At 30.5% G+C, this 57,671-nt stretch carries 60 protein-coding genes (1 of these 60 running past the window's edge); 4 read left to right on the top strand and 56 right to left on the bottom strand.

The genetic code is table 11. The features are described from left to right. Positions 1-123: 123 nt before the first annotated feature. The 10 genes from H8R92_RS05410 to H8R92_RS05455 all read right to left on the bottom strand — a co-directional run bounded on the left by H8R92_RS05410 (position 124) and on the right by H8R92_RS05455 (position 10,682). Positions 124-918 carry a phosphatidate cytidylyltransferase gene (locus H8R92_RS05410; RefSeq protein ID WP_022212337.1) on the bottom strand — a complete coding sequence of 265 codons (795 nt, stop codon included), beginning with the start codon at positions 916-918 and terminating at the stop codon, positions 124-126. Between the two features lie 15 nt (positions 919-933). Beyond that, complete coding sequence (uppS, locus tag H8R92_RS05415) at positions 934-1,692, bottom strand: undecaprenyl pyrophosphate synthase (protein ID WP_022212336.1); 759 nt, start codon at positions 1,690-1,692, stop codon at positions 934-936. A gap of 53 nt (positions 1,693-1,745) precedes the next feature. Then, complete coding sequence (gene frr, locus H8R92_RS05420; RefSeq protein WP_022212335.1) at positions 1,746-2,303, bottom strand: ribosome recycling factor; 558 nt, start codon at positions 2,301-2,303, stop codon at positions 1,746-1,748. A gap of 9 nt (positions 2,304-2,312) precedes the next feature. Further along, entirely contained in the window at positions 2,313-3,026 is a 714-nt protein-coding gene (pyrH, locus tag H8R92_RS05425) for a UMP kinase (RefSeq protein WP_022212334.1), read from the bottom strand. Between the two features lie 71 nt (positions 3,027-3,097). Beyond that, the gene (gene tsf, locus H8R92_RS05430; RefSeq protein ID WP_186834920.1) at positions 3,098-4,012 is read right to left on the bottom strand and encodes a translation elongation factor Ts; all 915 of its coding nucleotides are present in this window, start codon (positions 4,010-4,012) and stop codon (positions 3,098-3,100) included. Positions 4,013-4,103: 91 nt separating this feature from the next. Then, on the bottom strand, positions 4,104-4,805 hold the full coding sequence (gene rpsB / locus H8R92_RS05435) for a 30S ribosomal protein S2 (protein WP_022212332.1): 702 nt from the start codon (positions 4,803-4,805) through the stop codon (positions 4,104-4,106). Positions 4,806-5,064: 259 nt separating this feature from the next. After that, positions 5,065-5,841, bottom strand: a complete 777-nt coding sequence (gene codY, locus H8R92_RS05440) for a GTP-sensing pleiotropic transcriptional regulator CodY (protein ID WP_186834921.1) — start codon at positions 5,839-5,841, stop codon at positions 5,065-5,067. A 123-nt stretch (positions 5,842-5,964) separates the two neighbouring features. Beyond that, complete coding sequence (gene topA / locus H8R92_RS05445) at positions 5,965-8,049, bottom strand: type I DNA topoisomerase (RefSeq protein WP_186834922.1); 2,085 nt, start codon at positions 8,047-8,049, stop codon at positions 5,965-5,967. Between the two features lie 48 nt (positions 8,050-8,097). Then, the gene (gene dprA, locus H8R92_RS05450; RefSeq protein ID WP_186834923.1) at positions 8,098-9,153 is read right to left on the bottom strand and encodes a DNA-processing protein DprA; all 1,056 of its coding nucleotides are present in this window, start codon (positions 9,151-9,153) and stop codon (positions 8,098-8,100) included. An 8-nt stretch (positions 9,154-9,161) separates the two neighbouring features. Then, on the bottom strand, positions 9,162-10,682 hold the full coding sequence (locus tag H8R92_RS05455) for a YifB family Mg chelatase-like AAA ATPase (protein ID WP_186834924.1): 1,521 nt from the start codon (positions 10,680-10,682) through the stop codon (positions 9,162-9,164). Between the two features lie 109 nt (positions 10,683-10,791). Between H8R92_RS05455 and H8R92_RS05460 the strand changes: the two genes are divergently transcribed. Further along, positions 10,792-11,160 (top strand): YraN family protein, encoded by a 369-nt coding sequence (locus tag H8R92_RS05460; protein WP_022212327.1) that lies wholly within the window; start codon positions 10,792-10,794, stop codon positions 11,158-11,160. On the opposite strand, the gene rnhB is transcribed toward H8R92_RS05460, so the two are convergent. The 19 genes from rnhB to pta all read right to left on the bottom strand — a co-directional run bounded on the left by rnhB (position 11,157) and on the right by pta (position 28,301). Then, positions 11,157-11,975 carry a ribonuclease HII gene (rnhB, locus tag H8R92_RS05465; protein WP_022212326.1) on the bottom strand — a complete coding sequence of 273 codons (819 nt, stop codon included), beginning with the start codon at positions 11,973-11,975 and terminating at the stop codon, positions 11,157-11,159. The genes H8R92_RS05460 and rnhB overlap by 4 nt on opposite strands. Before the next feature lies 1 nt (position 11,976). Further along, complete coding sequence (ylqF, locus tag H8R92_RS05470) at positions 11,977-12,864, bottom strand: ribosome biogenesis GTPase YlqF (RefSeq protein WP_022212325.1); 888 nt, start codon at positions 12,862-12,864, stop codon at positions 11,977-11,979. Positions 12,865-12,982: 118 nt separating this feature from the next. Further along, positions 12,983-13,333: a 50S ribosomal protein L19 gene (gene rplS / locus H8R92_RS05475; RefSeq protein WP_022212324.1), complete on the bottom strand. Its 351-nt coding sequence runs from the start codon at positions 13,331-13,333 to the stop codon at positions 12,983-12,985. 116 nt (positions 13,334-13,449) lie between these two features. After that, complete coding sequence (trmD, locus tag H8R92_RS05480; RefSeq protein ID WP_022212323.1) at positions 13,450-14,163, bottom strand: tRNA (guanosine(37)-N1)-methyltransferase TrmD; 714 nt, start codon at positions 14,161-14,163, stop codon at positions 13,450-13,452. After that, the gene (gene rimM, locus H8R92_RS05485; protein ID WP_022212322.1) at positions 14,153-14,650 is read right to left on the bottom strand and encodes a ribosome maturation factor RimM; all 498 of its coding nucleotides are present in this window, start codon (positions 14,648-14,650) and stop codon (positions 14,153-14,155) included. Before rimM ends, trmD begins: the two co-directional genes overlap by 11 nt. Positions 14,651-14,755: 105 nt before the next feature. After that, positions 14,756-14,995: a KH domain-containing protein gene (locus tag H8R92_RS05490; protein WP_186834925.1), complete on the bottom strand. Its 240-nt coding sequence runs from the start codon at positions 14,993-14,995 to the stop codon at positions 14,756-14,758. Between the two features lie 46 nt (positions 14,996-15,041). Beyond that, positions 15,042-15,287: a 30S ribosomal protein S16 gene (rpsP, locus tag H8R92_RS05495; RefSeq protein ID WP_022168056.1), complete on the bottom strand. Its 246-nt coding sequence runs from the start codon at positions 15,285-15,287 to the stop codon at positions 15,042-15,044. Between the two features lie 37 nt (positions 15,288-15,324). Then, positions 15,325-16,677: a signal recognition particle protein gene (gene ffh, locus H8R92_RS05500; protein WP_022212320.1), complete on the bottom strand. Its 1,353-nt coding sequence runs from the start codon at positions 16,675-16,677 to the stop codon at positions 15,325-15,327. Between the two features lie 17 nt (positions 16,678-16,694). Next, positions 16,695-17,024, bottom strand: a complete 330-nt coding sequence (locus tag H8R92_RS05505; RefSeq protein ID WP_022212319.1) for a putative DNA-binding protein — start codon at positions 17,022-17,024, stop codon at positions 16,695-16,697. Positions 17,025-17,304: 280 nt separating this feature from the next. Continuing rightward, positions 17,305-18,222, bottom strand: coding sequence for a signal recognition particle-docking protein FtsY (gene ftsY / locus H8R92_RS05510; protein WP_022212318.1), 918 nt, complete (start codon positions 18,220-18,222; stop codon positions 17,305-17,307). Between the two features lie 10 nt (positions 18,223-18,232). Continuing rightward, on the bottom strand, positions 18,233-21,790 hold the full coding sequence (gene smc, locus H8R92_RS05515) for a chromosome segregation protein SMC (RefSeq protein ID WP_186834926.1): 3,558 nt from the start codon (positions 21,788-21,790) through the stop codon (positions 18,233-18,235). Positions 21,791-21,919: 129 nt separating this feature from the next. Beyond that, entirely contained in the window at positions 21,920-22,951 is a 1,032-nt protein-coding gene (locus H8R92_RS05520; RefSeq protein ID WP_186834927.1) for an elongator complex protein 3, read from the bottom strand. Then, complete coding sequence (gene rnc, locus H8R92_RS05525; RefSeq protein WP_186834928.1) at positions 22,944-23,639, bottom strand: ribonuclease III; 696 nt, start codon at positions 23,637-23,639, stop codon at positions 22,944-22,946. Before rnc ends, H8R92_RS05520 begins: the two co-directional genes overlap by 8 nt. Before the next feature lie 136 nt (positions 23,640-23,775). Next, positions 23,776-24,006: an acyl carrier protein gene (gene acpP, locus H8R92_RS05530; RefSeq protein WP_022212314.1), complete on the bottom strand. Its 231-nt coding sequence runs from the start codon at positions 24,004-24,006 to the stop codon at positions 23,776-23,778. A 101-nt stretch (positions 24,007-24,107) separates the two neighbouring features. Further along, a complete protein-coding gene (plsX, locus tag H8R92_RS05535) occupies positions 24,108-25,094 on the bottom strand; it encodes a phosphate acyltransferase PlsX (protein WP_186834963.1) in 987 nt (328 codons plus the stop codon). Positions 25,095-25,155: 61 nt separating this feature from the next. Continuing rightward, complete coding sequence (gene rpmF, locus H8R92_RS05540) at positions 25,156-25,341, bottom strand: 50S ribosomal protein L32 (protein ID WP_022168046.1); 186 nt, start codon at positions 25,339-25,341, stop codon at positions 25,156-25,158. A gap of 12 nt (positions 25,342-25,353) precedes the next feature. Beyond that, positions 25,354-25,854: a YceD family protein gene (locus tag H8R92_RS05545; protein WP_022212312.1), complete on the bottom strand. Its 501-nt coding sequence runs from the start codon at positions 25,852-25,854 to the stop codon at positions 25,354-25,356. Between the two features lie 171 nt (positions 25,855-26,025). Beyond that, the gene (locus H8R92_RS05550) at positions 26,026-27,225 is read right to left on the bottom strand and encodes an acetate/propionate family kinase (RefSeq protein WP_022212311.1); all 1,200 of its coding nucleotides are present in this window, start codon (positions 27,223-27,225) and stop codon (positions 26,026-26,028) included. A 77-nt stretch (positions 27,226-27,302) separates the two neighbouring features. After that, positions 27,303-28,301: a phosphate acetyltransferase gene (gene pta / locus H8R92_RS05555; protein ID WP_186834929.1), complete on the bottom strand. Its 999-nt coding sequence runs from the start codon at positions 28,299-28,301 to the stop codon at positions 27,303-27,305. 221 nt (positions 28,302-28,522) lie between these two features. Between pta and H8R92_RS05560 the strand changes: the two genes are divergently transcribed. Both H8R92_RS05560 and ylbJ read left to right on the top strand, forming a co-directional pair. Further along, a complete protein-coding gene (locus H8R92_RS05560) occupies positions 28,523-29,725 on the top strand; it encodes a nucleotidyltransferase (RefSeq protein WP_022212309.1) in 1,203 nt (400 codons plus the stop codon). A 72-nt stretch (positions 29,726-29,797) separates the two neighbouring features. Continuing rightward, complete coding sequence (gene ylbJ / locus H8R92_RS05565) at positions 29,798-30,979, top strand: sporulation integral membrane protein YlbJ (RefSeq protein WP_186834930.1); 1,182 nt, start codon at positions 29,798-29,800, stop codon at positions 30,977-30,979. On the opposite strand, the gene H8R92_RS05570 is transcribed toward ylbJ, so the two are convergent. From H8R92_RS05570 to H8R92_RS05595, 6 genes are all read right to left on the bottom strand, one after another. Continuing rightward, entirely contained in the window at positions 30,965-31,501 is a 537-nt protein-coding gene (locus tag H8R92_RS05570; protein WP_022212307.1) for a hypothetical protein, read from the bottom strand. The genes ylbJ and H8R92_RS05570 overlap by 15 nt on opposite strands. A 23-nt stretch (positions 31,502-31,524) precedes the next feature. Continuing rightward, positions 31,525-32,001 (bottom strand): pantetheine-phosphate adenylyltransferase, encoded by a 477-nt coding sequence (gene coaD, locus H8R92_RS05575; protein ID WP_022212306.1) that lies wholly within the window; start codon positions 31,999-32,001, stop codon positions 31,525-31,527. Positions 32,002-32,010: 9 nt separating this feature from the next. Beyond that, complete coding sequence (gene rsmD / locus H8R92_RS05580) at positions 32,011-32,574, bottom strand: 16S rRNA (guanine(966)-N(2))-methyltransferase RsmD (protein WP_022212305.1); 564 nt, start codon at positions 32,572-32,574, stop codon at positions 32,011-32,013. A gap of 66 nt (positions 32,575-32,640) precedes the next feature. Then, positions 32,641-34,671, bottom strand: a complete 2,031-nt coding sequence (gene recG, locus H8R92_RS05585; protein WP_186834931.1) for an ATP-dependent DNA helicase RecG — start codon at positions 34,669-34,671, stop codon at positions 32,641-32,643. An 81-nt stretch (positions 34,672-34,752) separates the two neighbouring features. After that, a complete protein-coding gene (locus H8R92_RS05590) occupies positions 34,753-36,393 on the bottom strand; it encodes a DAK2 domain-containing protein (protein ID WP_022212303.1) in 1,641 nt (546 codons plus the stop codon). Between the two features lie 11 nt (positions 36,394-36,404). Beyond that, complete coding sequence (locus H8R92_RS05595) at positions 36,405-36,755, bottom strand: Asp23/Gls24 family envelope stress response protein (protein WP_022212302.1); 351 nt, start codon at positions 36,753-36,755, stop codon at positions 36,405-36,407. Between the two features lie 216 nt (positions 36,756-36,971). Between H8R92_RS05595 and rpmB the strand changes: the two genes are divergently transcribed. Continuing rightward, on the top strand, positions 36,972-37,163 hold the full coding sequence (rpmB, locus tag H8R92_RS05600; protein WP_022168034.1) for a 50S ribosomal protein L28: 192 nt from the start codon (positions 36,972-36,974) through the stop codon (positions 37,161-37,163). A 246-nt stretch (positions 37,164-37,409) separates the two neighbouring features. On the opposite strand, the gene H8R92_RS05605 is transcribed toward rpmB, so the two are convergent. From H8R92_RS05605 to H8R92_RS05705, 21 genes are all read right to left on the bottom strand, one after another. Continuing rightward, entirely contained in the window at positions 37,410-38,048 is a 639-nt protein-coding gene (locus tag H8R92_RS05605; protein WP_022212301.1) for a thiamine diphosphokinase, read from the bottom strand. Continuing rightward, positions 38,048-38,695, bottom strand: a complete 648-nt coding sequence (gene rpe / locus H8R92_RS05610; RefSeq protein ID WP_022212300.1) for a ribulose-phosphate 3-epimerase — start codon at positions 38,693-38,695, stop codon at positions 38,048-38,050. Before rpe ends, H8R92_RS05605 begins: the two co-directional genes overlap by 1 nt. Before the next feature lies 1 nt (position 38,696). After that, on the bottom strand, positions 38,697-39,560 hold the full coding sequence (gene rsgA, locus H8R92_RS05615) for a ribosome small subunit-dependent GTPase A (RefSeq protein ID WP_186834932.1): 864 nt from the start codon (positions 39,558-39,560) through the stop codon (positions 38,697-38,699). Positions 39,561-39,673: 113 nt separating this feature from the next. Then, entirely contained in the window at positions 39,674-41,821 is a 2,148-nt protein-coding gene (gene pknB, locus H8R92_RS05620) for a Stk1 family PASTA domain-containing Ser/Thr kinase (protein ID WP_022212298.1), read from the bottom strand. Positions 41,822-41,823: 2 nt separating this feature from the next. Beyond that, a complete protein-coding gene (locus tag H8R92_RS05625; protein ID WP_022212297.1) occupies positions 41,824-42,537 on the bottom strand; it encodes a Stp1/IreP family PP2C-type Ser/Thr phosphatase in 714 nt (237 codons plus the stop codon). An 18-nt stretch (positions 42,538-42,555) separates the two neighbouring features. Then, positions 42,556-43,587, bottom strand: a complete 1,032-nt coding sequence (gene rlmN / locus H8R92_RS05630) for a dual-specificity RNA methyltransferase RlmN (protein WP_022212296.1) — start codon at positions 43,585-43,587, stop codon at positions 42,556-42,558. An 11-nt stretch (positions 43,588-43,598) separates the two neighbouring features. Beyond that, a complete protein-coding gene (gene rsmB, locus H8R92_RS05635; protein WP_186834933.1) occupies positions 43,599-44,915 on the bottom strand; it encodes a 16S rRNA (cytosine(967)-C(5))-methyltransferase RsmB in 1,317 nt (438 codons plus the stop codon). A gap of 10 nt (positions 44,916-44,925) precedes the next feature. Next, positions 44,926-45,618, bottom strand: coding sequence for a zinc metallopeptidase (locus tag H8R92_RS05640; RefSeq protein WP_022212294.1), 693 nt, complete (start codon positions 45,616-45,618; stop codon positions 44,926-44,928). Between the two features lie 25 nt (positions 45,619-45,643). Beyond that, positions 45,644-46,570, bottom strand: a complete 927-nt coding sequence (gene fmt, locus H8R92_RS05645; protein ID WP_022212293.1) for a methionyl-tRNA formyltransferase — start codon at positions 46,568-46,570, stop codon at positions 45,644-45,646. A gap of 19 nt (positions 46,571-46,589) precedes the next feature. Next, positions 46,590-47,033 carry a peptide deformylase gene (gene def, locus H8R92_RS05650; RefSeq protein WP_022212292.1) on the bottom strand — a complete coding sequence of 148 codons (444 nt, stop codon included), beginning with the start codon at positions 47,031-47,033 and terminating at the stop codon, positions 46,590-46,592. Between the two features lie 13 nt (positions 47,034-47,046). Then, the gene (priA, locus tag H8R92_RS05655) at positions 47,047-49,245 is read right to left on the bottom strand and encodes a primosomal protein N' (RefSeq protein WP_186834934.1); all 2,199 of its coding nucleotides are present in this window, start codon (positions 49,243-49,245) and stop codon (positions 47,047-47,049) included. Between the two features lie 60 nt (positions 49,246-49,305). Then, positions 49,306-50,493 (bottom strand): bifunctional phosphopantothenoylcysteine decarboxylase/phosphopantothenate--cysteine ligase CoaBC, encoded by a 1,188-nt coding sequence (gene coaBC, locus H8R92_RS05660; protein ID WP_022212290.1) that lies wholly within the window; start codon positions 50,491-50,493, stop codon positions 49,306-49,308. 4 nt (positions 50,494-50,497) lie between these two features. After that, positions 50,498-50,716: a DNA-directed RNA polymerase subunit omega gene (gene rpoZ / locus H8R92_RS05665; RefSeq protein WP_022212289.1), complete on the bottom strand. Its 219-nt coding sequence runs from the start codon at positions 50,714-50,716 to the stop codon at positions 50,498-50,500. Then, positions 50,697-51,329 (bottom strand): guanylate kinase, encoded by a 633-nt coding sequence (gmk, locus tag H8R92_RS05670; RefSeq protein ID WP_022212288.1) that lies wholly within the window; start codon positions 51,327-51,329, stop codon positions 50,697-50,699. Before gmk ends, rpoZ begins: the two co-directional genes overlap by 20 nt. After that, a complete protein-coding gene (gene remA / locus H8R92_RS05675) occupies positions 51,329-51,598 on the bottom strand; it encodes an extracellular matrix/biofilm regulator RemA (RefSeq protein ID WP_022168019.1) in 270 nt (89 codons plus the stop codon). Before remA ends, gmk begins: the two co-directional genes overlap by 1 nt. 13 nt (positions 51,599-51,611) lie before the next feature. Then, positions 51,612-52,493 carry a YicC/YloC family endoribonuclease gene (locus H8R92_RS05680; RefSeq protein WP_186834964.1) on the bottom strand — a complete coding sequence of 294 codons (882 nt, stop codon included), beginning with the start codon at positions 52,491-52,493 and terminating at the stop codon, positions 51,612-51,614. Between the two features lie 90 nt (positions 52,494-52,583). After that, entirely contained in the window at positions 52,584-53,717 is a 1,134-nt protein-coding gene (locus H8R92_RS05685) for a DUF116 domain-containing protein (RefSeq protein WP_186834935.1), read from the bottom strand. A 195-nt stretch (positions 53,718-53,912) separates the two neighbouring features. Next, the gene (locus H8R92_RS05690) at positions 53,913-54,881 is read right to left on the bottom strand and encodes an asparaginase (RefSeq protein ID WP_186834936.1); all 969 of its coding nucleotides are present in this window, start codon (positions 54,879-54,881) and stop codon (positions 53,913-53,915) included. A gap of 204 nt (positions 54,882-55,085) precedes the next feature. Next, positions 55,086-55,514, bottom strand: coding sequence for a PBECR3 domain-containing polyvalent protein (locus tag H8R92_RS05695; RefSeq protein ID WP_022212284.1), 429 nt, complete (start codon positions 55,512-55,514; stop codon positions 55,086-55,088). Positions 55,515-55,672: 158 nt separating this feature from the next. Beyond that, positions 55,673-57,151 (bottom strand): stage IV sporulation protein A, encoded by a 1,479-nt coding sequence (spoIVA, locus tag H8R92_RS05700; RefSeq protein ID WP_186834937.1) that lies wholly within the window; start codon positions 57,149-57,151, stop codon positions 55,673-55,675. Positions 57,152-57,273: 122 nt separating this feature from the next. Then, positions 57,274-57,671, bottom strand: the 3' portion of a protein-coding gene (locus H8R92_RS05705) for an NAD(P)H-dependent glycerol-3-phosphate dehydrogenase (protein ID WP_186834938.1). The gene runs 592 nt beyond the window's last position; only the last 398 of its 990 coding nucleotides appear in the window; its start codon lies off the right edge, out of view; the stop codon is at positions 57,274-57,276.

Genomic DNA, 57,671 nt, shown 5'->3' on the forward strand with positions numbered 1-57,671 from the left:
TGTGTTTAAAATTAAATTTATTACCACTAATTACATAATATAAACTGAATAATTTTTCTAAAAAACAAAAAAGAGGTCGTCTACATAAATGATTTAAAAATCATTTATGAGACGTCCCCTTTCTTATATTCCCACAATAAATGTTAAATAGTAAAATACTACTACAGCGTTAAATAAAATAGAATCAAATCTATCTAAAATACCACCATGTCCAGGTATTAAATTACTATAATCCTTTATTCCTACATATCTTTTAATTGATGATGCAACTAAGTCACCAAATAATCCCATCATTCCACAAATAGCGCCAATCAAGAAGAAATGCATAACATTTATTCCTACTCCATATTTACTTATGACTATTCCATATATTCCACAACCTAATGTTGCACCTAATACTCCACCTATTAATCCTTCAACAGTCTTTTTAGGACTAACTTTTGGAGCAATCTTTCTCTTACCAAATGTTCTTCCTGAATAATAAGCCATTGTATCTCCTAGCCATGATCCTAAGAATATAAGCCAAACTAAAAAATTACCATTCGTCTTTTCACTAACTAATGGTATAAAACTAAATAGTATTGCCACATAAATAAATCCTAAAATTGATATTGCTACATCAATAAAAGAGTATTTTAAAGTAACTATTGGAATAATTAAAGCCAATACTGTTGCCAGTACTAGTACATGCATCATTATTTCAAAGTTATTATCAATAAGATAATACACTACCAATAATCCATATCCTATTACTGATATTACATTAATCTTTTTAGCTCTTAAAGCATTATAAAACTCATATAGCCCACAAATAGATAATGCAATTGTGAATATTTTTAGTGGTAATCCTCCTAATAATATAAATATTAATAATGGAGCTATGACTAAGGCTCCTATATACCTACTGTTTATATTCATCTTTTCACCTCTTATTTATACTCCTCCAAATCTTCTATCTCTATTTTGGTAGTCGTATATAGCTTTTTGTAAATCTAACTCTGTAAAATCTGGCCAGCAGACATTAGAATACCAAAATTCTGAATAAGCACATTGCCATAATAAGAAATTGCTCAATCTCTGCTCTCCTGAAGGTCTTATAATTAAATCAGGATCTGGTGAATCTTTTGTATATAGATAATTATTTACTAACTCATTATTAATATCTTCAATATTAATGTTATTATCCTTATATTCTTCAGCAATTAATCTTATTGCTCTTACTATCTCATCTCTACCACCATAATTAAAAGCAATATTTAGAATCAAGCCTTTATTATTTTTTGTAAGCTCAATAGCCTCTTTTATTTCTCTTTCACATTCCTTTGGTAACTTATCTATTTCACCTAAAACTCTTAAAACTACATCATTTTTATGAAGTTCTTTAACTTCTGATTTTAAGTATTGTACCAATAGCTTCATTAGAGCTGTTACTTCTTCCTCTGGACGTCTCCAATTCTCAGTAGAAAAAGCATATAAAGTTATATATTTAATTCCAATTCTATCGGCTTCTTTAATAACTTTTCTAATTGTTTCTACTCCAGCCTTGTGTCCCATTGTTCTTGGAAGATTTCTTTTCTTTGCCCATCTCCCATTGCCATCCATTATTATTGCAATATGTTCTGGAAGATTATCTTTATCTATCTTTAACTCTAAATCATTTCCATTTTTCTTAGGCTTAAATAAATTAATCATAATTTCCTCCAATTTTATGTTATATAGGAAAAAAACCTGCAAAGCAGGTTTTTTTATACTGACATAACTTCCTTTTCTTTAGCTGCTATTACTGTATCTATTTCTTTTACAAATTTATCTGTAACTTTTTGAACATTTTCTTCAGCTTTCTTTACTTCATCTTCAGAAATATGCCCATCTTTCTTTAAAGCCTTTATTTTTTCGTTAGCATCTCTTCTAATAGATCTTAATGCAACTTTAGCATCTTCTCCAGCTTTTTTTACATTTTTCACAATATTTTTTCTTGTTTCTTCTGTTAGTTCTGGAACTAATAATCTGATAATAGCACCATCATTTGAAGGGTTTATTCCTAAATCTGATTTTAATATTGCTTTTTCTATTTCTTTTAATAAAGATTTTTCCCATGGTGTTATTACTAACATTCTTGGTTCTGGTGCTGATACATTAGCAACTTGATTTAATGGACATTGGCTTCCATAATAATCTACTTGAATTCTATCAAGCATTGTTGGGTTTGCTCTACCAGCTTTCATAGTTGATAAATCTGAATGTAAAACTGAAATAGTTTTTTGCATCTTTTCTTCTGCTACTTTAATAACATCTTTAATCATATTAACCTCCTATTTTTTAGATACTATTGTACCAATATTTTCACCTAACATGGCTCTTTTAATATTTCCATCAGCTTCAATACCGAATACTAATATTGGAATATTATTATCCATGCATAAAGTTGTAGCTGTTGTATCCATAACTTGTAATCCTTGTTCAATCACTTCCATATATGTTAGTGTATCATATTTTTTTGCATCTGAAAACTTATTTGGATCTTTGTCATATACACCATCAACATTTTTAGCTAATAAAATTACATCAGCTTCAATTTCTGCTGCTCTTAATGCCGCTGCAGTATCAGTTGAGAAATATGGATTTCCTGAACCAGCTCCAAAAATTACAACTCTACCTTTTTCTAAATGTCTTACTGCCCTTCTTCTTATAAATGGTTCAGCAATTTCCTTCATTTCTATTGCAGTCTGAACTCTTGTTTTAACTCCTATACCTTCTAGAGCATCTTGAAGTGCTAAAGCATTAATACAAGTAGCTAACATTCCCATATGGTCAGCTGTAGTTCTGTCCATTCCTTCACTGCTTCTACCACGCCAGATATTTCCCCCTCCTACAACAAGACCAACTTCTATGTCCATATCAACTATCTCTTTAACTTCTTTAGCTATTCTACTAATAGTATCAAAATCAAATCCAAATCCATTTGTACCTGATAATGCTTCACCTGAAATCTTTAACATAACTCTTTTATAGGTACACTTTTCCATTCTAATTCCTCCTGCATTCCTCAATTTATATCTTTAAAAAAGAGAGAACACTAAAGTGTTCTCTCTTGGCATTATTGTAATCCCATAGTCTTAGCTACTTCAGCAGCAAAGTCTTCTTCAACCTTTTCGATTCCTTCTCCTCTTTCGAATCTAGCGTATCTAGTTACTGTTATTGGAGAACCAACTTCTTTAGATTTTTCTTGAAGATATTTAGTTATGCTCTTATCTCCATCTTTAACCCATGCTTGATCTAAAAGACAAACTTCTTTGTAGTATTTTTGAATTCTTCCATTTACCATTTTTTCAACGATATTTTCTGGTTTTCCTTCATTTAATGCTTGAACTCTGTAGATTTCTTTTTCTTTTTCTAATGATTCGCTATCTACTTCTTCTTTGCTTAAGAATAATGGGTTTGCAGCAGCAACTTGCATACAAACTTCTCTTGCAACTTCTTCTAATATTTCGCTTTCAGTGTCACAAGCAACTTCTACCATAACACCGATTCTTCCACCACCGTGGATGTAGCTAGCAACAGCTCCTTTTTCGATGTTGAATTTAGCAAATCTTCTTACAGTCATGTTTTCACCTAACTTAGCTATTAAAGCAGTTAAAGTTTCTTGAACTGTAGCTTCTCCATCGAATTTTTCAGCTAATAATTCTTCAACGTTTGCAGCTGAAGTGTTAGCTACCATTTCTGCAACTTTGTCAGCGAAAGAAACAAACTCTTCGTTAGCAGCAACGAAGTCAGTTTCACAGTTAACTTCTACCATACCAGCAGTTTTCTTATCAGCTGAAACGAAAGTTTTAACTATACCTTCAGCAGCAACTCTACCAGCTTTTTTAGCAGCAGCAGCTAATCCTTTTTCTCTTAAGTACTCAACAGCTTTTTCTATATCTCCTTCTGTTTGTACTAAAGCTTTTTTGCAGTCCATCATCCCTGCTCCAGTCATTTCTCTTAATTCTTTAACTGATTTTGCAGTTATCATAATCAATTCCTCCTTAAAACATTAAATGTAAACCATTTTTCTTAGGGTAAAAGGTAAATGAAGTTAACTTCACCTACCTTTTTTCAAAAAATTACTCAGCTAATTGTTCGCCTTGTCTTCCTTCTATTATACCATCAGCAAGTTTAGCAGTTATTAATTTAACAGCTCTAATTGCATCATCATTTCCTGGTATTACGTAATCAACTTCTTCTGGATCACAGTTTGTATCAACTATAGCTACAACTGGGATTCCTAATATTTTAGCTTCTGAAATAGCATTCTTTTCTTTTCTTGGGTCAACAACGAACATTGCTCCAATGTTGTTAACGTCTAAGTTAGTTATACCACCAAGGTTTTTTTGTAATTTTTCCATTTCACCTTTTAATTTTATAACTTCTTTCTTAGGTAATACATCGAAAGTTCCATCTTGTTCCATAGTTTCTAAAGCTTCTAATCTAGCAATTCTAGTTTTGATAGTTTTGAAGTTTGTTAACATTCCACCTAACCATCTATTGTTTACAAAGTGCATGTTTGATCTTATAGCTTCTTCTTGAATAGCTTCTTGAGCTTGTTTCTTAGTTCCAACGAAAAGAATGTCTTTTCCTTCTAAAGATACTTCTCTTATGAAGTTGTAAGCTTCTTCTACTTTTTTAACTGTTTTTTGAAGATCTATTATATATATTCCGTTTCTTTCTGTAAATATATAAGGAGCCATTTTAGGGTTCCATCTTCTTGTTTGGTGACCAAAGTGTACACCAGCTTCTAATAATTGTTTCATTGATATTACTGACATTTTTCTACCTCCTGGTTTTTACCTCCACTACTCGCATTGCTAAAAAGCTACTTGTTAGAACAAGCACCGACTTTTTAACTACAATAGTGTGTGTATTTTGTTACCTCTGATAGTATATCACAGCTACATATTTGTGGCAACATCTTTTTAAATAAAAGTTTTCATTATATTTTATACTGTTTTTCTACTTAATATAACATTTTACATTTTTTCTTTTAACAAAAATACAGTTGCTACTAAAGTCAACTGCATTTTAACATTATCTTATTTTCTTTAACTCATCTAATAATTTAGGATTTAATATCTTTATATGAGTTCCCTTCATTCCTAAAGATCTTGATTCAATTACTCCAGCACTTTCAAACTTTCTTAATGCATTTACAATAACACTTCTAGTTATTCCAACTTTATCTGCAATTTTAGACGCAACTAATAATCCTTCTGTGCCTCCTAATTCATTAAAGATATGTTCTACTGCTTCTAGCTCTGAATATGATAATGTACCTATTGCTAATTGAACCACTGCCTTACTTCTAGCTTCTTCTTCAATTTCATTTTGTTGTCCTCTTAATATTTCCATACCAACTACTGTTGCACTATATTCAGCGATTACTAAATCATCATCATTAAACTCTTCACCAAATCTAGCTAAAAGTAGAGCTCCTAATCTTTCTCTATTTCCTAGTATAGGGACTATTGTTGATATCTTTTCTTCCATAGGACATTCACCAGCATCTTTAAAAACACAAGTGCCTTTTGACTTTGAATTTGCTACTGTTTCAGTAATATCTAAAATTTTGTCATTATACTCAACTGGTAATCTATTATCTGATAAAACATATGTTTTCATTATATCACATTCAAAATCTTTACAAAACGTATGCCCTAAAACTCTACCATATTTTTCAAGTATATAAACATTACATGATAATACATCACTTAAAAGTGCACATATATCATCAAATGAGACTGGATCCGTTCCTTTTTTTTGAAGAATCTGATTCAATCTTCTAGTTTTACTTAATAACGATGACATTTAATCATCCTCCTCATCCACCACTATCTTACTTCTTTGATACTATCACATTCAAAAATCTATTTCAACATTTTTAATACATATTCGACATTTTGGATATGATTTTCTGTCATCGACTTTTTACTAATTTTCTTTTTCTTCTACTATCTTTATATTACCACAATCTGAATTAGAACATTGTTCATATTTACCTTTTGTTTTGCTATATTTCAATACCATGTAACTACCGCATTCTTCACATTTATCTTTAACTGGTTCATTCCAACTTACAAAATCACACTCAGGATAATTAGAACATCCAAAGAACTTTTTACCTTTCTTACTTCTCTTTACAAGAACTTTTCCTCCACATTTAGGGCAATCTACATCTAATTCTTCCACTATTGGTTTTGCATTTTTACACTCAGGATATCCTGGACAAGCTAGGAAATCACCATATCTTCCATGTTTGATTACCATCATCTTACCACATTTATCACAAGGCACATCACTTACTTTATCTTCAATTACTACTTTAGATACTTCCTTTTCAGCTTTATCTATGGCAACTTTTAAAGGAGCAAAGAACTCTTCAACAACATTAGTCCAATATTCGCTACCTTCTTCAATATTATCTAATTTACCTTCCATAGCAGCTGTAAAATCAACATCAACTATTTGCTTAAAGTATTCAGAAAGAATATTATTTACTATAAATCCAAGCTCCGTTGCCATAAGATTTTTCTTTTCTCTTACTATATATTCTCTACTTAATAATGTAGAAATTGTTGGAACATAAGTACTTGGTCTTCCTATTCCCTTTTCTTCAAGTAGCTTTACAAATGATGCTTCAGTATATCTTGCTGGTGGTTGTGTAAAGTGTTGTTTCCCTTCTATGCTAGCAGGTTTTAATTCCTCACCCTCCTGTAATTCTGGTAAAACAACATCTTCTTCATCAGCTTCTGTTAAGTAATCATATATCTTCATAAATCCATCAAATTTTATTGTATTACCTGAAGCCTTAAATTTATAGCTTCCATTAATTATGTCTATGCTATTTGTACTTAATTCACATGAAGACATTTGGCTTGCTACAAATCTCTTCCATATTAATGAATACAATTTATATTGCTCTGGTGTCAAGCTAACTTTAGCTATTTCAGGAGTTATTTCTATATATGATGGTCTAATAGCTTCGTGGGCATCTTGTATATTCTTTTTGCTTTTATATACTCTAAGCTGCTCTGGCACATATTCATCACCATAATTATCCTTTATGAAATTTACGGCCTTTCCTTGAGCTTCCTCAGATATTCTTACAGAGTCTGTTCTCATGTAAGTTATAAGCCCTACAGTTCCATATCCCTTAACTTCTACACCTTCATATAATGCTTGTGCTATAGACATGGTTCTCTTAGTTATAAAATTTAATTTTTTAGAAGCATCTTGTTGTAGTGTACTAGTTGTAAATGGAGGTAATGGATTCTTCATCCTCTTCCCTTTCTTAACTGTCTTAACTACAAAGTTTCCTTGTTCTAAGTCATTAATAATCTTTTTAGCTTCTTCTTCATTTTTTATCTCAATTTTCTTTCCTTCATGCTGTGTAAGTCTAATAGGGAATTTCTTTCTTTCCTTCTTTAATGAACAATCAACAGTCCAGTATTCCTTAGGAATAAACGCTTTTATTTCTTCTTCTCTATCACATATAAGCTTTAAAGCAGCTGATTGCACTCTACCTGCACTTAATCCCCACTTTACATTTTTCCATAAAATTGGGCTTATTTCATAACCTACCAATCTATCTAAAATTCTTCTTGCCTGCTGTGCATCAACAAGATTTACATTTATCTTTCTAGCCTCTTTAATAGAAGCTTTAACAGCGGACTTGGTAATTTCATTAAATACTATTCTACAATTTTCCTCTTCTGATATTTTTAATATATATGCTAAATGCCAGGAAATTGCTTCCCCTTCACGATCAGGGTCCGTTGCCAGATATATCTTATCTGCTTTTTTAGCAGCTTTTCTTAATTTATCTATTAATTCACCTTTTCCCCTAATTGTTATATACTTTGGCGTAAAATTGTCTTCTATATCAACACCTAATTTACTCTTAGGTAAATCTCTTACATGTCCCATAGAAGCTTCGACTATGTAATTCTTGCCTAAATATTTACTGATAGTCTTTGCCTTTGCAGGTGATTCTACTATAACAAGATTTTGTCCCATATTTAATACTCCTAAAAAAATTACTAGGAGTTTGCACCCCCTTAAATCCTAACTTAACTTTGCATAATAATTGCCTGGAAGGCAAATAATTTCATTTTTATTTTGCATTTCAAATAATAACTCATATAAAGCTATCCTGTCAATATTTACACTTTCAAATATTTTATCAAAATGTATTGGTTCATTTTTTATAACTGTCATTATTAAATTTCTACTGTGGTTTTTTATTGTTTTTTCACTTTCTTTTTTAGTTACATTAAGAAAGGAATGTAAATCCTCTAAACCAGTAAAAATTCTCGCGCCATCTCTCAACAATTGATGACACCCCCTACTTGTGTTACTAAAAATTGATCCTGGAATAGCCATCACATCTTTTCCTTGTTCTAAAGCTAAATTTGCTGTAATTAAAGAACCGCTTTTCACTGATGCTTCAACAACGATAACCCCACTACTCAGGCCGCTAATTATCCTATTTCTACGTGGAAAATTATAAGGCATCGGCTGCACTCCCATAGGAAATTCTGAAATTAACAATCCATTATTATATATTTCCTCATAAAGCTTTTTATTACTTTTAGGATATATTATATCTAATCCACAACCTAGGACTCCAATGGTTTTCCCACCACTTATAAGCACTTCTTTATGAGCTGCCGTATCTATGCCATAAGCTACCCCACTTACTACTCCATAACCTACCCGATAAATTTCTCTTGCCAGATATTTTGTAACATCTAATCCATATATACTACTCTTTCTTGAACCTACAACAGCAATCATATTATCGTAAGCTAAAGAAAGATTACCTTTATAAAACAATATATAAGGTGGATTATCTATATTTCTTAGTTTTTCTGGATAGTGTTTTTCTGTTATTTTTACAATTTCAATAGAATTGTCATTTAAAGCTTTTAGAAAATTCATTTCATCTTCATATGAGTGCTCTTTAAATTTTACCTTATCTTTAAGGCTCATCATATCTGATTTAAGAATTTCATTAATATTATTATAAATATTTTCTTCATTATTATACATTTGTAATAATTTAAGCTTAATTTTATTGCTTATATTTGCTAATGCAAAGCGTATTTCATATTTATTCATATCTACCTCTATACGATTTCTCCAAAAATATTTTTTCTATACCCAAGGGATTCAATTATATTATCTTCAGTTATCTTTTCTTCTTCTTGCAAATCTGCCATGGTTCTTGCTACCTTAATAATCTTTCCATAAGCTCTTAAAGAAATGCCATAACTGATATAACACTTTTCTAAAATTCTTCTTGCTTTGCTTGTAATACTACATAATCTATAGATATCTTTTCCAACTATTTCTGAATTATATCTATAGTCTGTATCCTTCAAGCGATAACTTGCTCTCTCTATTGCTGAAAGAATCCTTTCTTTCATTTTTTCTGAGGTATATTTTTCGTTGCCATTTAAAAGTTCCTCTGGTCGCACTCTTGGAATAAAGCATAATAAATCCATTCTATCTATTATTGCACTAGATAGCTTATTTATATATTTATGAATTTCCATTTCTGTACATTTGCATTTTTTTCCTTCAGTGCTCATCCAGTTTCCACAAGGACATGGATTACTAGCAGATATTAAAAGAAACTTACTTGGCAAGATAAACCTTTCATGTTGACGAGTTATGCTGATATAACCTTCTTCCATAGGCTTTCTCAACAGTTCTAAAATTTCTCTTTTATATTCTAAAATTTCATCTAAAAATAGTACTCCGTTATGGGCTAAAGTTATTTCTCCTAAGGTTAATTCTCTTCCTCCACCAATCAGTGCAGATTTTGTTATGGTATGATGAGGTGCTCTAAAAGGAATATCTAATGTTTCCATTTCCCTACTAAACCCTGCTATACTATATATTTTAGCAACTTCCATCTCTTCATTCTTAGTTAAAGGTGGTAGGATTGAAGTAATTGCATTTGCTAGCATGGTCTTACCTACACCTGGTGAACCAAACATATAGATATTGTGTCTACCAGCTGCAGCTATTTCCATTGCTCTCTTAGCTTCTACCTGACCTATAATTTCGCTATAATTTATTTTGCATTTACCTACCTTTTCTTTATGTATATTTTCTTTATAAGGTAATAAATCATCATTAGTTATGTAAGTTATTACTTGCTTTAAATTATTAAATGGATAAAAATTTCCCTCTCCATTTTCAGCAATTTCTCTTAAGTTTTCTAAGGGGAAAATAAAATTTCTCTTTTCTTTATTAACACCTTCTAATATTATAGGTAGTGCACCTTTTATTCCTTTTAAATCACCACTTAAAGAAAGCTCACCAAATATTATAAAATCATCTAATTCTTTATATTTTATCTGTCCAGAAGCCATTAATATTCCTATGGCTATAGGCAGGTCTAAAAATGTACCTCTCTTTCTAACATCCGCCGGTGCTAGATTTATTATTATCCGTCCTAAAGGAAAAGTATATCCAGAATTAACAATTGCTGCCCGAACCCTTTCCCTTGCTTCTTTTACAGATGTTTCAGGAAGCCCTACCATATGAAATGATGGTATACCTCGCATTATATCCACTTCAACATTTATCAGCACTCCATCTAAGCCATGATTAGTAGCACTATATATATTTATTGACATATTCATCACCCATCTTGATTATTGACAAAGTTTTTATTATTAAACCTATGATTTTTTGTATAATCAAAAGTAATATGTTAATGATTATAAATACAGAGGTGATGTCTTTATGCATTATAATAAAACTATTGGAAAATATGGCGAGACTATTGCAGCAGATTATCTCATTAATAATGGGTATAAAATATTAGATAGAAATTTTCAAACTAGATATGGTGAAGTAGATATTATTGGTGTAAAAGATGACTTAATAATATTTTTCGAAGTAAAAAGCAGGTATACTAATTCTTTTGGTACTCCATTAGAATCAGTTACCTGCCACAAAAAAGGAAAGATAGTTTCAATTTCTTCATATTATATATATGTAAATAATTTATATGATTACAATATAAGATATGATGTTATAGAAATTATTTTTAATCATTTAAATGATACATATAAAATAAATCATTTAATAGATGCTTTTAGAACTTATTAACATCCTAGTATATTTTTTAAGAAAGACCTTCTATGTATTTCACATGGTCCATATTCTTTTATTGCTTCAATATGCTTGCTACTACCATAGCCTACATTACATTCAAAACCATAGCATGGATATTTCTCAGCGTATTCCTTCATTAAATTATCTCTGTACACCTTTGCCACAATTGAAGCCGCTGCTATAGATGCAGACTTAGTATCACCTTTGATAACAGCTTTATTATCTATTTCTAGACCCTTCACAGCATATCCATCTGATAATACCAACTCTGGTTTTATCTTTAAAGAATTACATGCTTCTAAGAAAATTTCATTATTGCATACACCTATGCCTTTATCATCAATTTCTTTTGATGTCCTATAAGCAACCTTATAAGCAAGGGCTTTTTCTTTTATTACTATACTTAGTTCTTCACGTTTCTTTTCGCTTAATTTCTTTGAATCATTTAATTCAAGAATAAGAGCATCATCAAGAACATTTAAATCCAAGATTACTGCGCAAGAAACTATAGGCCCAGCAAGAGGTCCTCTTCCTACTTCATCTACTCCAGCTATAACATTATAATTTCCAAAAGATTTGTCAAAATCATACATAGCTCTTATACGTTTCTTTTCACTGTCAAACTTTTCTTTATCTTTAATTATTTTAGCACCTAAAGAAGATACATTTTTTCTTGTATCAGCCGTAAGTATTGATACAATTTTTTCATAGTCACTGCTATTATACAACTCTTTAAAGTCTATCTTGCTTATTTCCTCTTTTATTACTTTAAAACTTAATTTAGATATATCATCAGCTAATAGATTCATATTAAACTTCTCCTTCATTTTCTTCGTCTAATACATCATCTACTCTTTCTAAAGATATATTACCTATCTTTCCACCTCTAAATTCATCTAATAAAATAACAGCAATTCTATTGTAGTCTATATGTCCACCAGACATTAGACAACCTCTTTTTCTTGCTATTGAATCTAAAGTATCTAGTGGATCTTCAAAGACTCTTTCAATCTTATATCTTGCTATTAATTCATCTGCATAATACTTTTGAAGTCTTTCAACTAATTTATATGAAAGTTCTTCTGTGTCCATTATTTCATCTTTAATTGCTCCTGTAAAAGCTAAGTTCAATGCAGTTCTTTCATCTTCAAACTTTGGCCAAAGAACTCCTGGTGTATCTAACAATTCTATACCTAAAGGAGTCTTAATCCACTGTTTACTTTTAGTTACCCCTGGTCTGTCACCAGTTTTAGCTATATTATTCTTTGCCATCTTGTTAATGAAGGTAGACTTACCTACATTAGGTATCCCTACTACCATTACTCTTATTACTACGTTTACTAATCCTTTTGCCTTGTATCTTTCAAGCTTTTCTTTTAGTAATTCTTCAAGTGCTGGCTTTATTTGATTTAATCCTTTGCCCTTTAGACAATTAACTTCAATGGCTTTAACATTCTCCTTAGATAATTCTTTCATCCATTCTCTTGTAACACAATTTTCTGTTAAATCGCTCTTGTTTAATAATATAAGTCTTGGTTTATTTCCACAAAGCTTTTCTATATCGGGATTAGCAGAACTTCTTGGTATTCTGGCATCTCTAATTTCTATAATTGCTTCTACAAGTTTTAAATTTTCCTTAATTTCTCTTTGAGTCTTTCTCATATGACCTGGAAACCAGTTTATCGTTGTCGTAGCCACTACACTTCACCTCTTTTTTAATATATATTTATATTGTTAACAAATTTATGTATTTTAATTTACCATAAAACAAAAGGGACTTATAACTAAGTCCCTTAATATCTTTATTAACTTATAATTATCTAGTTAATAATTCCTTAACTTTAGCAGCCTTACCTACTCTATCTCTTAAGTAGAATAACTTAGCTCTTCTTACTTTACCTCTTCTTGTTATTTCCATCTTTTCGATGATTGGAGAGTTAACTGGGAAAGTTCTTTCAACTCCAACTCCGTAAGCTAATCTTCTTACTGTGAAAGTTTCTCTTAATCCACCGTTTTGTCTCTTAATAACAGTTCCCTCGAACATTTGTATTCTTTCTCTGTTACCTTCTTTGATTTTAACGTGTAACTTAACTGTATCTCCAATTCTGAAGTTTGGTAAGTCATTTCTCATTTGTTCTGCTTCAATAGCTCTTAATATTTCGTTCATAGTGCATTCCCTCCTAATTGATAATTGACGTTCTTAACAAATTTTGTTCTTGACAGCGGAACGCCCGTACTAGCACGAAACTTATTCTAACATAATTAAAATTATATTTCAAGCAATTATTTTTTTAATTTTAAAATCTTTTTATCTTCTTTTGTTAGCTCAACTTTTTCATAAAGATCAGGCCTTCTTTCCTTAGTAATCAAAAGAGATTGAAGTCTTCTCCACTTCCTTATATTTTCATGATGACCTGAAATTAATACATCAGGTATCCTTTCTCCTTCAAAAACTTCTGGTCTGGTATATTGAGGATATTCTAAAAGGCCATCTGAAAAAGATTCGTCTTCATGACTTTCAGATTTATTTAAAACACCAGGTACAAGCCTTACAATAGAATCAATAACAGGAATTGCTGCCACTTCTCCTCCTGTAAGTACAAAGTCTCCTAGTGAAATTTGCATATCCACTTCTTTAAAAGCTCTTTCATCAATACCTTCATAATGCCCACATAAGAAAATAAGATTTTCTTCTTGAGATAGCTCCTTCGCAAGAGACTGATTCATAGTTTTTCCTTTAGGTCCAAGAAAAATTACTTTTCCCTTATTTTCCTTCTTACATGCTCTTATGGCATCAACCACCGGCTGAGCTTGCATAACCATTCCAGCTCCGCCTCCATAAGGGTAATCATCAACTTTTTTATGTTTATTATTAGTATAATCTCTTATATTCACAGCTTCTATATCAATAATGCCCTTACCTTGTGCCTTGCCTATTATACTATGATTAAATATGTCAAACATTTCTGGAAAGAGAGTCAATATATTAATCTTCATCCATCCATTCTCCTACTGGTCTTATGATAATTTTTCTTTCATCTATATTGATATCTGTAACTATAGATTTTAATACTGGTATTAAAAGTTCCTTAGGCTTTCTTATCCAGTATACATCATTGTTCTTAGTTTGAATAACATCATAAATTTGTCCTAATTCTTTTCCTTCTATATCAAAAACTGTACATTCTCTTAAGTCTGCAATGAAATAGCAGTCCTCTTCTAATTCTACTGCATCTTCTCTATGTATTTCCATAAATTTATTTTTTAGTCTTTCAGCCTCTTCTATTCTATCAATACCTTCTAACTTTACTATTACTCTGTCTTTTTGGAACTTACAGCCTTCAACAGCTATATTTTTTCCATCTATAATAACATATTCTAAATCCTTAAATCTTTTAGGATTATCAGTTAATGCTATAACCTTTACTTCTCCCTTTAATCCATGAGTGTTAGCAATCTTTCCAACCTTCAATAATTGACTCATCTCTTCACCTCGTATGTATATTTATTACTATATTATTTATATCAAACTTTTATATAAAAATCAAAAAATAATTATTTAAATAAAGCAAAAAAGAGCTAGGAAATCCTAGCTCTTGTCATCTAATATTTCAACGACTATTTTTTTATCTACATTTAGTGACGCTGCCTTGACAACAGTTCTAATAGCTTTTGCTACTTTTCCCTGCTTGCCTATGACTTTGCCCATATCTTCTGGAGCAACCCTTAATTCAAGAACTACTGATTGCTCACCCTGAACCTCATTTACATGAACTTCACTAGGGTTATCCACTAAGGATTTAGCAATTACTTGTACTAACTCTTTCATAAGGTTTATAGCTAATAAAATCAGCTATAAATTCACCTCCAAAAAATTATTTGTTGATACCTACTGTGTTGAATAATCTCTTAACTACATCTGTAGGTTGAGCTCCGTTAGCTATCCACTTTGTAGCTTTTTCTTCGTTGATTTTTATTTCAGCTGGTTGAGCAACTGGGTTGTAGTATCCGATTTCTTCGATGAATCTACCATCTCTTGGAGATCTTGAATCAGCAACAACAACTCTGTAGAAAGGAGCTTTCTTAGCACCCATTCTTCTTAATCTTATTTTAACTGCCATTATTATTTCACCTCCCTTAAAGTATACTATTTATTTCTTAAAAAGGTAACTTTCCAAATAATCCTTTTTTACCAGGTTTTTTGGTTAATGATTTAAACTGTTTCATTTGTTTTCTCATCATATCATGACCTTTTATAAGCTTATTAACTGCTTGAAGCGATGTTCCTGAACCCTGGGCAATTCTCTTCTTTCTGGTAGAAGATCCAACAATAAGTTTTGGATTTTTTCTTTCTTTTGCTGTCATTGATTGAATTATTGCTTTAACTTTAGCTAACTCTTTTTCTCCTGCAGCAAAATCAATATCCTTCATTTCCTTAGGCATTCCAGGTATCATTTCCATAATCTTATTTAATGGTCCGAGTTTTTTCATTTGTTCAAGTGCTGTTAGATAATCATCATATGTAAAATCATTTTCTAACATCTTTTGACTTAACTCAGTAGCTTCTTTTTCATCTATGGCTTCCTGTGCTTTTTCTATTAAAGAAAGAACATCTCCCATACCAAGTATTCTTGAAGCCATTCTATCTGGATGAAAGACTTCAAAGTCATTCATCTTTTCTCCAACTCCAATAAACTTAATTGGCTTTTGGATTATTTCTCTTATTGAAAGTGCAGCTCCACCTCTTGTATCACCATCAAGCTTTGTTAAAACAACTCCACTTATATCTAATGCTTCATTAAAAGTTTCTGCTACATTTACAGCATCTTGTCCTGTCATTGAGTCAACTACTAGTAGAATTTCATTTGGATCTACGGCAACTTTCACATCTTTAAGCTCAGTCATTAATTCTTCATCAATATGAAGACGTCCTGCTGTATCTATTATTACAACGTTCAAGCTATTTTCTCTAGCATATTTAATACCTTCTTTAGCTATTTCTACTGGGCTTACTTTATCACCCATTTGAAAAACTGGAACGTCAATTTGCTTACCTACAATTTCTAATTGCTTAATAGCTGCTGGTCTATATATATCACATGCAACTAATAGTGGTCTTTTATTATAATTCTTTCTAAGTTGAAGTGCCAGCTTACCAGTCATTGTAGTTTTTCCAGCCCCTTGTAAACCAGCCATCATAATAACTGTTGGCCCTACACCACTGAAGTCAATTTCGCTTTTGCTTCCACCCATAAGAGTTGTAAGTTCATCATTTACTATTTTAATAACTTGTTGAGCTGGTGTCAGACTTTCTAACACTTCACTACCAACACATTTTTCACTAACATTTTTAACAAACTTTTTAACTACTTTAAAGTTTACGTCAGCTTCTAATAGCGCAAGCTTTACCTCTCTCATGGCTTCCTTTATATCTTTTTCACCAAGCTTCCCTTTACCTCTAAGCTTCTTAAATGTTTCCTGTAGCTTCTCGCCTAAACCTTCAAAAGCCATGTTTAAACCCTCCTAGTCTATAAATTAAATAAGATATCCTTGTATTCTTCTAAATCATTTTCCTCTATAGAATACTTATTTTTCATATCATTTAACAAAGATTCAATCACTGATTCTCTTTCTAATGATTTTTTAAGCAAATTTAATTTATCTTCATAGGATAGAATTTGTTTATAACATCTTTTTATAAGATCATGTATTGCTTGACGACTAGTATTATTTAGCTCTGCTATTTCAGCAAGAGATAAATCATCGTTATAATAAAGTTCCATGATATTCTTTTGTTTTTCTGTTAATAATGGACTGTATATATCCATCAGTAAAGAAATCTCAACTCTATCTTCCATCTGCAATCACCTTACCTACCTCTGAAATTTTATCAAAGAAAATCACCTGTGTCAAGTATTTTCACTTAACACTTTGTATTTTTTTGTTGAATACGTTAAAACCGCATAAATAAAGGTGTTAAAGCACATTTTCTTTCTCTACGAGATAAAAATTTTCTTAATCTAATAAAATAAATATATAATAAACTTCACCATTCATCAATATTTTTTTGCTTATTGACAATTATAACTTTGAAGAAACTCATAAGAGCTTCCTCTAAAATTTACAATTCATAATTAATTAGAATAATGCTTCAACAAAGCTTTCTGCATCAAATTCTTGTAAATCTTCTACTCCTTCTCCAACACCTATATATCTTACAGGCATTTTTAGTGTATTCTTGATAGATATTACTATACCACCTTTAGCTGTACCATCAAGTTTAGTAAGAATTATACCATCTATTGGACACACATCTGAAAATTGCTTTGCTTGCATTACAGCATTTTGACCTGTAGTTGCATCAAGAACTAATAGTGTTTCTTTTTTAGCATCACTAAGTTCTCTATCAATTATTCTATTTATCTTACCTAACTCATCCATAAGATTCTTTTTATTATGAAGTCTTCCTGCAGTATCACAAATTAATAAATCTACATTTCTTGACTTTGAAGCATTTATTGCATCAAAAACTACGGCTGCTGGATCAGAACCTTCTTCATGTTTTACAATATCTACATTTGCTCTTTCACTCCATACTACTAGCTGATCTATTGCCCCTGCTCTAAAAGTGTCAGCAGCTGCTAATAATACCTTCTTTCCTTCAGCTTTATTTTTTGCAGCAAGCTTTCCTATGCTGGTAGTCTTTCCTACACCATTTACGCCTATTACAAGCATTACTTCTTTTTTACTAACAAATGTCTCTTCTTTCTCATTATCATTTTCAGTCATAATTTCAAGAATTACTTCCTTCAATGCTGGTCTTACTAGTTCCACATCATTAATTTTTTCTTTTCTAATTTTATCTTTTAATCTATCAATAATCTCCACAGTAGTATCCATGCCGATATCAGCCATTATTAATATTTCTTCTAATTCTTCATATAGATCTTCATCAATTGTTATAGCTAGTTTTAATGTTTCATTAATCTTATCTGTTAAAACATTTTTTGTTTTAGTTAATCCATTTTTTAAGTTATTAAATAATTTTCCAAACATAATTATCCTCCTACTCTTTATCTAAATCTACTGATACCACTTTAGATACACCTTTTTCTTCCATTGTGACACCATACATAACATCGCCAGCTTCCATTGTTCCCTTTCTATGTGTTATAACAATAAACTGAACATTTTTTGAGAACTTCTTTAAAAATTCTGCATATCTATATACATTAGCATCATCCAATGCTGCTTCTATTTCATCTAAGATACAAAATGGTGTTGGTTTCATCTTTAATATGGCAAATAATAAAGCTATTGCTGAAAGAACCTTTTCACCTCCAGACATTAAGTTTATATTTTGCAACTTCTTACCTGCTGGCTGAACATTTATGATTATATTAGATTTTAATACATCCCCATCTTCTAAAGTAAGTTCTGCAGTTCCACCATTAAATAGTTCCTTAAAAGTCTCTTCAAAGTTTTCATTTAAAATCTTAAAGTTTTCCTCAAATAACTCTCTCATTTTAATGGTCATTTCATCTATCACAGATTGTAATTCTTCTTTGGCTTTCTCTAAATCCTCTTCTTGTGTGGACATAAATTGATATTTTTCACAAACTTCATCATATTCCATAATAGATGATAAATTTACAATTCCAAGTGCTGCTATTTTATTCTTTAATTTATAGACCGTATCCTTTACAGAGTTTATATTGTCTATCTTTACAGCAATATCTTCTGCTTCAGCAAGTGTAAGTTCTAATTCAGAGTTAAGCTTATTTAATAATGCTTCCTGCTCACTTTCTATTTTAGCATTTTGAATAGCTTTCTTATTCATTTCGTTTTCATGAACTTTTATCTCATCAACAAATAAATTGTATTCTGCTTGTTTAGATTTTTGCTTTTCCTTTAAATCTATTCTTTTTACTTCATCTTCTTTAAATACATTTTCCAATTCTGATAATCTTTCACTCAGATTATCTATTGTATGTTTTTTATTTTCAATTCCTTCTTCAAGAATAGCAATATTCTCTAAATTAGATTTTATTTCCTCATCTAAAATTAAAATTTTCTCTTTAGTTTCTTCTATTTCTAAATTTTTATCATAAAGTTCTCTCTTATCACCTTCAAGACTTTCATCTAGAGCCGCTTTTAATACTCTTATATCTGTATAAGAACTTCTGATATTTTCTAGCCTAACTCTCCTATTTTCCAGTTCTTTATCTAAACTTTTAATTTTTTCTTGCCCTTCTTTATTTCTATTCTCTAAGGTATTTAATTCATTAGTTTTAACTTCCAATCTATCATTTAACACTTTAAAACCTTCAGTAAATCTCTCCAATTCTTCATTGCTAAACTTAATAGATTTTTTTACCTTATCCACCTCATTGATTAGAATTTTTACATCTCCATCTAGCACTGTTAAATCAATATTTTTTTGATGAATTTCTTCTCTCTTATTTAATATTTCTTCATCTATATTCTTAATTTTCTTCTTAATTTCTTCAAATACTGTTTTTTCTGATTTTAAATCATTTTTTTGCTTTTCTAAGAAAAGAGCTAATTCATCTATTTCTCTCTTTCTTCCCAAAAGATTACTATTCTTTCCTTGGATACTCCCTCCAGTAAGTGCTCCACCAGGATTTATAACTTCCCCTGATAATGTAACAATTTTATAATTATGCTGTCCCATCTTTGAAATAGCTAAAGCAGCATCCATATCCTTAGAAATAAGTGTTCTTCCTAACGAGTAATCCATTATATCTTTATATTTTTCATCAAAAGTTATTAAATCAGAAGCAATTCCTAAATATCCATCATAATTTCTCACATTATTAGGAAGTGTAATTCTTCTACCTTTAATAATATTTAACGGAAGAAATGTAGCTCTTCCTAATCCCCTTGTCTTTAAAAATCCTATAAGTTTTTTAGCATCATCTTCGTTTTTTGTAATAACATTCGATATGGCAGCTCCTAAAGCAACTTCAATGGCTATCTCATATTGTTGTTCCACCTTAAAGCTTTCACCAACAACATTTATTTCATTGATACCATTTATTCTACCAGCATTAACATGCTCCATTAAATTCTTAACAGTTCTATTATATCCCTCATAATGCTTTTCTAAATTATTTAAAATATTATGTCTAGCTTCTGTTTCATTTATCTTTTTTGTTAATAAATTAATTTTCTTTTCTTGTCCACTTAAATTATGATATTCATGAGATATTGCTTTTTTTAAGCTTATCCCCTCTTCTTGTAATTTCTTAATATTTTCTCTTGTTTCTTTAATATTTTCCTCTAACTCTTTAATAGTTCCTTTATTTACAGATAAATTACGTTCAAAATTTGCAATATTAGCTTTAATATTTCTTTGTTTTTCTTCATTATTTTCTAAATCTTTTCTTAAAGAAACAATTGAGTTATTCAAATTAGAATTTCTTGAAATATTATTAATTTCTTCACTTTTTAATCCAGAAATTTCCATTTCAAAATTTCTTATTTCATTATTAATTTCATTTATAGAACTATCTATCTCATTTAATTCATTTAATTTATTATTTTTTTCTTCTTCTTTAGATGAAAGCTTCTTTTCTAACTCTTCTTTTGCAGACTCTAAATCTGTAACCTTTATCTTTAAAGTATTAATTTCTTCTTCAACCTTCAGGATCATATTTTTGAAATTTTGCACTCTTTCATTAAAAAGACTTACCTCTTTTTCATTTTGGTTTACTTCTTCTCTACCTTTATAATACTCATCTTTTTCCTTTGCATTTTTTTCTTCTAAAGATTCAATTTCTTTTACTAAAGAAATTAAATTTTCCTTAAATCTATCTAGAATTTCTCTTTTAGCACTTATTTCTTTTTCTTTTTCTTCTAATTGATTTGATACTTGCTCATAATCTTTTTTTATCTGTTCAATATTATGGACAAGTAGAGATACTTCCTTAACTCTTAGCTCTTCTGCCAATTCTCTATACTCTAAAGCTTTTTCCTTTTCCATTCTTAATGGCTCAAGTCTTTCTTCATAAGTAGCAATAATATCTCTTATTCTTACAAGATTATTATCAGTATTATCTAATCTTTTTTCTGCCTCTTCTTTTCTAGACTTATACTTAACTATTCCAGCCGCCTCTTCTAAAAGTGCTCTTCTATCTTCAGCTTTTCCACTTAAAATGGCATCTATTTTTCCCTGTCCAATTATTGAATAGCCTTCCTTACCTATACCTGTATCCATAAAAAGCTCAGTAATATCTTTTAATCTACACTTTTGATTATTAATTAAGTACTCTGTTTCTCCAGACCTAAATATTCTTCTTGTTACTGTAACTTCATTATAATCAGTTTGTAGAGTACCATCAGAATTATCTAAAGTAATAGAAACCTGTGCAAGGCCTAGAGGCTTTCTAAATTGAGTTCCTGCAAAAATTACATCCTCCATTTTCCCCCCTCTAAGGCTCTTAACACTTTGTTCTCCTAGCACCCATCTTACTGAGTCAGATATATTACTTTTACCACTACCATTAGGACCAACTACAGCAGTTACGCCTTTTTTAAATTCCAGCTCTGTTTTATCTGCAAAAGACTTAAACCCACGCACTTCCAACGACTTTAAAAACATGACTTCACCCCTTTTTTACTACATAAGTACTGGAATCAATCCTAAAATAAAAGAAATTAACATAAATACAGATATAGCATATATCATTTTTTCTCTTGTCTTCTTTTTCATTTATATATCACTCCATATTTAGATTTTAAATTCTTCAACCTTTTCTATAACCGTTACTCTAACTCTGCCCCTCTTTATCTTATCAACTGTCTTCACATATACTTTACCATGTCTATTTTCTTTAAATTTATTAAAATATTGCTTTTTGTTGCAATATAATTTGCTAACATCTTTTGAATTTATCTCAATTATTATGTCACTTTTCTCATTAATCTTTTTCTTTATATTTTCACAAATTAATGATCCTTCAACTAGCTCTCTAAAAGCTGGATGGAATGGTCCTGCTACTACATCTTTTCCTTCAGCTATGGTATCGGTTGGCTGAAGTCCTATTCTGATAACCTTAACCTTAGCTTCATTATATAGCTTCAACATTTCTCTTGAAACTTTCACAGCCATTTCAAGTGAATAAGGCTTATACTCACCTCTATTGTACATTATCTCCATAGGAGTATCCTTAATGACTAATGCCGGATAAATTCTTGCTATATCTGGCTTCATTTCTATGGATTTTTTAATAGTTACTAAATCAATTTCTTTTGTATCTCCCGGAAGTCCAGGCATTATCTGATGTCCTAAGGTAAATCCTTCTTCCTTTATAAGTCTGGATGCATTTTCAACATCATTAACACTATGACCTCTTCCTGCTAATCTTAAAACATTATCATCTAATGATTGTACTCCTAATTCTATTATATCAACTTTAAACTCTTTTAAATAGTTTAATATGTACCCATTAATTGCATCTGGTCTTGTAGATAACCTTATCTTATGAATAAATTCCCTATCTTTATATTCTCTTGCTACAGCTAAAAGTTCCTTTTGTTTTGCTACTGGAATCGCTGTAAAAGTTCCTCCAAAAAATGATACTTCTATTATAGAATTCTTAGTATCCATAGTATCTAAATAACTATTTATTTTTTCTCTTACATCATTTGCTGTTACTTCATCATAAACACCTGCAATTCTGTCTTGATTACAAAATACACATTGATGTGGACATCCTTGATGTGAGATAAATATCGGTATTATATAATAATTCTTACTCATTGTTCTTCTCCATTTGTTTCAATGCTATTTTAGCTGCATCCTGTTCTGACTCTTTTTTACTGTAGCCTTCACCGCTTGATATTTCCTTATTATCTATAATAAGCTTTGTATAGAATTTTCTTCTATGGGGTGGCCCTTCAAATTTAATTAACTCATAAACTATAGATATTTCCCCATTCTTTTGAAGGTATTCTTGCAACCTAGTTTTATAATCTAAAATTATATCATTATTAATAGCCTTTTCTATTATAGTTTTAAATGCACCTATAATATAATCCTTAGCATATTCCAAACCTTTATCTAAATATATTGCCGCTATTAAAGCCTCAACAGCATCTGCTATTAAAGACACTCTTTCACGACCTCCTGTAAGCTCTTCACCTTTACTCATTCTTAAGTGATTTCCTAAATCTAAAGATTTTCCTATTTCATATAAAGAGTTTTCACAAACGATTAAACTTCTAATTTTTGTAAGCTGTCCTTCACTTTTATCTTTAAAGTTTAAGAATAGATACTCCGTAATGGTAAGCTGAAGTATTGAATCTCCTAAAAACTCAAATCGTTCATTGTACTCTTCTTCCCTATGCTGATTTGCATATGAAGAATGGGTTAATGCTGTTACTAATAATTTAGGTTCATTAAATTTTATTCCAATAATCTTTTGAACCTCTTCTATATATTCTTTCATTTCAACAACTCCTCCAAGTTTATTCTTCAACTTGCTTCCGTTATAAACAAATTCAAGAATAAACTATACTTAGCCTCATTTTTTCGTAATTTATTTAAATATATCATAAAATCCCGCAAATACTGCGGGATTTTATTTATTCCTCAACATGTGCCTTAATAAATTTAACTACATCACCAACAGTAACGAACTTTTCCGCTTCATCATCTGGTATTTCCATATCAAGTTCATCTTCTAAAGCCATTATCAGCTCAACTATATCTAATGAATCTGCATTTAAATCATCAATAAATGCTGATTCCATAGTAATTTCATTTTCATTTATGCTTAATTTATCTGCTATTAAAGCTTTTACCTTTTCAAACATAACTTCACCTCCTCACTATGCCCATTTAGATAATATTATATATTATAACATACGTCAATATACACTATAAAATTTATCTTATCACCATAAACTACTTAATTTTATATATTTTCTTTTATTTTGTCTAAAACTTTATTATCGTAAAATATTTTTGCTTGCTTTATAGCACTTTTAAAAGCTCTAGCATCTGAACTTCCGTGAGCCTTTATACAAATACCATCTACTCCTAAGAAAGGCGCTCCACCATATTCTTTATAATCAAATCGCTTTGCTATATTATTAAATACAGGCTTTAATAATACTGCTCCTATTTTGGAAACAATACCTGATGCCATCACTTCTTCTTTTATTACTTTCATAATTGTAGATGCAGTACCTTCATACATCTTAAGTATTGTATTACCAGTAAAACCATCACATACTATTACGTTAACATCACCTTTTGTTATCTCTCTTGGTTCTATATTACCAACAAAATTTAATTTTTCTTCTGATAAAAGTTTAAATGACTCTTTTGTGAGATCATTTCCCTTTTCTGCTTCTTCACCTATATTTACTAATCCTACTGAAGGATTTTCTCCATTTAAAACACCTTTATAGTATTCCTTTCCCATATGTGCAAATTGAACAAGGTATTCTGGCTTGCTATCAACATTAGCTCCAGCATCAACTATTATGAAACTTCCATTCTTCCCTGGCATAACAGGAGCTAATGCTGGCCTTTTAATCCCCTTTATCCTTCCCACAATGAAAGTACACCCTGCTAAGAATGCCCCCGTACTACCAGCTGAAATTACTGCATCACAAATTCCTTCTTTAACTAAGTTTAAAGCTTTACAAAGGCTTGAATCTTTTTTTCTTCTAACTGCCATTACAGGATGTTCATTAGTAGTGATTACTTCCTTAGCATCAATAACAATAATATTATTACCACTATAGTTATTTTTAGCAATTTCCTTTTTAATAGACTCTTCCGGACCAGTTATATAAAATTCTATATCCTTAAATTCCTCTAGAGCCTTTATAACTCCTGAGACAATTTCTGCTGGTGCATTATCGCCACCCATTCCATCTATAGCTATCTTCATCATTCTCACTCCTTTAAAAAAATTCTGTATATAAAGAAAAGAAAGTCATAAGACTTTCTTTCTATTGTTCAGTTGAAGCAACAACTTCTTTACCTTTGTAGAATCCACAGTTTTTACAAACTCTGTGAGCCATTTTCATTTCGTGGCATTGTGGACATTCAACTATTCCTGGTAAGCTTAACTTAAAAGTTTGAGCTCTTCTAGAATCTCTTTTTGCTCTATATGTCTTTCTAGCTGGATTTCCCATTATTACACCTCCTTATTCCCCAAACAACTCCCTAAGCTTTGCAAGCCTAATATCTACATCAAAATTATCACATTGACACTCTTTAACATTTTTATTAGTTCCACATTGTGAACACAGACCTTTACAGTCTTCCTTACAAAGTCTTTTGATAGGTAAGGTTGAAATAATACAATTTTCTACGATTTGGATGATATCCAATGTATCATCCTCTACAAAAATAAGTTCTTCATCATCTTGAAGCTCTTTACTTTTTGTAAACCTTTCTTCTATATCAACATCTATTGGATAGATAAAGGTGTCTAAACATCTTGAACATGTAAGTTCTAAATTTGTTTTAATATGAGCCTTTAATTCAAGAATTTCATCTTTTGAATTAACTTGACCATTTACATCAACCATGGAAACTGCTTTAATTTCCTCACCTTCAAATTTTACAGGTTGGAATTCAAATGATAACTTAATTTCTTTATTTCTACTTCCTTTAGCAAGTAAATCTGAAAATTTTATAATCATAATCTTAACTCTGGATTATATCTCCTCATATTAAACGTATTTAATATATTGTGCCTAGCACAGCTCGAGCAAAGCAGCTTTTTCACTCCTTAGATTTATTGTTTGAGCCATTTATCGCTCAAACACAATTTATTATATAAAGTGTGTCTATAAAAGTCAAGCAATTTATTATTACTTTTTAATTAACTCTAAAGTATCTCTTGCAATTACTAATTCTTCATTAGTTGGAATAACAAATGCTTTAACATTACATCCAGCTTTTGAAATTTCTCTTATCTTACCTCTTACATTATTAGCTTCTTTATCTATTTCTACTCCTAAGAACTCTAATCCTTCTAAGCATTTTTCTCTAGTTTCTGGTCCATTTTCTCCAACACCAGCTGTAAATACTATAGCATCAACACCACCCATAGCTGCTGCGTATGCACCTATTGTAGTTCTTATTTTGTATTCAAATATTCTAAGGGCTAACTGAGCTCTTCTATTACCTTTGTTAAATGCAGCATCTTCGATATCTCTGAAATCTGAACTGATTCCTGATATACCTAATACTCCTGATTTTTTATTTAGTAAATCATTTACTTCATCTACTGATAACCCTTCTTCTTTCATTAAGAAAGTAACTATAGCAGGATCGATGTTACCACATCTTGTTCCCATTGCTACACCTTCAAGCGGAGTGAATCCCATTGAAGTATCAACAGATACACCATTTTTAACAGCACATAAACTTGCACCATTTCCTAAGTGGCATGTGATTATTTTTAAATCTTTTATATCTCTTCCCATAACTTCTGCACAAGTTTGAGAAACATACTTATGAGACGTTCCATGGAAACCATATTTTCTTATTCCATCTTTCTCATAAAGTTCATATGGTAATGCATAAAGGTATGCATCTTCTGGCATTGTTCCGTGGAAAGCAGTATCAAATACAGCTACCATTGGAGTGTTTGGCATTAATTCTTCACATGCCTTTATACCTATCATGTTTGCTGGATTATGTAATGGAGCTAATTTAAAACATTCTTCTATGTTAGCTTTAACTTCATCATTAATAACTACAGATTCTTTATATTTTTCTCCACCATGAACTACTCTGTGCCCAACAGCTGAAATTTCATCCATTGACTTGATAACACCATTATTTTCATCAACTAAAGCTTCTAAAACTAATCTGATAGCATCTTTGTGATCTTTCATTTCTTCTTTAACGATATATTTATCTTTTCCTTCAACCTTTTGAGTTAAAACAGAACCTTCAATTCCTATTCTTTCAACTAACCCTTGAGCTAATGCTTCTTCATTCACCATATCGATTAATTGATACTTTAATGAAGAACTTCCACAATTTATAACTAATACCTTCATAAAAAACACCTCACTATAAATGTCTATAAATTTTTTTAATACTATAAAATGCCTTGTGCTTTGAACATTTATCTATATTATTTTGCTTGAGCTTGAACTGCTGTTAGTGCTACAACGTTAACAATATCATCTACATTGCATCCTCTTGATAAATCATTAATAGGCTTAGCAAATCCTTGACACATTGGTCCAATAGCTTCTGCTCCTGCAAATCTTTGAACTAATTTATATCCAATATTTCCAGCTTGTAAATCTGGGAATACTAATACGTTTGCTTTTCCAGCAACAGGGCTATTTGGAGCCTTTTGTGCAGCTACGCTTGGTACTATAGCAGCATCTAATTGTAATTCACCATCAATTAATAAGTCTGGTCTTAATTCTTTAGCTAATTCTGTAGCTTTTCTTACTTTGTCAACCATTTCATGATCAGCACTTCCCATTGTTGAGAATGATAACATCGCAACTCTTGGTTCTACCTTACAAAGATTCTTAGCTGTATCTGCTGTAGCTATTGCTATTGCTGCTAATTGTTCATATGTAGGGTTTGGATTAACAGCACAATCTGAGAATAATAACATTCCTTGTTCACCATAAACTGAACCTGGAACCATCATTATAAAGAAACTTGATACAACAGAAACACCTGGTGTAGTCTTTATAATTTGTAGACCTGGTCTTAATAGATCTCCAGTAGTATGAACTGCTCCTGAAACCATTCCATCAGCATCATCTAACTTAACCATCATTGTACCAAAGTATAATGGATCTCTAACAATTTTGTCAGCCTTTTCAATTGTCATGCCTTTGTTTTTTCTTAATTCATAGAACGCATTGATATAAGCTTCTAATCTATCTGATTTATTAGGATCTATTACTTCAACTCCAGTAAGATTAACATCAAGCTCTTTTGCTTTGCTTCTTATTACGTCTTCATCTCCTACAAGTACTGGTCTAGCTAATCCTAGCTCAACTATCTTCCCTGTAGCTTTTATAGTTCTTTCTTCGTCACCTTCTGGAAGAACTATTCTTCTTTTATCTGCTTTAGCAGCAGCCCATAATTTATTCATAAGTTCCATATTATCTTTCCCCTTTCTCAAGTGATACGAACTCAATCTTCATCATATAATATACTCCTATATGTACATATTTTTCAATACTAAATTTCTAAAAATAGATTATTTCTTTATCTTTTGAATTTTCTAAAAATTCAAATATTTTTAATATATCTTTTATTTTTATCAATTTATGAGGATGTTATGCTATAATACTTTTATATTTTTTTAAAAGGAGCTTTCTAATGAATATTACAGGTATTATCACTGAATATAATCCATTCCACAATGGACATATGCACCATTTACAAGAGTGCAAAAAAAACACCAAATGCGATGGTGTCATCTGCATAATGAGCGGAAATTTTATGCAAAGAGGTGGTCCTGCCATAATAGATAAATGGAAAAGAGCCCAAATGGCTATAGAAAATGGCGTTGATCTTGTTATAGAACTTCCTACATACTATGCTGTTTCTTCAGCTGAATTCTTTGCATATGGTTCTGTATCAATCTTAAATTCTTTAGAAATAGTCAATAATCTATTCTTCGGTTCAGAATGTGGCGATATTAAATCTTTGACTAAAATTGCACAAACTCTCGTAGAAGAACCTTGGGAATTTAAAGAAATTTTAAAAAGAAATATAAACTCTGGATTAACCTTTGCCAAAGCTAGAGAACTAGCCCTAATAGAGTTTACCAATGATAACTATATTGAAAATATCATTTCTTCTTCTAATAACATATTAGGAATTGAATATATTAAAGCTATTTTGAAACTTAATAGTCCAATAGTTCCTTTTACATTAAAACGGGAAGGTTCTAGCTATAATGATAAATTACTTTCTACCTCCTTCTCTTCTGCAACATCCATAAGAGAAGCTTTAAAAAATAAAAATGATATTACTTTTATTAAAGATGCTATGCCAGAGAAATCATTTAATATTTTACGTGAACTTAAAAATTCAAATTATCCATTTACATTTGAAGAAAGTATGTTTCAATATATAAAGTATCTAATAACCACTAATTGTATAAATTTTAACAATATTTCAGAAATCAAGGAAGGTATTGATAAAAAAATATCAAAAGAAATTGAAAATAGCACTTCCTTAGATGATTTGATTTTAAATATTAAAAGCAAAAGATATACATATACAAAGATAGCTAGAATTCTTACACAAATTTACATTGGTTTTTATAAAGAAGATTATTCCAAAATGAATTTAGAAAAATATCATTATGTTAGAGTCCTAGCTTTTAATAAAAAAGGACGAGAAATTCTGAGCCTTATAAAAAAGAAAAGTAGCATACCACTAATTACTAAGCTTCCTAAAAACACTGAAAATCCACTATTAAAACTGGATATCGCTGCAACTAAAGCCTATTCAATTTTAAATTCAAAACTTAAAGCAAATTCTGATTATTTAATCAGTCCAATAATAAAATAATAATATTGTAAAGCCATAAGCATATAAATATTATATATATATATTTTATTCTTCATTAATAGGAGGACTTCTATGTATACAATTTCTATCTTATGGCTTTTAATAATTATTCTTTCAATAATACTTATAAAGCTTCTTAAATTAAGTAAAAATCAAATAATTACTATATTTATTACCTTATTTATAATACTCTTTATCATAAATCTAAACACATGCATGCAATCTACTTTTACAGGATTAAATTTGGTTATAAAAGCCATTTTACCTACAATTTTTCCTTTTTCAGTTATATGTAATCTTATCATTCATTATGATGGCATTTCATTTTATTCAAATATCCTAGGTCCAATTATATGTAAGCCTTTAAAATTATCTAATTGCTCATCTTTCCCTATTGTTGCAAGTCTACTCTGTGGTTATCCTCTTGGTTGTAAATATTGTTGTGATCTTTATGAACTTGGCTGTATTTCAAAAGAAGAATATTTAAGACTATTAAATATTGCTTCAAACGCCAGCCCAATTTTTTTAATAGGTTCTGTAGGTGCTGCTATGCTAGGAAATATCAAGTACGGCTTCATACTTTTACTGGGAAATTATCTTGCCCCTTTAATAATAGGTTTTTTTACAAAAAAAAATACTCATGAATTTAATAATTCTAATGAGTATCCTTTAAAAATTGACGGCTCCTACAATTTTGGAATAATAATAAAAACATCCATTGAAAATGCAATTAATACCACCTTACAAGTGGGTGCCTTTGTAATTATATTTTCTATCATTATAGGTATAATAAAAAACAATTCCTTAATAAATATCATTTTTAATAATGTTGAAAAGCTATTATCATTATCACCTAATTCATTATACGGAATTTTTCTAGGATCCATTGAATATACAAATGGTTGCAAAATTTTAACTTCTATTTCTTCATCAATCATCTTTAAACTCAGTGCTATAAGCTTTATCTGCTCATTTTCAGGCTTATCTATAATTGGTCAAATTTCTTCTTTTACAGGTAAATTCAATGTTTCACTTAAGAAATATTCCTTTATAAAATTTATTCAAGGGATAATTAGCTTCATAATAACCTTTATTTTTTCTAGCATTTTTATTAGTACAGAAACTACATCATCTATATATATTCATTCTTATTACAACACTAATAAATTACTTTTCTTTACCTATGCATTACTATTACTTCCGTTAATAGTAAAACTTACAAATATATTATTTAAGAGGTTACATATTTCTTAATTCATTTATGTTTTCTTTAATAGTTTCACTACTTTTAGTCATTTTTTCCTCTATTTCTTTTGCTGCTTTTTCAAATGACTCTTGCATTGATTGTATAAGCTGTAGCTTCTTTTCTTCTATTTCATTATCAAGCTGTGATAATATTTCAGTTGAATATTCTCTAGAACCTAGTGTTATTGCTTTAGCATCTCTTTTTGCTAAGCCAATAATTTCATTTGCACGAATCTTTGCTTCCTTAACCATATCATGATTTTCTATATTTTTCCTCATCATTTCCATAGTTTCTTTTTTCACGTTTTGATACTCCTTTTGAGCATTTTCAAGAATTTTATCCTTCTCACCCATTACCCATTTAGCTTTTTTAAGCTCATCAGGTAGGTAATTTCTAATTTGCTCAATTACTTCTTCAAACTCCTTTGTATCAATCATCGCCTTACCTGTTATTGGAATTTTAGGAGCATTTTCTAGTACCTCTTCTAGATATTCTAACAGTTCCATAACATTTAATTTTCCCTTATTCAAATTACTCCCTCCAAAATAAAACTTTATTTTAATCTTATTTTAACCATATCAATAATTTCCTTTGGCACTAGCCCTGATATATCTCCCCCAAATTTCCCCACTTGCTTTACAGAAGAAGAACTAAGATATGAATATTCTATAGATGTCATCATAAACAATGTTTCAATATCTGGATCAAGTTTTGAGTTCATAAGTGCCATTTGTAGCTCATATTCAAAATCTGATACTGCTCTTAATCCTTTTAGAATAACTCGTGCATTATACTCTTTAGCCAAATCTACCAATAAGCCATTAAAACTTACTACTTCTACATTTTCAAGATGAGCTGTTGCTTTTTTAATTAGCTCCACTCTTTCTCCTATTGTAAACAACCCTTTTTTATCTATATTAATTAGAACCGCTACAATAACTTTATCAAAAATATTACATCCTCTTTGGATAATATCTAAATGCCCATTGGTTATTGGATCAAAGCTTCCTGGATAAATTGCTACTCTCATATCCTTCTCCTACTCTAATTTAGAATCAACTCTATAATAACATACAGTTGTATTTCCGTACTTTTTACTTTTAGTCAAGACTATATCTTCATAACCTTCATATATTTCTTCAATAGAATCAATTTTAGTTACTATAATTCCTTCTTCTTTTAATAACTTATGTTCCTTTATTATTTTCATTGCTTCTGGAATCATTTCTTTACAATATGGAGGATCTATAAATATAATATCAAACACTTTTCCCTTTTTAGCCAAAGCTCTAAGCGCCTCATATGAATCCATATTTAACGGATAGCTACAATCTTCAAATCTTAAATTTTCCACATTTTGTTTTAGTAATGGAAATGTAGCTGGACTCTTATCGATTAGATAGACCTCTGCTGCTCCTCTACTGGCACATTCAAGACCTAAGCTTCCTGTTCCTGCAAATACATCTATAACCACTGCATCTAATATATGGTTTTGAATTGTATTAAACATAGCTTCTTTCACTCTATCTAGTGTAGGTCTTGTTTCCATAGTCGCTGGAGGTATTAATTTACGTCCTCTTGCTTTTCCTGCTATAATTCTCATTAACACTCCTCCTTTAGTTTAACATTACCATTTTATCATATAACATTTCTATAAACAATTTTTTTATTAGTTAAAGCATATATACTTGCTCCATCTTTCTAATGAGTAAGCTATATCTCTACATAATTTAACCTTGTTAGGGTCTTCTGACTCTAATAGCATCTTTCCTTCTTCTCTTGCACATCTAAGAATTTTAACATCATCATAAAGGTTTGCCAAAACAAACCCTTCATCACCACTTTGTTTAAGACCAAACAACTCTCCTGAACCTCTAAGTTTTAAATCTTGTTCAGAAATATAAAATCCATCAGTAGATTCAGTCATTATTTCCATTCTTCTTTTAGTATTATCGGTTTTGGCATTACCAGTAAGAACACAATATGATTCATACTGTCCTCTTCCAACTCTTCCTCGTAATTGATGAAGCTGAGCTAAACCAAACCTTTCGGCATTTTCTATGATCATAACTGATGCATTAGGTACATTTACCCCAACTTCAATTACTGTTGTAGAAATTATAACTTTCGTTTCATCTCCCTTGAATCTATTAATTATTTCATCTTTTTCTTTTGGCTTCATCTTCCCATGTAATATTTCAATATTTATCCCTCTAAATACTCCATCCCTTAATTCATCATATAATTTTTCCACAGAATTTAACGATAATTTTTCATCTTCTTCTATAAGAGGACATACAATATATACCTGTCTTCCTTTTCTAATTTCATCTAAAGCCAAATCATATGCTAGCATTCTATGGTCACCGTTATAAAACTCTGTCTTCACAGGCTTTCTTCCTGGTGGAAGCTTATCAATGACCGAAATATCAAGATCTGAGTATACATATAAAGCTAAGGTTCTTGGTATAGGAGTTGCTGTCATAACTAACACATCTGGTCTCCTACCTTTATTAATAAGTCTATTTCTCTGTTCAACACCAAATCTATGTTGCTCATCAGTAACAACAAGTCCTAAGTTCTTAAAATCCACATCTTCCTGTATTAAAGCGTGAGTTCCTATTACCACCATAGGTGTCTCTGTAGTAATAATCTCCTTTATCCTTTTTTTTTCTTTTGCAGAAGTACTACCTGTAAGCAGTTCTATATGTATACCAAAAGGTCCTAAAAGTTTCTTTGCTTCTTCATAATGCTGACTTGCTAGTATTTCTGTAGGAACCATAAGCGTTGCTTGATAACCACATTTAACCACATTAAAAATAGCTATAAGAGCTACTACAGTCTTCCCAGAACCAACATCACCTTGCACTAACCTATTCATTGGGAATAAACTCTTTTGATCTCTTAATATTTCTCTCACTACCCTAGTCTGTGCCTCTGTCAAACTATATGGAAGAGCTGCTTTTAAATCACCTAGCTCCTTTACCCATGGGAAAGATATTCCATTTTCTACTTTTAACTTTCTTTTTAAAAGTAGAAGTTTCATAGAATACGTAAATAATTCTTGAAATTTTAATCTGATGATAGCTTTTTCTAGTTCGTTTCTTCCAGAAGGAAAATGTATATTCCTCACAGCAAAATCTAAATCCACCATTTTATATTTATCAATCATTTCCTGTGGAAGATTATCCTTTATCTTTATATTTTCTAAACAATTAGAAATAAGTTTAATTAGAATTTTATCTGTTAATTCTTCCTTTAAGCTATACTTTGGAACTATTTCATTTTCCATAGCTACTTTAATACCTACTATAGGGTTAACAACCTCAATCTTATTTCCTACCTTTTTAAACTTACCTATTAAATCATATTTTTCACCAATTTTAAAGGTATTTTTAATAAATCTTTGATTAAACCACTTACCTTCAATTATCGTACCATTATAGTTAAATCTTATGGTAGTCAAATACTTTCCTGTCTTAGTCCTTACATCTCCACAACAGCCCATACAAAAGCAAGTCAAGACATTCTTTTCATCATTACTTATTTCATTCACCGGTACATTATTTCCTAGAAATTCATAGTCTCTAGGGAAATATAATAAAAGGTCCATTATGGTAAATATTCCACACTTATTTAATTTTTCTAAAAGTTTAGGACCAACGCCTTTTAATATCGAAACATCATTTGAAACATCCATCACATCACATCCTCAATAATAGTCTATTTTTTAATTAACATTAAAGCACAAGAAGACCTGCTCCTTGTGCTTTACCTTTTATTATTCTACTGACATTATGAAGTAGTATAATGGTTGATCCCCTTTATAACATTGAACATCAAAATCATCATATTTCTCTTCTAATTCATCAATGAATTCTTCCATCTTGTTTTCATCAACATCTTTTCCATAGAAAATAGTAATAAGCTCACTATCTTCATCAATCATTGATTCTAATACTTCTTTAGCTACTTCAAAGTAATCTTCACCTACAGTTTTAATCTTACTTTCAACTAAACCTAGCATATTTCCTTCTTTAATTTCTATTCCATCCATTTCAGTATCTCTTACTGCATAAGTAACTGAACCTGTTTTAACCATTTCTAATGCTTCCTTTAAAGCTTCTTCGTTGGCATCAACATCTGCTTCATAGTTAAACATAGTTATTGCTGTAATTCCTTGTGGAATACTCTTAGTTGGAATAACTCTAACATCTTTATCTGATATTTCTGCTGCTTGTTCTGCAGCCATAATAATATTTTTATTATTCGGTAATATGAAAATATGATCAGCATTAAGCTTTGATATACATTCCATCATGTCTTGTGTTGATGGATTCATAGTCTGACCACCTTCTATTACGTAGTCAACTCCAAGGTCTTTTAATACTCTAGTGATTCCATCTCCCATTGCCACTGAAATAAATGCATATTTTTTGCTTTCAGCTGGTGCAACTTCTTTTTGAACATCGCTAGCTGCCTCTTCATTTTTAAGAGCTAATACTTCTCTATGCTCTTCTCTCATATTATCAATCTTTATCTTTGAAAGTTCACCATACTGTACAGCATTTGATAATACTTTACCTGGATCATTAGTATGTATATGAACTTTTATAACATCTTCATAACCTACTACTATCATAGAATCCCCTAAACTTTCAATCTTATCTTGGAATTCTTTAGATTTAGCTGCATCTCCTAATATTATAAATTCTGTACAGTAACCAAATTTTATATCTACATCTTCAGTTGAAGCAGCACCTGTAGCTCCTGCTGATTTTACTGCAACATCTTTTATTTCTGCTTTTATATCATTTTTTAGAGCATCAAGCATTCCTTGAAGAATGATATATAATCCCATTCCACCTGAATCTACAACTTTAGCTTTTTTTAAAGCTGGTAATAAATCTGGTGTTTTATCTAGCATTATCTTAGCATTAGTAACAACTGTTTCCATAACTGCTATTATATTTCTTTCTTCTACATTTGTTACAGATTCAGCTGCTGCTCTTATTACTGATAGTATAGTACCTTCTGTTGGTCTCATAACAGCTTTATAAGCTGCTTTGCTTCCTTCTTCAAAAGCTACTGCAAGCTCTTTTCCATCAACTTCTGTTTTTCCTTCTAAGCCTTTAGAAATCCCTCTTAAAATTTGAGAAAGAATAACTCCAGAGTTCCCTCTTGCTCCCATTAAAGCACCTTTTGCTAGTATTTTAGAAGTTTCTCCTATAGACTCTGAATTTAGGTTTTCAATTTCTTTTACAGCTGCTTTAAAGGTCATTGACATGTTAGTTCCTGTATCTCCATCAGGTACAGGAAAAACATTTAGTGCATTAACAAAATCACTTTCCTCTAATAGCCTATTACTAGCATTAACAACCATATTGTAGAAGTCATGGCCATTTATTTTTTGATATTTCATCCTATTCCCTCCTAGACTCTAACCGCTTGAACATTTACCGTAACTTGAGAAACTTTTAATCCAGTAAAATTTTCAACACTGTAACGTACTTTTTGAATAATATTATTTGCTATTACTGATATTTTAGTTCCATACTCAACCATCACAAATAATTCAATGTTCAATTTATCATCTTCAGTAAAATTTAATTTTACACCTTTGCTTAAACTTTCAATTCTCATTAATTCCCATAAGCCTTCAGAAGCATTTTTTGATACCATACCTACAACACCGTAGCATTCCATTGTTGATAAACCTACTATCTTAGCAAGCACTTCTTCTGAATAATGTATATTTCCAAGGTTATTTGAATATCCTATCATGCAAAACCCTCCTTATTTCATTTCCATAAGGTTATTGTATATTAGATAATGTATTAATTCAAGTAAATTTGTATGTATTTAGATATATCTTACATCTTTTATTATCATTTTTTTATTTTTTTTTATTTTTCTATTGCATTTTATATTAAATTTTGATAAACTTAATTTCGTCCTATTGAAGAGATATAATCTTCAAATATAAGGAGGTGTTTTTTAATGGCAAGAAGATGCGAAGTTTGTAATAAAGGTGTTGTTTCTGGAACACAATTCAGCCATTCTCACCGTCAATCTAAGAGAACTTGGGCTCCAAACATAAAGAGAGTAAAAGCTTTAGTTAACGGAACACCAAAAACAGTTCATGTATGTACAAGATGCCTTAGATCTGGTAAGGTTGAAAGAGCAATATAAGTTCAAATAAAAAATGCAATTGATAGAATCAATTGCATTTTTTATTATACTTTTTTAAAAGTCATATAAGTTACAACACTCCTCCTATGTATTTTTATTTTCTCCTAAAGAACTTTATTATACATGACAGAAATTTAGGCAATTTAATAGCAATTATCTTCATTAACCCTTCACCTCCAAAAAAAATCACCTTACCCCATTAACTATTCTATGCTAGATAACGATGTAAGGTGATTATTTTTTATATTAATCTTTTGAAAAAATAACTAAAATTTTTCCTTTAGTAAATTCCACTTCAATGTCCTCTTCTAAAAACTCATTTGATACAGTTCTATTATCTCCAAGATATAACGTATAATTTTCTAAATCATACTTAGCATTTTTTATATTGAAATTTTCTACTTTATCACAATATGCTAAAAATGAAATATATCTATAAGAATTATCTTTTTTAATTTTAGAACTTTCTTCTAATAAATATATCTTATTTGTTTCATTTATGATATATGCTTTTGCTCCTGCACTATTAGCTTTAGATAACAGTCCTAGATTAGCAAAACTATGATCAAGTCTACTGCCTGTCATAGCCATCATGTATATTTCTGCAAATTCCATCTTTAAAGCTATTTCCATAGCAATATCTGAATCAGTACTATCCTTTTCACAATTATACTTAAATTTTTTTATACTATCAATTTCTAACTTTTTAATATCATCCCTATTTATAGAGTCAAAATCTCCTACAATATAGTGAGGATAAATATTATTTTTTAATAAATATGAACATCCTCTATCCACACCTATTATCTTATCAACTTTTTTAGCATAATCTTCTAGTAATTTTCCTGATGGCTCATTTCCACCACCTACAATTAGAACTTTCACTATATTCCTCTTAAAGCTTTTATATTTTCTTCAATTACATCATTTTTAAATACAGCTGATCCAGCAACTATAACATTAGCACCTGCATCTATTACTTTTTGAACATTTGAAGAATCAATACCACCATCAACTTGAATCATCAAATTCTCATTATATTTTATGCTCATTTCCTTTACTTCTTTTACTTTATCAATTGTATATTCAATGAATTTCTGTCCTCCAAAACCTGGATTAACAGTCATTATTAATACCATATCAAGGTTGGCAATAATATTTTTAAGTAAATGAACAGGTGTAGCTGGATTAAGTGCAACTGCAGCTTTTTTTCCTTTAGCTTTAATATATTCTATAGTTCTATCTAAATGTTTTTCACTTTCATAATGAATTGTTATTATATCTGCTCCTGCATCTATAAAATCATCTATATACTTAGATGGATTTTCTATCATAAGATGAACATCAAATACTTTATCACTTTTATTTCTTATGGCCTTAATTATCGGCATTCCAAAAGAAATATTAGGAACAAATTGTCCATCCATTACATCTATATGAATAAAATCTGCTCCTGCATTACTTAGTCTTTCTACCTCTCTTCCTAACTCTGCAAAATTTGCTGATAATATTGACGGTGCTATTTTAACCATATTAATACTTCCTCCAATTCATTATTTCTTCTAATGTTCTTATATAAAATTCATATCTCAATTTATTTATGTATCCTTCTTCAACTGCATTCTTTACTGCACAGTTAGGTTCCTTATAATGTAAACACCCTCTAAATTTACAACTATTATTATATTCCTCAAATTCTGGAAAACAATATTTAAGATCATCCTTTTCAATAAAAGTAACTTCTAAAGTTGAAAATCCTGGAGTATCTACTATATATCCATCCTGAACATCTATAAGCTCACTATGTCTTGTTGTATGTCTTCCTCTACCTATCTTTTCAGAAACTTCTCCTGTTTCCATATGATAACTTTCTTTTAGAGTATTTATTAGTGTAGATTTTCCTGCTCCTGAAGGTCCACATAATACGGTAACGTTATTTTTTATCTTTTCTCTTAAAGTTTCTACTCCAATACCATTTTTCGCATTTATATATAACACATCATAGCCAATTGCATTTATCTTATCCTTTATTTCTTCCTTTTCTTCATAATTTACTAAATCAACTTTATTCAAGCATACAATAGCATGTATATTATTATGCTCACATAATACTAAAAATCTATTTAGTAAGTCAAAGTTGATATCTGGATTCTTTATAGAAAATACAACAAATGCCTGAGTTACATTAGCTACTGTAGGTCTAATAAGTTCTGAGCTTCGATCATATATGTTTTCTATTACTCCTTTGCTTCCATCAAAAGTAATTTCAACATCATCTCCTACCATAGGCTTCATATCTCTATGCCTAAATTTCCCTCTAGCCTTACATTCAATTATCCCTTCTTCAGTTTTAATATAATAAAATCCGCCTATTCCTTTAATAATTTTTCCTTTCATGATGCCTCCATCTTTTTTACTCTCATATCTATAATAAACAGTTTATATAAAAAAATGCAATTGTTTTTTATTATTAAGTAAAAAAGACTGCACATAGTGCAATCTTTTATTATCTAGTTAAATTTTGAAGGAAATATATCCGTAACTCCTACAGTTGTTTCAGTATATTGAGCATCAGTAGATGCATCCGTTCCAGTATCATCTGTTTCTTCTGAAGAGTTTGTTTCCCCACTATTAGTTTCACCTGTTGTATCACTGGAAGTATTTCCTGTTGTGCCTCCAGATGGATTCTTCTTTACCTTTAGCTTTACAGCTTCATTCTTCTTAACCTCTTGAGTGTATCCTGTTATTGAATAGTTAACATAATCATCACCTGACACAGTACCACTTATTTGATATGAAAGTCCTGCACTTTCTAAAGCTGCTATAGCTTCAGATAATGATTGACCTATATACACATACTCAGAAACATTGTAAGATTTCTCAACATATTTCCCTATAGTAAGTGTAACTGCTGTTCCAACTTTAACATCAATTCCATAAACTGATTGATTAATAACCATTCCATTCTCAGATTCATTTGATGTATCTTCAGTGTTAATAGTCACTTTAACACCTTGATTTTCTAAAGTTGCTACTGCCTCACTTTGATTATATCCTATAACATTTTTAACAGTTACCCATTTTACTTCTTTTCCTAAACTAATTATCAAAGAAATTTTACTACCCTTTTCAACTTCTTGATTCTTATTTATTGATTGACTAATAACATATCCATATTCTACTGTATCGCTATAATCATATGAAAGAGTTGCTACAAGCCCTCTATCTTCTAATGCACTAACTGCTGCCTCACTACTTAAGTCTCTTACATCTGGTACTTTTACTTTTTCTACACCGCTAGAAACAACTACTTTTACAGTAGTATTAGTTTTCACCACTGTTCCTTCAGATGGATTACTAGATATTATATACCCTTCCTTGTAATTCTCATCATATTTCCTTGAATCAACTTGCAAAGCTAAACCTGCTTTTTTTAACGCACTCTCTGCTTCTTCTTGTGATAATCCAACTATTTTAGGTATAGAAACCTCCTTAGCTCCACCAGTAAAATACATACCAAAAGGTACCATAATAGCTAGTATAGCTATTGTTATAATTCCTATAATTATTCCCTTCCTTGACTTTCTTTGCTTATTTACCGTTGTTTCTTTTGCTCTCTTTACAGGAATATTTTCTAGTTCATCGTCATCTTCTTCATATTCATCACCATCATATTCATCATACTCATCATAATCATCGTCAACAACTGAGCTATTAACAACCTTAGCCTGAGCCTTATCTACTTTGGTAGTATTCATTTGTTTTTCACTTATAGGAGTCATTATTATTGTTTTGCTGTCATATGCACTTGCCTTACCATTAATAATTGCATTAGGATTATCCTTAATTTTCTGCAAATCCACCATTAATTCTTTTATATTATCATATCTATCACTAGCTTCTTTTGCCATACATTTTAAAACCAATGTATTTAAACTATCTGGTATTGATAAATTAATACCTTTTGGTGGCACAGGTTCTTCCTGTATGTGCTTTAAAGCAATTGTCACAGGTGATTCTCCATCAAAAGGAAGTCTTCCTGTTAGCATTTCATATAAAACAATACCTAATGAATAAATATCTGACCTTCCATCGATAAATGTTCCTTTTGCCTGCTCTGGAGATAAATAATGGGCAGACCCCATAATTGTTGTTGTATTAGTTATTGTTGATGCTGTAGAACTTTTAGCAATTCCAAAATCAGTAACCTTGACATCACCATTTTCTGTAACTAAAATATTTTGTGGCTTAATATCTCTATGAATAATATTATTTCTATGAGCACACTCTAATGCTTTGGCTATTTGGATAGCAATTTCTATTGCTGTAGTATAATTTAGCTTTCCACTATAAACAATTAGATCCTTTAATGTTTTTCCGCTTACATACTCCATAACAAAATAATCTATGTTGCCTTTTTCTTCATGACCTACATCTAAAACATTAACAATATTAGTATCAGATAAATTTGCTATTGCTGTTGCTTCTCTCTTAAACTTTTCTGCAATGTCTTTATTATCTGAAAATTCTTTTTTCAATACTTTAACAGCCACTAATCTATTTAACTTTTTATCTTTGGATTTATAAACAATAGCCATTCCGCCTTCGCCTATTATTTCAATAAGTTCATATCTATCACCTAATATTTCTCCAATCATATTTACACCTCTCCTCCAAATAGCAAGACAGTAATATTATCTTTTCCCCCTCTAGCTTTAGCTAAATCAACTAACTTTTCACATGCTTCATTAACGTTTTTATATCTATTAACTATTTCAACCATCTCTTCTTTTTGTACCTCATTGGATAGCCCATCAGAACATAATAAAAACATGCTACTTTCATTCTTATCAATATTAAATATATCTATTTTCACCGATGAATTAGTTCCTAAAGCTCGAGTGATAATATTCTTTTTCGGATGTACTCTTCCTTCTTCTTCTGTTATAGCTCCAGCATCTATGAGCTCTTGTACCCAAGAATGATCTTTCGTAACCTTTTTTATTTCATTACCCTTAATAGAAAAACAGCAGCTATCCCCTACATTTACCACTTGAATTATATCTCCTTTAATAAAACAACCTGTAATTGTGGTCCCCATCCCTTTACACTTATCATTTTTTTGAGATATTTCATATATTTCATTATTGGCATATTTAACTGAATTCAAAAGAAGATCTTCATTTTCTTCTGAATGCTCCATCAAATAGCGCATTATACTTTTTACAGCTAGATTACTAGCAATTTCTCCGGCATTATGTCCCCCCATGCCATCAGCAACTAAATAAATTTTAAATCGCTCATCTTCAATAAATGCTGCATAATCTTCATTTAGTTCTCTTACATTGCCAACATCACTCTTAATTCCAACCATACTGTTCCTCCAAATACACTATCTATTTTCTTCTAAATAACTTCGCCTTAGCTGGCCGCAAGCTGCATTGATATCTGTTCCCATTTCTCTCCTGACAGTTACTTCTATTCCATTATCTTTTAAAATTTCTTCAAATTCTAATATATTTTTCTTTGATGGCCTCTTTAATGTATTTTCCTTTATTTCATTTACTGGAATAAGGTTAACATGACATAGCATACCTTTTACAAGTTTAGAAAGAGATTTTGCATCTTCCTTACCATCATTTACTCCTGCCACTAGTGAATATTCAAAAGTTATTCTTCTGCCAGTCTTGTTTATATAGTACTCACAAGCTTCAAGTATTTCACTAATAGAGTATTTTTTTGCAATAGGCATAATCTCTCTTCTCTTTTCATCGCTAAAAGCATGAAGCGAGATAGCTAAAGTGACACTTAGTTCTAAATCTGCTAATTCATATATCTTTGGTACTATTCCACATGTTGATAGTGTTATATGTCTTTGACCTATGTTAAGTCCATATTCAGCATTAACAAGCTCTAAGAACTTAACAACATTATCATAGTTATCTAAAGGCTCCCCACTTCCCATAAGTACAATATTGGAAACTCTTTCTCCTAAATAATCTTGCGCCACCATTATCTCAGATAAAATTTCACCTGCAGTTAAGTTTCTTATTCTTCCTCCTAAAGTAGAAGCACAAAATTTACATCCCATTCTGCATCCTACTTGTGTTGAAATACAAATTGAATTTCCATGCTTATACTTCATAAGAACACATTCAATTAAATTTCCATCTTTAAAAGCTAATAATATCTTTTTGGTTCCATCTATTGATGATTCATATACACGCTCAATCTTTGGCATATCTATGATAAATGAATTTTCTAACCTTTCTTTTAGTGACTTTGGAATATTATTCATGTCATTAAAATTATATACTTTTTTATATATCCATGAAAATACTTGTTTTGCTCTAAATGCCGGTTCATTATTTTCCTTCATCCAGCTTTGTAATTCATCTAATGTATAATCTAATAAATTTAACATATGTCCACCTGCTATTTCTTAACTATCTTAGCAATATAGAATCCATCCATATATTCATTTGGAAGTATTGTTAATGATCCATCTGAATTATACACAAAGTTATCCATACTTCCTAAGAATATTTTTTCAACTTGTGCATCTTTGTGCTTATTTACAAACCATTCAACATTATCTTCATTTTCTTCTTTATTTAGTGTACATGTAGAATAAATCATAATTCCACCATTCTTTAAATATTGCCATGCATTTTCCATTATTTCTCTTTGAGTTGGAATTAACTCTTTTAATGACTTTCTTGTCTTATTCCATTTTATTTCTGGTTTCTTTCTGATAATTCCAATACCTGAACATGGAACGTCAATAAGAACCTTATCAGCTGATGATACATATAAAGAATCTATTTTTGTTGCATCCATCTCTTTAATTTCTATATTATTTAATCCTAATCTCTCAGCATTATCTTTAATTAAAGATAATTTATTTTCATGTAAATCAAATCCGTAAACTTTACCTTTTCCTTCTAATAATTCAGCAATATGTGTTGTTTTTCCACCTGGTGCTGCACATAAGTCTAAAACAGTATCATTTTCTTCTAAATCTAGAAGAGGTGCCACAAGCATTGCACTTTCATCTTGAACTGTTATTGCTCCCTCTATAAATAGTGGGTTACTTTCAATTGATCTTCCACCCCTAATGATTACTGCTTCTGGACAAGCATATCCTTCTTCAATATCATATCCCATTTCTTCAAGTCTATCATAAACTTCATCAAAATCAGACTTTGTGTTATTTACTCTTACAGTAACTTTTGGTGTTTGATTTAATCCACTTAATATTCTCTTACCATCTTTTTCTCCATATTGTTTATAAATCATTCTTATAAACCATGGTTCATATGAATATTGATATGCTAATCTATCAATTACTCCATTACTTACTTCTATATCATCTGGGTTTTTAGTGTAGCTTCTTAATATACCATTTACTAATTTCCCATTTTGCTCTGAAATAGATTTAGCTAATTCAACGGCTTCATTACATGCTGCAAATTCTGGAACCTTATCTAAAAAATGCATTTGATAAATAGCAATTCTTAATATATTAAGAACCTTTTTATCCATAAGTTTAATATCTTTAACAAAATTAGATATTATTGTGTCTAATGTATTTTTTCTTCTTATTGTTCCATAAACTAATTCTGTAACTAATGCTCTGTCTTTATCATCTAAATTTGTTTCGTTTAATTCCTTTGAAAGAACTAAGTTTGAATAAGCGCCCTCATCTAAAACTCTACTTACTATATTTAATGCAATTTCTCTACTGTTCATAAACTACCTCTTAATCGTTATTTCTATTATTTATTAATATAAGTCTTAACAATTGACTTATTGACATTAATGCTGCTGCCACATATGTCATCGCTGCAGCACTTAAAACCTTTTTTGCTCCTAATACTTCATTTTCTAAAAGGATAGATCTGCTTTCTAATATATCTAAAGCTCGTCTTGAAGCATTAAATTCAACTGGAAGTGTTATAAGCTGATAAAACACTGTAGCTGAAAAGAATATGATTCCTATAGTTGTTAGTTTAGGTATTGATAGGAATATTCCTAAGATAAATAATATCATAGATGCCTGACTTGCAAAATTAACCCCTGTAGCTATACTGGTTCTTAACACCAAAGGCTTATAGGCTTTTTGATGTTGTATTGCATGCCCTACTTCATGAGCAGCTATACCAGCTGCCGCAATTGAATTTCCATAAAAAATATCTCTTGATAATTTAATTAGTCTTTTGCTAGGATCATAATGATCTGAAAGTTCTCCTTCTGTAAGTAAAACTGGAACATTATAAAGACCTGCACCATCTAAGATCATTCTAGCCACTTGTTCTCCTGTGTAGCCGTTTGCCATACGTTGTTCTCTATATTTCCTATAAGTACTACTTACTTTACTTTGAGCCCAAAAAGCAATAATTACTGCTGGAATCAATATTAACATTGTTTTGTCATAATAAAAAGGATAGAACATCCAAAACTCTCCTTTCGTGATAAATCTATATAAGCTTTATTCCTTCTTCTATAGAATTACCATTTATATATTGTTCTATTGTTAAAGGCTTTCCATTAGGGAATTGCACCTTTTTAACTAATAATATACCATTACCACATGAAACTTTCATTCCTGTTTTATCTACAGATAAAACTGTCCCTGCTTCTTTATTTGAATCTTCATTTAAATAAGAACTTTCATAAATTTTCATTGTCTGTCCTTGATAACTTGTATGCGCTATCGGCCATGGATTTAGACCCCTAATTAAGTTATGTACTTCTCTTGAAGAATAATTCCAATCTATTTTTGCTATTTCCTTATTTAACATCTTAGCATAACATGTTTCACCTTCTTGCTTAATAGGTGTAATAGTACCTTTTTGCAATCCATCGATTGTATCTACTAAAAGATTAGCTCCTCTATCCATAAGGATATCATGTAATTCACCAGCAGTCATGTCTTCTGTTATATCAATTTCATCCTTTAAAAGCATATCTCCAGTGTCTAATCCTACATCCATAAGCATAGTAGTATTACCACTCTTTTTCTCACCATTTACTATAACCCAATTTAAAGGTGCTGCCCCTCTATACATAGGTAGAAGAGAGGCGTGAAGATTTATACATCCATAGGTTGGAATATCTAATACTTCCTTTGTAAGTATCTGTCCATATGCTACAACTATTATAAAGTCTGGTTTAAGCTCCTTTAAATATTCTATTGTCTCTTTATCTTCCTTTAGTTTTAATGGTTGAAAAACTTTAATATCATGTTCTACAGCCACCTCTTTTACTGGTGAAAAGGCCATTTTCTTTCCTCTTCCCTTTGGTTTATCTGGCTGAGTAAATACTGCTTCTACTCCATATTTTTCAATCAATCTTTTTAAAGAAGGAACTGCAAAATCCGGAGTACCCATAAATACTATCTTCATATCTCTCTTTATTCCTTTCTTATTTAACGTGGTCTATATATAATATACCATCTAAATGGTCATTTTCATGTAGTATTGCTCTTGCAAGAAGTTCTTCTCCCTCAAGGATAAACTCTTCTCCCTTTTCATTAAAAGCTTTAACTTTTACATAATTAGGTCTTTCCACTTCATGTGATTCACCTGGCAAGCTTAAGCATCCTTCATCTCCGCATTGACTTCCTGAAACTTCTAGTATTTCAGGATTTATAAATACCATAAGTCCGTTTTCATCACCAATATCTACAAGGAACATTCTCTTTAAAATACCAACTTGAGGCGCTGCTATTCCAACACCATCAGCCTTATACATAGTATCTGCCATATCTTGAAGAATAATCATTTCCCTTTTGCCTATTGCTTCAACTGGCTTACATTTCTTTCTTAATACTTCGTCACCTTTTACCCTTATATTTCTAATTGCCATTATTTTATTCCTCCTAACTTAAACTATTCGGATTTATATCCATACTTACTCTTATATCATTATATACGTTATTTGCCTTATCATAAAGTAAATCCTTAATACTTTTTGAAAACTTTGATGAAAATTCACCTTTCACAATAATCTGCCACCTATAATTTTCCTTAATTTTATATATTATGCAAGGTGTTGGGCCTAAAACTTCTAAACCTCCAAACTCTTCAGCTTTTTCCTTAACCTTTTTCCCTAGAAAAATCATCTGTTTTTTCAATTCATCTTCATTTTTTCCAATACCATTAATTAATAATATTCTTCCAAAAGGAGGATATCCCATCATAGCCCTTATGGTAAATTCCTTTTCATAAAAATCTTCATAATCATATTTCTTGGCATATTGAAGGCTGTAATGTTCTGGAGTATACGTCTGAACTATTACCTCTCCCTCTTTTTCCCCTCTACCAGCACGCCCTGCCACTTGCGTAATTATCTGAAAGCTTCTTTCTGCTGCCCTATAGTCTGGTAAATTTAAAGACATATCAGCTGAAAGTATTCCTACTAATGTAACATTAGGAAAGTCTAAACCTTTAGATACCATTTGAGTACCAATTAAAATATCAGCTTCTCCTGCTTTAAAAGCATTATAGATTTTTTCATGAGAATCTTTCGCCCTTGTAGTATCAACATCCATTCTTAATATTTTAGCATTTTTTAAATATTTTCGTACTTCTTCTTCTACTCTTTCTGTACCAGCACCAAAAAATTTTACATATTTGCTTCCGCACTTTGGACACAAATTAGGCTGTTTCTTTGTTTTACCACAATAATGGCACACAAGGAAACCATTTTTGTGATAAGTCATTGATATATCACAATTTTCACAATCAAAAACATATCCACAACTTCGACATGATACAAAGGTGGAAAAACCTCTTCTATTTAAAAATAAGATAATTTGTTCTCCCTTTTCTAACTTCTGTTGCATACTAGCATATAATCTTCTACTAAAAATTGATTTATTACCACTTCTAAGTTCTTCTCTCATATCCACTAGTTTCATTTCCGGCATAGGTCTATTATCTATTCTATGATTTAGTTCCACCAACTTCATTTCACCACTAATAGCTCTATAATAACTTTCAATTGTTGGTGTGGCAGAACCTAAGATAACTTTGCACCCTTTCAGCTTTGATATAAATTCAGCTACTTCTTTTGTTTGATACTTAGGATTTTGATCAGACTTATAAGTGTTTTCATGTTCTTCATCTATAATAATAAGTCCTAATTTTCTTGCTGGAAGGAATATGGCACTTCTTGCTCCTATAATCAATGATGCTTTTCCTTCTTTAACCCTATACCACTCATCGAATCTTTCTCCATCAGAAAGCTTGCTATGAAACAAAGCTACATTGCTACCAAATCTACCTTTGAACCTTTCAATCATCTGTGGTGTAAGGGCAATTTCCGGAACTAATACTATAGCTGATTTTCCTTCTGTGAGTACTTTTTCAACAAGCCTCATATATACCTCAGTTTTACCTGAACCAGTAACTCCTTTTAACAATATCAAATTTTCTTCGCTATCTTCAATTGCTTCAATGGCCATAGACTGCTCTGCTGTTAATTTTTTTTCTACGTCCTTATTATATTCCCTAGTGTTATATCTAAATACAATCTCCTTTTCACTTTTTATAAGCCCATGCTCTATAAGCTTGTTAAGTTTATAAAGAGAAACTCCATGCTCCTTAGTAAGCTCACTTTTAGTGTATTTCCCTGTATTTCTTTTTATAAAATTAATTACTTCTAGATAGCCATCACTATTTTTTATACTTTCAAGATTATCATCTATATAAACAATTACGCTCCTACTTTTACTTTTAGCTCCTTTTAATATTCCAACTGGAATAAGTAGTCTTATGGCATCAATATATTTACAAAGATATTCTTCTCTTAAGAAATTAATAAGCTTAAGATCCTCTTCTGTTATAACTGGCTCTTCATTTTCAACAGAAAGTATGTTCTTTATTTTAAAAGAAACCTTTATTTCTTCTTCTTTCAAATCTAAAATAAATCCTTCTACAGGCTTACTCCTAACTCCAAAAGGAACTCTTACCATTTGCCCCACTTTAACTTTTTGTTCCATATCTAAAGGTACTTTATATGTAAATGGTCTGTCAATTTCAATTGCTTCACTATTTAATATTATTTCTGCATACAAATTTAAAATACCACCTTTATATTGGTTTAAATACTTTCTATTATATAAAGAAAAGCGCAGTTAGCGCTTTCTTAAAATCATATCAAATATGTTGCAAGCTACCTCAGATTTACTCATTTTATCTAAATTCAAAGTTTCCCCATCCTTTGATAAAATTGTAACCCTATTATCCTCACTACCAAATCCAGCATCACTTGCAGTAATATCATTTGCTACAATATAATCTAGATTTTTCTTATGAATCTTTGTTCTTGCGTTTTCTATAACATTATTGCTTTCAGCTGCAAAGCCAACTAATATCTGTTTACTTTTTCTTTCACCTAGTTCTCTAAGAATATCACTATCCCTTGTAAGGACTAAGTTCCAGCCACCTTCAGATTTTTTAATCTTCTCCTTGCTATATTCCAGTGGCTTATAATCTGCCACTGCAGCTGATTTAATAACAATATCTGAATCATTGTATTCAGATAGCATAGCTAACTTCATTTCTTCATTAGTATTAATTTTAATGGTCTTTATCCCTTTAATTGTCGGTAAATTTGTTGGACCAGATACTAATATCACATCAGCCCCTCTATCTCTTGCTTCTTTAGCAATTGAATATCCCATCTTTCCTGTTGACCTATTTGTTATAAATCTTACAGGATCTATAGGAGCTATTGTTGGTCCTGCACTTATTAGCACTTTTTTACCAACCAAATCTTGTTCTTTATTTTTAAGTTCAACTAAAACCCTCTCTACTATATCAGAAACATCAGCAAGCTTACCTACGCCTATATCTCCACAAGCTAATCTTCCACTACCTGGCTCAATAAAACCATATCCGTAGACTTTTAACTTTTCAATATTCTCCTGTACAATTCTATTCTCATACATATTGGTGTTCATAGCAGGCGCAAATATAACTTTAGATTTACAAGCCATTATAGTTGTTGAAAGCATATCATCTGCTATGCCATTTGCAACTTTTCCTATAATATTAGCTGTAGCTGGTGCAATTAGCATTAAGTCTGCTCTTTGAGCCAATGAAATATGTTGTATTTCATGAACCTTTATCTCTTGAAAGGTATCTACTGCTACAGCATTATTGCTTAAAGATTGGAAAGTTATTGGATTTATAAATTTCGTTGCTGAATCTGTCATTATAACCCTTACATCTATATCCTTCTTTTTTAAAGCGCTGATTATATCTAATGCCTTATAAACAGCTATACCACCTGTTACACCAATTACTACACATTTTTTCATAAATCTACTCTGTTACCTCTTCATTTTTATGATAGCTTACTGCTCCTTCTTCAACTTCATGTATAGCAAGTGTTAAAGGTTTTTTTGATTTATTTGTAGTTAATGGCTCACTGCCATCTATTATTTGTCTAGCTCTTCTAGATGTTACTATTACTAAAGAGTATCTATCTTCTACCTTTTCTAAAAGTTCTGTTATTGATGGATTAATCATAGAGTTGTTCATGAATCAAGCCCTCCTTGGAATCTAATATTGTTTCTTTTATTCTATCTACTCTACATTTTTCTGCTGCTATAATACCTTCTATTTTCTTAGAAGCAAGATGTACTTCATCATTTACTACTGCATAGTTATATTTAGATACATAGTTTAATTCTTGATATGCAGATTTAAATCTTGTCATTAATGACTCAGGAGTTTCACTTCCCCTTTTAATAATTCTTTGTTTTAATTCTTCCATTGATGGAGGAAGAATAAAAATGAATACACCCTCTTCAAAGTTTTCTTTTACTTTAAGCGCACCTTGAATATCTATTTCTAAAATTACATCAATACCCTTTGATAGCATTTCTTCAACCTTAGACTTAGGTGTTCCATAATAATTTCCATATACTTCAGCATATTCAAGGAAATCATTTTGTTCTATTCTTTCAACAAATTGTTCTTTAGTAGTGAAATGATAGTTTACACCATCAACTTCTCCTACTCTTGGCTGTCTAGTTGTTGCTGATACAGAAACATATAATTCTTTATGCTTCTCAACTAGAGCTTTGCATATAGTACCTTTACCTGCACCAGATGGTCCAGATATAACGAGTAATAATCCTCTCTTATTCATTATTCATCAACCTCATCTATTGCTTCTTCTTTAGTAGATAATCTATGTGCTATTGTTTCAGGCTGAACAGCTGATAATATTACATGATCGCTATCAGTAATTATTACAGCTCTTGTTCTTCTACCAAAACTTGCATCAATTAGCATCCCTCTATCTCTAGCTTCTTGAATAATTCTCTTTATGGGTGCTGATTCCGGACTAACTATTGCAACTAATCTATTTGCAGAAACAATGTTTCCAAAACCTATATTAATTAACTTTATCCCCATGATTCTCCTCCTATTATTCTATATTTTGCACTTGTTCTCTAATTTTTTCTAAAATATTTTTTATATCAATGACTATATTAGTCATTTCCATATCACATGATTTTGATCCTATAGTGTTTGTTTCCCTATTCATTTCTTGAATAATAAAATCTAATTTTCTACCAACAGGCTCTCTTAACTCTAAAGTTTGTCTTACTTGCTGAATATGACTATTTAATCTGATAATTTCTTCATCTATTGTAGATTTATCAGCAAAAAGGCATATTTCTGTAGCAATTCTACTTTCATCTATTTCCATTGAACCTGAAAGCTCTTTTAGCCTTTCTTCTAACTTCACCTTGTAGTTTTTAGGAACATTGTCTGCTAAAGAATTTAAGTCAGATACTAAATTTTCTATCTTACTAATCTTTAGAAGTATATCTTCTTTAAGTTTTTCTCCTTCAACTTCCCTCATTTTTATCATCATTGCTAATGCTTCTGATATTAAAGGTGTAAGTTCTTCAGAGATCTCATCGATTTTATCCTCTTCTTCTACCATAGTGATAACTTCAGGAAATCTTGCTATCTGAGTTACTGTAACATCATTTTTCACACAAAGGTTATCTTCAATTTGTTTTAAGCAATTTAAATACTCCTGTGCTAATTTTAAGTTTAATTTTGGAACTTCCTGACCATCAGAATATGATTTTAGATTAATAAACACATCTACCTTTCCTCTTGAAAGTGATTCATTTATTCTTTTTCTTATTTCTTCCTCTAAAGAAATAATACTTTTAGGCATTCTGATATTAATATCTAAATATCTACTGTTCACACTTTTCATTTCTACAGTAAAAAATCTTTTTTTACCTTCTTCGCTACTGCTTCTTCCAAAGCTAGTCATACTTTTTACCATAACTTTGCTCACTAACCTTTCTTCCTGATAGTAAATAGTTTATATTCATACTTTTTTTATGTCAATATTTTGTTAACAAATTGTTCATATTTACTTTGAAATCTTTATAAATTTTTCTCTAAACACAGAATAATTTATTTCTGCAGGCACATCTTTTTCACACCAATGATGAGCACATCCACAATACTCTAAAACTACACATTGTGGTATAAATTCCATTCTTATTGCTTTCCATCCACCAGCTAATAAATTTAATATACAAGCAATACCTACAACACCTATTTCATTTTTTCCTCTAATGTCAAAGAGAGATGTTTGATGTGGAATTATCCTGCTATCAAAACCTTTACTCTCTCCTATTAATGTAATAGTTCTTACAGAACACCTCTTATTACACTTCATACACTTAAATCCTTCATTGATCTTTATAGCTTTACAAGTTTCTTTATCTTTTCTCATGCATGAAGGTAAATACACTCGCTTTTCCTTGCAATTGACAAAACTCTCTTTATATACATCATTCATAATTTCTGCACCAATCATATTTAAATAATACTGATTTTTACTTCTTCCACAAAAAATTATGTCTTCCTTACCCTTATGAGCTTCTTTATAACTATTCAGATAACTATCTACATTGCTTAAATAATTACCTAATTTATTCTCACATATGCTACACATCCATTTTGCTATCTCTTCACTATATATTAAAAATTCTTCTACAAATTCATTATCCTCTGCCTCCAGGAATAAGTACCACCCCTTTATTCTCTTAAGCTCTTCTTCAAAATCTCCTACTGCTTCCATCCATCTAATTACTAAATAAAAATCATAAAGAGTATAATTATTTATTCCTTTTTTCTTCTTTGTAAGCACTCTATTGATTAATATTCCTCTTAATTTATCAATAAAAGGCCTAAATTTTTCACTAGCCTTTCTAAGCCCATTAAGACTTACATATAAATGAACAGACTTATTCATAAATGCACGTCCATTATCCATATATTCAAGCATAAGTACTCCTATAAGTAAAATTTCTATAGAATACTCTTCTCTGCTTCTAAGGCTTTCAATTTTATGTTCTTCTATATACCTCATATAGTCAGCTAAAAAATCTTCACCTGTAATAATTATATTTTCCAATATTCTTTTTGATATTTTCCTAGCTGTTTCATAGTATTTTTTTGATTTTTTTTCTTTTCCTTTTAGGTCATACGTAACCAAGATAAACACCCCCCTTTTATATTACCATATTATGTAAAGATAAATTCAATAAAATCTTTTGAATTTTATTGAATTTTTTCTATTTTTAAAGAAATATTATAGAAATAAAAGTCATAATAGATTTATTCATAAAACAATCTATTATGACTTATTTGTCAAATATAACTATAATATTAAAAATTATTTTTTATCTCTTTAAAATACTTTAGCAACTTCATGAATATTCATTCCACTGTTAATTGCTAATATCAGCTTGATTCTTGCTTTTTGCCCTGGAAGAGTATCCCCAAATATAACGCCTAAATTCTTTAATTGCTTTCCTCCACCTTCATATCCATATGACTCAAAAACTCTTCCTTCAAAACATCTTGAAACTACTACCACTGGAATTTCAAGTTCAATAGCTTTTTTTATACCCTCTACCATCTTTGGTGGTACATTTCCCCTACCTAAAGCTTCTATTACTATTCCGCCGTAGCCCTTTTCAATCAAATAATCTATGTAGCTTGAATCCATATCTACAACACATTTTATAAGAGCAACCTGTTTTTCAATTTTTGAAACATCATATTTTTCTAAATGATTGGCATCTCTATAAAAAATAACATTATCATTATCAACAATACCTATTGGTCCAAAATTTGGTGTTCTAAAAGCATTAAGAGCCATTGAATTTGCTTTTGTAACTTCTGAAGCAGAGTTCAATTCTCCATTAAAGCAAACTAACACCCCTCTTCCTACAGCTTCATCAGAAATAGCTGTACAAATCGAAGTTGCTAAATTAAAAGGACCATCATATCCAAGTTCAGAACCACTTCTCATAGCCCCTGTAACCACTACTGGCTTTTTTGTTTTCACAGTAAGATCTAAAAGATAAGCAGTTTCTTCAAGAGTATCTGTTCCATGAGTTATTACAACACCATCTATATCATCTCTTTCAACAAGTTCCGTAGTAAATTCACTTAATTTAAGCATTGTTTCCAAAGTCATATGTGGTGATGGCATACTTGAAAAAGTATATGCTTCAATTTCTGCATAATCCTCTACTCCTGGAATCATAGACATAATTTCATCCGCAGACAGGCTTGGCACAGCTGCTTTTATCTTCTCATCTATTTTCATAGATATTGTTCCGCCATTAAATATTATTGCTATCTTTTTCATGTTCTTCCTCCATCTTATACTTTAGTTATCATAAATTTCATCTCTATATCAATCATACTTTGATTATTGGCAGGTCGGCTTGTCCTGCATCTCTGTTTACTGATAGAATTCATTATATCAGCGTATGAGGAGCCATTTCTCACCTCAAAAATCAAGCATTGCTAAATTTAAAATTATACTATTGTCTTAAATTAAATTATATATTTATATAATATAAAATTCAACCATTTTAATATCTTCTCTTATATCAATTAATTTTCTACTTTTAAGCTTACTATTAATTTTCTCTTCACTGATAGGATACATAGTTGCAACATATATATATTTTTTCTCTCTATCTATTTCAATACCTACAAGGATGCTCCTATACATCCTTTTTATTATTTGCACAGCAGTCTGTCCCCTTTTATTAGTATATACTCCTATATAATCTGGTTTTTCAATTATATCTCTCATCCACATTATGATGGTATCATTTGACCTTGTATTAAATTGCTTTCCATGCCTCTTATTAATATGCTTTAATACACCTGGAGAAGCATATATTATTCCAGTGAAATCTATACCTATCATATTGGCGATATGACTTTTTAAATATCCTACTCTTTTATAGGTACAAAATCTGCTATCCATAATATCCCTCTTAACTTTTTATATTAAGCACTTTATAGTATCTGCTTAATATATTTTATTCAATATAGGTATATTATTTACTACTTTTTAATCTTAATTTTATAAAATCAAATAATCTGCCACTTTATTTAAGCAACAGATTATTTATATACACTTTGCTATAAAATAATGCAGATTAATCCACCACTGCCTTCATTTATAATCTTCTGCAATGTTTTTTGAATTTTGGTCTGAACATCTTCTGGCATTTTATATAATTTATTTTGTAACCCTTCTTTGACCAATACTTCTAAAGATTTTCCAAACATATTGCTTTGCCATAATGATGCTGGATCCTTATCATACTGATCCATTAAAGCTTTTACTAATTCTTCACTTTCTTTTTCTGAACCCATTATAGGACTTATTTCTGTCTTTATATCAGCTTTAATAAAATGTAATGATGGTGCACTTGCTTTTAACTTCACGCCAAACTTACTACCCTGCTTAACTATCTCCGGCTCCTCAAATGACATTTCAGATAATTGTGGTGCTACAAGTCCATAGCCTGTTTCCTTAACATCTATCAATGCATCCTTTATCTTGTCATATTCCTTTTTAGCTGCATTTAATTCTTTTATTAATACTATTAAATCACTTTCTGATGATACATTAACATCACAATTTTCACTTAATACCTTATAGAATATGTCTTCACTAGGCTTTAAAAGCATTTTAGCTGTTCCATCCCCTAAATTAATTTGCTCTAAAGCAGACGATCCTAAATTTTCTGTATTTTTAGCTTCATTAAATATTGGTTTAATATCCTTAATCTTATTAATATTTTGACACATTCCCTTAATAATCTTAAAGAATTCTTTTTTCAACCAGTGATCAGGACTTAATTTTTCAATCCACACAGGCATATCTATATTTATCTCTTTAACTGGGAATTCAGTAAGTACTTGATTAAATAATTTTTCTATATCTTTTTCTGTCATATTAAATACATCCATAACCTGTACTGTTACGTCATATTTTTTTTCAAGATCATTTTTTAAGCTTTCTGTTTCAGGGGAATTTATGTTTTTAGTATTAAGTACAACTACAAAAGGCTTATTGATTGATTTAAGCTCTTCAACTACTCTTTCTTCAGCTTCCACATAATCTTCTCTTGCAAGGCCTGTGATACTTCCATCAGTAGTTACTAAAAGTCCTATAGTTGAATGATCTGTAATAACCTTTCTTGTTCCTATTTCAGCTGCATCTTCAAAAGGTATTTCATATTCATACCATGGGGTATTAACCATTTTAGGTTCCTCATCTTCTAAATATCCTAAAGCCCCTTTAACAATATATCCTACACAGTCAATTAATCTTACCTTAAATTTCACATCATCATCTATAGTTATTTCAATAGCTTCATTAGGTACAAACTTGGGTTCTGTAGTATGAATTGTTTTTCCTGATCCACTTTGTGGAAGTTCATCTTTAGCTCTTTCTTTTTTATAAGTATTATTTATCTTAGGTATTACCATGGTGTCCATAAATTTCTTGATGAATGTTGACTTCCCTGTCCTTACAGGACCAACAACACCTACATATATGTCGCCTTGAGTCCTTTCTGCAATGTCTCTGTATATGTTGAAACTATCCACAAGTATACCCCCTTTTATTTTTAACACTATATATATATTCTATTTTGAAAAAAAGTATACTGTTTTGTATTTTTTATTTAAAAAAACAGCTACAAAATTCAATGATTTTGTAGCTGTTTCATCTAATATGTTTCTGATTTCTTATCTCTTTGTAAAAGCATATTTACCATTTCTTTAGCATTCTTGCCCTTAAATAACACTTGGTATAATGCATCAGTAATTGGCATTTCAATACCCAATTCTTCTTTTAATTCATAGAATGCTTTGCATGCTTTAATGCCCTCAACAACCATACCTGTTTCTTCTACAGCTTCTTCCATGGTCTTTCCTGTACCAATAAGATAACCAGCTTTCCTATTTCTAGAATGTACACTTGTACAAGTTACTATTAAATCTCCCATACCTGTAAGACCTAAGAATGTTTCAATCTTTCCACCTAACTTTAGTCCCACTCTTACAATTTCAGCCATACCTCTTGTCATTAATGCTGCTTTTGTATTATCTCCATATCCAATACCAT

The sequence above is a fragment of the Clostridium lentum genome (assembly GCF_014287815.1).
GTDB classification, from domain to species: domain Bacteria; phylum Bacillota; class Clostridia; order Clostridiales; family Clostridiaceae; genus Clostridium; species Clostridium lentum.

Excerpts from the sequence above, each read along its gene's own strand:
- rpe (WP_022212300.1), bottom strand. The coding sequence starts at position 38,695 with ATGGTTAAAATAGCACCGTCAATATTATCAGCAAATTTTGCAGAGTTA.
- H8R92_RS05680 (WP_186834964.1), bottom strand. The coding sequence starts at position 52,493 with ATGGTAAAAAGTATGACTAGCTTTGGAAGAAGCAGTAGCGAAGAAGGT.
- ylbJ (WP_186834930.1), top strand. The coding sequence starts at position 29,798 with ATGTATACAATTTCTATCTTATGGCTTTTAATAATTATTCTTTCAATA.
- uppS (WP_022212336.1), bottom strand. The coding sequence starts at position 1,692 with ATGATTAATTTATTTAAGCCTAAGAAAAATGGAAATGATTTAGAGTTA.
- acpP (WP_022212314.1), bottom strand. The coding sequence starts at position 24,006 with ATGTTTGAAAAGGTAAAAGCTTTAATAGCAGATAAATTAAGCATAAAT.
- H8R92_RS05460 (WP_022212327.1), top strand. The coding sequence starts at position 10,792 with ATGCATTATAATAAAACTATTGGAAAATATGGCGAGACTATTGCAGCA.
- rsmB (WP_186834933.1), bottom strand. The coding sequence starts at position 44,915 with ATGAACAGTAGAGAAATTGCATTAAATATAGTAAGTAGAGTTTTAGAT.
- H8R92_RS05550 (WP_022212311.1), bottom strand. The coding sequence starts at position 27,225 with ATGAAGGTATTAGTTATAAATTGTGGAAGTTCTTCATTAAAGTATCAA.
- dprA (WP_186834923.1), bottom strand. The coding sequence starts at position 9,153 with ATGAATAAATATGAAATACGCTTTGCATTAGCAAATATAAGCAATAAA.
- def (WP_022212292.1), bottom strand. The coding sequence starts at position 47,033 with ATGGCAATTAGAAATATAAGGGTAAAAGGTGACGAAGTATTAAGAAAG.
- rsgA (WP_186834932.1), bottom strand. The coding sequence starts at position 39,560 with ATGAAAGGAAAAATTATTAAAGGAATAGGCGGATTTTATTATATTAAA.
- pyrH (WP_022212334.1), bottom strand. The coding sequence starts at position 3,026 with ATGGAAAAGTGTACCTATAAAAGAGTTATGTTAAAGATTTCAGGTGAA.
- recG (WP_186834931.1), bottom strand. The coding sequence starts at position 34,671 with ATGGATGTTTCAAATGATGTTTCGATATTAAAAGGCGTTGGTCCTAAA.
- H8R92_RS05640 (WP_022212294.1), bottom strand. The coding sequence starts at position 45,618 with ATGTTCTATCCTTTTTATTATGACAAAACAATGTTAATATTGATTCCA.
- H8R92_RS05590 (WP_022212303.1), bottom strand. The coding sequence starts at position 36,393 with ATGAAATATCAAAAAATAAATGGCCATGACTTCTACAATATGGTTGTT.
- rimM (WP_022212322.1), bottom strand. The coding sequence starts at position 14,650 with ATGAGTCAATTATTGAAGGTTGGAAAGATTGCTAACACTCATGGATTA.
- H8R92_RS05545 (WP_022212312.1), bottom strand. The coding sequence starts at position 25,854 with ATGATTATAAAATTTTCAGATTTACTTGCTAAAGGAAGTAGAAATAAA.
- H8R92_RS05595 (WP_022212302.1), bottom strand. The coding sequence starts at position 36,755 with ATGATAGGATATTCAAATAACCTTGGAAATATACATTATTCAGAAGAA.
- H8R92_RS05505 (WP_022212319.1), bottom strand. The coding sequence starts at position 17,024 with ATGGAAGATAGAGTTGAGATTTCTTTACTGATGGATATATACAGTCCA.
- smc (WP_186834926.1), bottom strand. The coding sequence starts at position 21,790 with ATGTTTTTAAAGTCGTTGGAAGTGCGTGGGTTTAAGTCTTTTGCAGAT.
- rplS (WP_022212324.1), bottom strand. The coding sequence starts at position 13,333 with ATGAACGAAATATTAAGAGCTATTGAAGCAGAACAAATGAGAAATGAC.
- frr (WP_022212335.1), bottom strand. The coding sequence starts at position 2,303 with ATGATTAAAGATGTTATTAAAGTAGCAGAAGAAAAGATGCAAAAAACT.
- remA (WP_022168019.1), bottom strand. The coding sequence starts at position 51,598 with ATGGGGATAAAGTTAATTAATATAGGTTTTGGAAACATTGTTTCTGCA.
- trmD (WP_022212323.1), bottom strand. The coding sequence starts at position 14,163 with ATGAAGATTAATATATTGACTCTCTTTCCAGAAATGTTTGACATATTT.
- codY (WP_186834921.1), bottom strand. The coding sequence starts at position 5,841 with ATGTCATCGTTATTAAGTAAAACTAGAAGATTGAATCAGATTCTTCAA.
- H8R92_RS05520 (WP_186834927.1), bottom strand. The coding sequence starts at position 22,951 with ATGAGTAAGAATTATTATATAATACCGATATTTATCTCACATCAAGGA.
- H8R92_RS05690 (WP_186834936.1), bottom strand. The coding sequence starts at position 54,881 with ATGAAAAAGATAGCAATAATATTTAATGGCGGAACAATATCTATGAAA.
- ffh (WP_022212320.1), bottom strand. The coding sequence starts at position 16,677 with ATGGCTTTTGAAGGTTTAGGCGAGAAGCTACAGGAAACATTTAAGAAG.
- rsmD (WP_022212305.1), bottom strand. The coding sequence starts at position 32,574 with ATGAGAATTATAGCAGGAAAAGCAAGAGGACGTAAATTAATACCTCCA.
- H8R92_RS05560 (WP_022212309.1), top strand. The coding sequence starts at position 28,523 with ATGAATATTACAGGTATTATCACTGAATATAATCCATTCCACAATGGA.
- rpsP (WP_022168056.1), bottom strand. The coding sequence starts at position 15,287 with ATGGCAGTTAAAATAAGATTAAGAAGAATGGGTGCTAAGAAAGCTCCT.
- rpoZ (WP_022212289.1), bottom strand. The coding sequence starts at position 50,716 with ATGAACAACTCTATGATTAATCCATCAATAACAGAACTTTTAGAAAAG.
- H8R92_RS05695 (WP_022212284.1), bottom strand. The coding sequence starts at position 55,514 with ATGGATAGCAGATTTTGTACCTATAAAAGAGTAGGATATTTAAAAAGT.
- rlmN (WP_022212296.1), bottom strand. The coding sequence starts at position 43,587 with ATGTTAAATTTATTAGATTATACATTAGATGAATTACAAAGCTGGATG.
- gmk (WP_022212288.1), bottom strand. The coding sequence starts at position 51,329 with ATGAATAAGAGAGGATTATTACTCGTTATATCTGGACCATCTGGTGCA.
- topA (WP_186834922.1), bottom strand. The coding sequence starts at position 8,049 with ATGGGACAAAATCTTGTTATAGTAGAATCACCTGCAAAGGCAAAGACT.
- coaD (WP_022212306.1), bottom strand. The coding sequence starts at position 32,001 with ATGAGAGTAGCAATTTATCCAGGAAGCTTTGATCCAATAACCAATGGG.
- rpsB (WP_022212332.1), bottom strand. The coding sequence starts at position 4,805 with ATGTCAGTAATATCAATGAAACAATTATTAGAAGCTGGTGTACACTTT.
- fmt (WP_022212293.1), bottom strand. The coding sequence starts at position 46,570 with ATGAAGATAGTATTTATGGGTACTCCGGATTTTGCAGTTCCTTCTTTA.
- rpmF (WP_022168046.1), bottom strand. The coding sequence starts at position 25,341 with ATGGGAAATCCAGCTAGAAAGACATATAGAGCAAAAAGAGATTCTAGA.
- H8R92_RS05410 (WP_022212337.1), bottom strand. The coding sequence starts at position 918 with ATGAATATAAACAGTAGGTATATAGGAGCCTTAGTCATAGCTCCATTA.
- pta (WP_186834929.1), bottom strand. The coding sequence starts at position 28,301 with ATGGAACTTATGAATAAATTATGGGCTGCTGCTAAAGCAGATAAAAGA.
- H8R92_RS05625 (WP_022212297.1), bottom strand. The coding sequence starts at position 42,537 with ATGGTTGGAATTAAGAGTGATGTTGGCAATGTAAGAGAACTAAATGAA.
- H8R92_RS05490 (WP_186834925.1), bottom strand. The coding sequence starts at position 14,995 with ATGAAAGAGTTAGTACAAGTAATTGCTAAATCCTTAGTGGATAACCCT.
- rpmB (WP_022168034.1), top strand. The coding sequence starts at position 36,972 with ATGGCAAGAAGATGCGAAGTTTGTAATAAAGGTGTTGTTTCTGGAACA.
- pknB (WP_022212298.1), bottom strand. The coding sequence starts at position 41,821 with ATGATTGGAGAAATATTAGGTGATAGATATGAACTTATTGAAATAATA.
- rnc (WP_186834928.1), bottom strand. The coding sequence starts at position 23,639 with ATGAAAGAATATATAGAAGAGGTTCAAAAGATTATTGGAATAAAATTT.
- plsX (WP_186834963.1), bottom strand. The coding sequence starts at position 25,094 with ATGAAGATAGCTATAGATGGAATGGGTGGCGATAATGCACCAGCAGAA.
- coaBC (WP_022212290.1), bottom strand. The coding sequence starts at position 50,493 with ATGAAAAAATGTGTAGTAATTGGTGTAACAGGTGGTATAGCTGTTTAT.
- rnhB (WP_022212326.1), bottom strand. The coding sequence starts at position 11,975 with ATGAATCTATTAGCTGATGATATATCTAAATTAAGTTTTAAAGTAATA.
- H8R92_RS05455 (WP_186834924.1), bottom strand. The coding sequence starts at position 10,682 with ATGTCAATAAATATATATAGTGCTACTAATCATGGCTTAGATGGAGTG.
- ftsY (WP_022212318.1), bottom strand. The coding sequence starts at position 18,222 with ATGTTTGGAAAATTATTTAATAACTTAAAAAATGGATTAACTAAAACA.
- tsf (WP_186834920.1), bottom strand. The coding sequence starts at position 4,012 with ATGATAACTGCAAAATCAGTTAAAGAATTAAGAGAAATGACTGGAGCA.